The organism is Cupriavidus sp. H39 (assembly GCF_050271075.1).
GTDB classification, from domain to species: Bacteria; Pseudomonadota; Gammaproteobacteria; order Burkholderiales; family Burkholderiaceae; genus Cupriavidus; species Cupriavidus necator_B.
On the sequence record NZ_CP189848.1, the window covers coordinates 3,551,456 to 3,600,258 of the forward strand.

The 48,803-nt window shown below is 63.6% G+C and carries 54 protein-coding genes and 4 tRNA genes (1 of these 58 cut by a window edge); 4 read left to right on the plus strand and 54 right to left on the minus strand.

All coding sequences use genetic code 11. The features are described from left to right. The 4 genes from ACOCMH_RS31830 to ACOCMH_RS31845 all read right to left on the minus strand — a co-directional run. On the minus strand, positions 1 to 96 hold the 5' end (the start) of the coding sequence (locus ACOCMH_RS31830) for a COG4315 family predicted lipoprotein (protein WP_171516790.1). It extends 342 nt beyond the left edge of the window; 96 of the gene's 438 nt are visible here — the first part of the coding sequence; the start codon lies at positions 94 to 96; its stop codon lies beyond the left edge, outside the window. Between the two features lie 157 nt (positions 97 to 253). After that, entirely contained in the window at positions 254 to 1,420 is a 1,167-nt protein-coding gene (ccsB, locus tag ACOCMH_RS31835) for a c-type cytochrome biogenesis protein CcsB (protein ID WP_427313408.1), read from the minus strand. Between the two features lie 49 nt (positions 1,421 to 1,469). Continuing rightward, positions 1,470 to 3,656 (minus strand): cytochrome c biogenesis protein ResB, encoded by a 2,187-nt coding sequence (locus ACOCMH_RS31840; protein ID WP_427311659.1) that lies wholly within the window; start codon positions 3,654 to 3,656, stop codon positions 1,470 to 1,472. A gap of 188 nt (positions 3,657 to 3,844) precedes the next feature. Next, positions 3,845 to 4,504, minus strand: coding sequence for a c-type cytochrome (locus tag ACOCMH_RS31845; protein ID WP_171516792.1), 660 nt, complete (start codon positions 4,502 to 4,504; stop codon positions 3,845 to 3,847). 498 nt (positions 4,505 to 5,002) lie between these two features. Between ACOCMH_RS31845 and yihA the strand changes: the two genes are divergently transcribed. The 3 genes from yihA to ACOCMH_RS31860 all read left to right on the plus strand — a co-directional run bounded on the left by yihA (position 5,003) and on the right by ACOCMH_RS31860 (position 8,183). Further along, positions 5,003 to 5,704, plus strand: coding sequence for a ribosome biogenesis GTP-binding protein YihA/YsxC (yihA, locus tag ACOCMH_RS31850; RefSeq protein ID WP_427311662.1), 702 nt, complete (start codon positions 5,003 to 5,005; stop codon positions 5,702 to 5,704). A gap of 249 nt (positions 5,705 to 5,953) precedes the next feature. Next, complete coding sequence (hemB, locus tag ACOCMH_RS31855) at positions 5,954 to 6,946, plus strand: porphobilinogen synthase (protein ID WP_427311664.1); 993 nt, start codon at positions 5,954 to 5,956, stop codon at positions 6,944 to 6,946. Positions 6,947 to 6,968: 22 nt separating this feature from the next. Then, the gene (locus tag ACOCMH_RS31860) at positions 6,969 to 8,183 is read left to right on the plus strand and encodes a magnesium transporter CorA family protein (protein WP_427311666.1); all 1,215 of its coding nucleotides are present in this window, start codon (positions 6,969 to 6,971) and stop codon (positions 8,181 to 8,183) included. 19 nt (positions 8,184 to 8,202) lie between these two features. Here the strand turns inward: ACOCMH_RS31860 and dsbD are convergent, their stop codons facing one another. The 39 genes from dsbD to rpoB form a co-directional block, all read right to left on the minus strand. Then, positions 8,203 to 10,104, minus strand: a complete 1,902-nt coding sequence (dsbD, locus tag ACOCMH_RS31865; RefSeq protein ID WP_427311667.1) for a protein-disulfide reductase DsbD — start codon at positions 10,102 to 10,104, stop codon at positions 8,203 to 8,205. Further along, the gene (gene cutA, locus ACOCMH_RS31870) at positions 10,101 to 10,535 is read right to left on the minus strand and encodes a divalent-cation tolerance protein CutA (protein ID WP_427311669.1); all 435 of its coding nucleotides are present in this window, start codon (positions 10,533 to 10,535) and stop codon (positions 10,101 to 10,103) included. The genes dsbD and cutA overlap by 4 nt, the downstream gene beginning before the upstream one ends. A 125-nt stretch (positions 10,536 to 10,660) precedes the next feature. Continuing rightward, on the minus strand, positions 10,661 to 11,056 hold the full coding sequence (rplQ, locus tag ACOCMH_RS31875; protein WP_010812373.1) for a 50S ribosomal protein L17: 396 nt from the start codon (positions 11,054 to 11,056) through the stop codon (positions 10,661 to 10,663). Positions 11,057 to 11,191: 135 nt separating this feature from the next. After that, positions 11,192 to 12,172: a DNA-directed RNA polymerase subunit alpha gene (locus ACOCMH_RS31880; protein WP_010812374.1), complete on the minus strand. Its 981-nt coding sequence runs from the start codon at positions 12,170 to 12,172 to the stop codon at positions 11,192 to 11,194. Between the two features lie 165 nt (positions 12,173 to 12,337). Then, positions 12,338 to 12,961: a 30S ribosomal protein S4 gene (rpsD, locus tag ACOCMH_RS31885; RefSeq protein ID WP_171516798.1), complete on the minus strand. Its 624-nt coding sequence runs from the start codon at positions 12,959 to 12,961 to the stop codon at positions 12,338 to 12,340. Between the two features lie 293 nt (positions 12,962 to 13,254). Further along, positions 13,255 to 13,653 carry a 30S ribosomal protein S11 gene (gene rpsK, locus ACOCMH_RS31890; protein ID WP_010812376.1) on the minus strand — a complete coding sequence of 133 codons (399 nt, stop codon included), beginning with the start codon at positions 13,651 to 13,653 and terminating at the stop codon, positions 13,255 to 13,257. A gap of 24 nt (positions 13,654 to 13,677) precedes the next feature. Further along, on the minus strand, positions 13,678 to 14,043 hold the full coding sequence (gene rpsM / locus ACOCMH_RS31895) for a 30S ribosomal protein S13 (RefSeq protein ID WP_010812377.1): 366 nt from the start codon (positions 14,041 to 14,043) through the stop codon (positions 13,678 to 13,680). A 19-nt stretch (positions 14,044 to 14,062) separates the two neighbouring features. Beyond that, positions 14,063 to 14,179, minus strand: a complete 117-nt coding sequence (rpmJ, locus tag ACOCMH_RS31900) for a 50S ribosomal protein L36 (RefSeq protein ID WP_008642959.1) — start codon at positions 14,177 to 14,179, stop codon at positions 14,063 to 14,065. 31 nt (positions 14,180 to 14,210) lie between these two features. After that, complete coding sequence (gene infA, locus ACOCMH_RS31905) at positions 14,211 to 14,429, minus strand: translation initiation factor IF-1 (protein WP_010812378.1); 219 nt, start codon at positions 14,427 to 14,429, stop codon at positions 14,211 to 14,213. Between the two features lie 23 nt (positions 14,430 to 14,452). Further along, complete coding sequence (gene secY, locus ACOCMH_RS31910; protein WP_306853456.1) at positions 14,453 to 15,796, minus strand: preprotein translocase subunit SecY; 1,344 nt, start codon at positions 15,794 to 15,796, stop codon at positions 14,453 to 14,455. A gap of 44 nt (positions 15,797 to 15,840) precedes the next feature. Beyond that, positions 15,841 to 16,275, minus strand: a complete 435-nt coding sequence (gene rplO / locus ACOCMH_RS31915; protein WP_012354135.1) for a 50S ribosomal protein L15 — start codon at positions 16,273 to 16,275, stop codon at positions 15,841 to 15,843. Between the two features lie 19 nt (positions 16,276 to 16,294). After that, positions 16,295 to 16,477, minus strand: coding sequence for a 50S ribosomal protein L30 (gene rpmD, locus ACOCMH_RS31920; RefSeq protein WP_010812381.1), 183 nt, complete (start codon positions 16,475 to 16,477; stop codon positions 16,295 to 16,297). A 10-nt stretch (positions 16,478 to 16,487) separates the two neighbouring features. Then, complete coding sequence (gene rpsE / locus ACOCMH_RS31925) at positions 16,488 to 17,006, minus strand: 30S ribosomal protein S5 (protein ID WP_006160449.1); 519 nt, start codon at positions 17,004 to 17,006, stop codon at positions 16,488 to 16,490. A gap of 21 nt (positions 17,007 to 17,027) precedes the next feature. Further along, positions 17,028 to 17,384, minus strand: coding sequence for a 50S ribosomal protein L18 (gene rplR, locus ACOCMH_RS31930; protein WP_026201241.1), 357 nt, complete (start codon positions 17,382 to 17,384; stop codon positions 17,028 to 17,030). Positions 17,385 to 17,395: 11 nt separating this feature from the next. After that, on the minus strand, positions 17,396 to 17,929 hold the full coding sequence (gene rplF, locus ACOCMH_RS31935; RefSeq protein ID WP_018313959.1) for a 50S ribosomal protein L6: 534 nt from the start codon (positions 17,927 to 17,929) through the stop codon (positions 17,396 to 17,398). 10 nt (positions 17,930 to 17,939) lie between these two features. Continuing rightward, entirely contained in the window at positions 17,940 to 18,335 is a 396-nt protein-coding gene (gene rpsH / locus ACOCMH_RS31940; RefSeq protein ID WP_010812384.1) for a 30S ribosomal protein S8, read from the minus strand. Between the two features lie 27 nt (positions 18,336 to 18,362). Further along, on the minus strand, positions 18,363 to 18,668 hold the full coding sequence (gene rpsN / locus ACOCMH_RS31945; RefSeq protein ID WP_010812385.1) for a 30S ribosomal protein S14: 306 nt from the start codon (positions 18,666 to 18,668) through the stop codon (positions 18,363 to 18,365). Between the two features lie 9 nt (positions 18,669 to 18,677). Beyond that, the gene (gene rplE / locus ACOCMH_RS31950; protein ID WP_010812386.1) at positions 18,678 to 19,220 is read right to left on the minus strand and encodes a 50S ribosomal protein L5; all 543 of its coding nucleotides are present in this window, start codon (positions 19,218 to 19,220) and stop codon (positions 18,678 to 18,680) included. Between the two features lie 25 nt (positions 19,221 to 19,245). After that, the gene (rplX, locus tag ACOCMH_RS31955) at positions 19,246 to 19,554 is read right to left on the minus strand and encodes a 50S ribosomal protein L24 (protein WP_340521724.1); all 309 of its coding nucleotides are present in this window, start codon (positions 19,552 to 19,554) and stop codon (positions 19,246 to 19,248) included. 9 nt (positions 19,555 to 19,563) lie between these two features. Continuing rightward, entirely contained in the window at positions 19,564 to 19,932 is a 369-nt protein-coding gene (gene rplN / locus ACOCMH_RS31960; RefSeq protein ID WP_010812388.1) for a 50S ribosomal protein L14, read from the minus strand. 274 nt (positions 19,933 to 20,206) lie between these two features. Continuing rightward, a complete protein-coding gene (gene rpsQ, locus ACOCMH_RS31965; protein ID WP_010812389.1) occupies positions 20,207 to 20,485 on the minus strand; it encodes a 30S ribosomal protein S17 in 279 nt (92 codons plus the stop codon). Continuing rightward, complete coding sequence (rpmC, locus tag ACOCMH_RS31970; protein ID WP_010812390.1) at positions 20,482 to 20,676, minus strand: 50S ribosomal protein L29; 195 nt, start codon at positions 20,674 to 20,676, stop codon at positions 20,482 to 20,484. Before rpmC ends, rpsQ begins: the two co-directional genes overlap by 4 nt. A gap of 11 nt (positions 20,677 to 20,687) precedes the next feature. Then, positions 20,688 to 21,104 (minus strand): 50S ribosomal protein L16, encoded by a 417-nt coding sequence (rplP, locus tag ACOCMH_RS31975; protein ID WP_010812391.1) that lies wholly within the window; start codon positions 21,102 to 21,104, stop codon positions 20,688 to 20,690. 2 nt (positions 21,105 to 21,106) lie between these two features. Next, positions 21,107 to 21,904 carry a 30S ribosomal protein S3 gene (gene rpsC / locus ACOCMH_RS31980; protein WP_010812392.1) on the minus strand — a complete coding sequence of 266 codons (798 nt, stop codon included), beginning with the start codon at positions 21,902 to 21,904 and terminating at the stop codon, positions 21,107 to 21,109. Positions 21,905 to 21,913: 9 nt separating this feature from the next. After that, entirely contained in the window at positions 21,914 to 22,243 is a 330-nt protein-coding gene (rplV, locus tag ACOCMH_RS31985; RefSeq protein ID WP_003271370.1) for a 50S ribosomal protein L22, read from the minus strand. A 9-nt stretch (positions 22,244 to 22,252) separates the two neighbouring features. Then, entirely contained in the window at positions 22,253 to 22,528 is a 276-nt protein-coding gene (gene rpsS / locus ACOCMH_RS31990; protein ID WP_012354138.1) for a 30S ribosomal protein S19, read from the minus strand. 22 nt (positions 22,529 to 22,550) lie between these two features. Beyond that, positions 22,551 to 23,381, minus strand: a complete 831-nt coding sequence (rplB, locus tag ACOCMH_RS31995; protein WP_012354139.1) for a 50S ribosomal protein L2 — start codon at positions 23,379 to 23,381, stop codon at positions 22,551 to 22,553. A gap of 2 nt (positions 23,382 to 23,383) precedes the next feature. Continuing rightward, entirely contained in the window at positions 23,384 to 23,698 is a 315-nt protein-coding gene (gene rplW, locus ACOCMH_RS32000) for a 50S ribosomal protein L23 (RefSeq protein WP_006576245.1), read from the minus strand. Continuing rightward, positions 23,695 to 24,315, minus strand: a complete 621-nt coding sequence (gene rplD, locus ACOCMH_RS32005; RefSeq protein WP_010812396.1) for a 50S ribosomal protein L4 — start codon at positions 24,313 to 24,315, stop codon at positions 23,695 to 23,697. Before rplD ends, rplW begins: the two co-directional genes overlap by 4 nt. A 12-nt stretch (positions 24,316 to 24,327) precedes the next feature. After that, positions 24,328 to 24,978, minus strand: a complete 651-nt coding sequence (rplC, locus tag ACOCMH_RS32010) for a 50S ribosomal protein L3 (protein ID WP_010812397.1) — start codon at positions 24,976 to 24,978, stop codon at positions 24,328 to 24,330. 328 nt (positions 24,979 to 25,306) lie between these two features. Further along, the gene (locus tag ACOCMH_RS32015) at positions 25,307 to 26,536 is read right to left on the minus strand and encodes a dienelactone hydrolase family protein (protein WP_427311678.1); all 1,230 of its coding nucleotides are present in this window, start codon (positions 26,534 to 26,536) and stop codon (positions 25,307 to 25,309) included. Between the two features lie 374 nt (positions 26,537 to 26,910). Next, positions 26,911 to 27,219, minus strand: a complete 309-nt coding sequence (rpsJ, locus tag ACOCMH_RS32020; RefSeq protein WP_006160488.1) for a 30S ribosomal protein S10 — start codon at positions 27,217 to 27,219, stop codon at positions 26,911 to 26,913. A 77-nt stretch (positions 27,220 to 27,296) separates the two neighbouring features. After that, positions 27,297 to 28,487, minus strand: coding sequence for an elongation factor Tu (gene tuf, locus ACOCMH_RS32025; protein WP_427311681.1), 1,191 nt, complete (start codon positions 28,485 to 28,487; stop codon positions 27,297 to 27,299). Positions 28,488 to 28,570: 83 nt separating this feature from the next. Next, a complete protein-coding gene (fusA, locus tag ACOCMH_RS32030) occupies positions 28,571 to 30,679 on the minus strand; it encodes an elongation factor G (protein ID WP_013958257.1) in 2,109 nt (702 codons plus the stop codon). A gap of 117 nt (positions 30,680 to 30,796) precedes the next feature. Next, a complete protein-coding gene (gene rpsG, locus ACOCMH_RS32035) occupies positions 30,797 to 31,267 on the minus strand; it encodes a 30S ribosomal protein S7 (protein ID WP_010810459.1) in 471 nt (156 codons plus the stop codon). Between the two features lie 225 nt (positions 31,268 to 31,492). Next, positions 31,493 to 31,870 (minus strand): 30S ribosomal protein S12, encoded by a 378-nt coding sequence (gene rpsL, locus ACOCMH_RS32040; protein WP_010810460.1) that lies wholly within the window; start codon positions 31,868 to 31,870, stop codon positions 31,493 to 31,495. Positions 31,871 to 32,217: 347 nt separating this feature from the next. Beyond that, on the minus strand, positions 32,218 to 34,065 hold the full coding sequence (gene recQ, locus ACOCMH_RS32045) for a DNA helicase RecQ (protein WP_427311684.1): 1,848 nt from the start codon (positions 34,063 to 34,065) through the stop codon (positions 32,218 to 32,220). A 195-nt stretch (positions 34,066 to 34,260) separates the two neighbouring features. Next, positions 34,261 to 38,502, minus strand: coding sequence for a DNA-directed RNA polymerase subunit beta' (gene rpoC / locus ACOCMH_RS32050; protein ID WP_427311686.1), 4,242 nt, complete (start codon positions 38,500 to 38,502; stop codon positions 34,261 to 34,263). A gap of 114 nt (positions 38,503 to 38,616) precedes the next feature. Further along, entirely contained in the window at positions 38,617 to 42,723 is a 4,107-nt protein-coding gene (gene rpoB / locus ACOCMH_RS32055; protein ID WP_427311688.1) for a DNA-directed RNA polymerase subunit beta, read from the minus strand. On the opposite strand from rpoB, the gene ACOCMH_RS32060 reads away from it, so the two are divergent. Next, positions 42,604 to 42,984, plus strand: a complete 381-nt coding sequence (locus ACOCMH_RS32060; RefSeq protein WP_171518290.1) for a hypothetical protein — start codon at positions 42,604 to 42,606, stop codon at positions 42,982 to 42,984. The genes rpoB and ACOCMH_RS32060 overlap by 120 nt on opposite strands. A 168-nt stretch (positions 42,985 to 43,152) precedes the next feature. On the opposite strand, the gene rplL is transcribed toward ACOCMH_RS32060, so the two are convergent. The 11 genes from rplL to ACOCMH_RS32115 form a co-directional block, all read right to left on the minus strand. Further along, complete coding sequence (gene rplL, locus ACOCMH_RS32065) at positions 43,153 to 43,527, minus strand: 50S ribosomal protein L7/L12 (protein ID WP_012354151.1); 375 nt, start codon at positions 43,525 to 43,527, stop codon at positions 43,153 to 43,155. A gap of 69 nt (positions 43,528 to 43,596) precedes the next feature. Next, positions 43,597 to 44,118: a 50S ribosomal protein L10 gene (gene rplJ / locus ACOCMH_RS32070; RefSeq protein ID WP_171518291.1), complete on the minus strand. Its 522-nt coding sequence runs from the start codon at positions 44,116 to 44,118 to the stop codon at positions 43,597 to 43,599. A 408-nt stretch (positions 44,119 to 44,526) separates the two neighbouring features. Further along, on the minus strand, positions 44,527 to 45,222 hold the full coding sequence (gene rplA, locus ACOCMH_RS32075) for a 50S ribosomal protein L1 (RefSeq protein ID WP_116338087.1): 696 nt from the start codon (positions 45,220 to 45,222) through the stop codon (positions 44,527 to 44,529). Next, positions 45,223 to 45,654, minus strand: a complete 432-nt coding sequence (gene rplK, locus ACOCMH_RS32080; protein ID WP_010810467.1) for a 50S ribosomal protein L11 — start codon at positions 45,652 to 45,654, stop codon at positions 45,223 to 45,225. A 159-nt stretch (positions 45,655 to 45,813) separates the two neighbouring features. After that, positions 45,814 to 46,395 (minus strand): transcription termination/antitermination protein NusG, encoded by a 582-nt coding sequence (gene nusG / locus ACOCMH_RS32085; RefSeq protein ID WP_010810468.1) that lies wholly within the window; start codon positions 46,393 to 46,395, stop codon positions 45,814 to 45,816. Positions 46,396 to 46,405: 10 nt separating this feature from the next. Then, positions 46,406 to 46,786, minus strand: coding sequence for a preprotein translocase subunit SecE (secE, locus tag ACOCMH_RS32090; protein WP_013958264.1), 381 nt, complete (start codon positions 46,784 to 46,786; stop codon positions 46,406 to 46,408). A 59-nt stretch (positions 46,787 to 46,845) separates the two neighbouring features. Beyond that, positions 46,846 to 46,921: transfer RNA gene (locus ACOCMH_RS32095), tRNA-Trp, on the minus strand. Positions 46,922 to 47,004: 83 nt separating this feature from the next. Continuing rightward, positions 47,005 to 48,195 (minus strand): elongation factor Tu, encoded by a 1,191-nt coding sequence (gene tuf / locus ACOCMH_RS32100; RefSeq protein ID WP_427311681.1) that lies wholly within the window; start codon positions 48,193 to 48,195, stop codon positions 47,005 to 47,007. 46 nt (positions 48,196 to 48,241) lie between these two features. Continuing rightward, a tRNA-Thr gene (locus ACOCMH_RS32105) sits at positions 48,242 to 48,316 on the minus strand. Between the two features lie 39 nt (positions 48,317 to 48,355). Beyond that, a tRNA-Gly gene (locus tag ACOCMH_RS32110) sits at positions 48,356 to 48,429 on the minus strand. A 51-nt stretch (positions 48,430 to 48,480) separates the two neighbouring features. After that, positions 48,481 to 48,566, minus strand: a tRNA-Tyr gene (locus ACOCMH_RS32115). Positions 48,567 to 48,803 lie beyond the last annotated feature (237 nt).

A 48,803-nucleotide genomic window follows, 5' to 3' on the forward strand; every position in this document is an offset into this window, starting at 1 on the left:
GCCGGCACAACCGGCGAGCAGGACGGCCGCGCAGCCAAGCGCGAGCGCACCGGGACGAACGAGGGATGCCGCAGCGTTACGACGCAGACTTGCCATGATCTTGTTCTCCATGCAAACCGGTACCGCCAGCCGGCACCGTTCCTCAAGTAAACACCGGATGTGATCTCTTTATTCCCGCAGCGCCCAAAAAAATTGAAAAAAGTCGAAAAAAAACCTGCCCGGGGGCAGGTTTTTGCATTGCAGCATGCAGGCCTCAGAGTTCGCCGTAGCTGTGAAGCCCCGACAGGAACATGTTGACACCCAGAAACGCAAAGGTCGTCACCAGCAGGCCGACCAGGGCCCACCAGGCCGCCACGGTGCCGCGCAGCCCCTTCATCAGGCGCATATGTAGCCAGGCTGCATAGTTCAGCCACACGATCAGTGCCCACGTCTCCTTAGGATCCCAGCTCCAGTAGCCGCCCCAGGCCTCGGCGGCCCACAGCGCGCCGAGGATGGTGGCGATGGTGAAGAAGGCAAAGCCGACCGCGATCGCCTTGTACATCACGTCGTCGAGCAACTCCAGCGACGGCAGGCGCTCGGCCAGGACGCCGCGCTGCTTGAGCAGGTAGGCAACCGCAACCATCGCCGCCAGGGCAAAGGTGCCATAGCCGATAAAGTTGGCCGGCACATGGATCTTCATCCACCAGCTTTGCAGCGCGGGCACCAGCGGCTGGATCTCCTGCGCATTGCGGCTGACCGTGTACCACAGCAGGAAGCCAACCGCGGCCGACACCACCAGCATCACGAACGGGCCCAGCGCGCGGGTGGCGTAGCGGCCTTCGTAGTACAGGTAGAACATCGAAGTGATCAGCGTGAACAGCACGAACACTTCGTACAGGTTCGAGATGGGGATATGACCGATGTCAGTGCCGATCAGGTACGACTCGTACCAGCGCACCAGCATGCCGGTGAAGCCCAGCACCACCGCGCCCCAGCACAGCTTGCTGCCGAGGCTGTAGCCCGTGCCCGAGCGCGTGGCCAGCCCGACCCAGTAAAACAGCGTGGACAGGAACACCAGCGCGCTCATCCACAGGATGGCTGACTGGCTCGACAGGAAGTACTTGAGGAAGAAGGCCTGGTCGGCGCGCGCGAGCTGGCCCTGGTAGAGCCGGATCGCAAACAGCGACAGTACCGCCAGCGCCACCATCAGCGGCCGCACCGGCTTCCAGTGCCAGCCGAGCAGCGCGAAGGTCGGCACGGCACCGATCAGCACCGCCTTGTCGTAGCCGTCCATCCATTGCCCGTATTGCGCCAGCGCCACGCCGGCGCCCGCAGCAAGTGCCAGCGCGAACAGCCAGTCCACCCAGCTCAGGCGGCGCAGGAAGGAAGGTTCGAGGTAGGCCTCGTCGGCGCCGGTATCGGCGCGCGGGGTGCCGCGCATGGCGGGACCGGCCTGGTTCACGTTTGAGGACATAGCGTACCTGCTCGATTCAGTGGGGAGTGCCGGCGGGCTCGTGGGTGGCGCTGCGGCCCCCCGCGGCGCGGCCGATGTCGTCGCGCAGCGCGGTGAATTCCTTTTCGAAATCCATGGTGCGGCGCTGGGTCGACATCGCCATCAGCACGTGGCTGCCGGCATCGGTGTCGCCCGTGGTGGGCTGGTCTTTCACCCAGATCCAGACCCGGCGCTCGCGGATATAGAACATCGCGAACACCCCCAGCACCAGCAGCAGACAGCCAAGATACACGATGTTCTTGCCCGGCGCACGAGTCAACTGGAACACGCTGGCCTTGATTTCCTGGAAGTCGTCGAGCTGCAGGAACACCGGTGCGCCGTAGAAGAAACTATCCGACAACGCGTTGATGGCCTGCTGCAGGAAGGCGCCGCTCTGCGCACTGTTGGCCACCACCGGCAGCTTGTCCTGCGCACGCGCGAGTTGCCACAGTTCCCACATCGAGCCGTTCAGGATCTTCAGCAGCACGTCGGCGGCCTTCTGCTGCTCTGCCGGGGGCACCGACTTTTCCAGGAAGGCGGCGATGGCGGTGAAGCCGCCCGGCGGCGAATCCGGCGTGGGGCGCGTGGCACCTGCGAACAGATCGAGCGCGCGCAGCGCGCTTTCGGCCAGCTGCCGGCGCAGTTCGGCCTTGTCGTCGCCCGGCATCGACGCCAGCGCAAAGCGGCGCGCGGCCTCGCCACGCAAGGCGCGGTCCTGCAACGCGGCGCGCAGGCGCATCCAGTCGGCCACGCTGCCCTGGTCGTCGGCGGGAATGCGCAGGTAGCGGAACGGCTCGCTCGGCGACTCGCGCATGCCGGCCAGGAACACCGACTGGCCATCCATCTGCACCGGCACCATGTAGTTGTTGTACTCGCGCGCCTGTCCGGTGCGATCGCGCAGCTTGTACTGCACCGACGGGCCGACATTGCGCAGGGTCTTGGCGCGGTCGGTGCTGGCGGCGGCGCCCAGATGCTTTTCGAGCGTCTCGTTGAAGGACTTGCGCGCCACGCCGCGCGCATCGGGCTTGCCCGAGGCGTCGGTGACGTTTTCGATATTCATCAGCCGGAAGTCGCTGAACTCTACCGTCAGGCCATCGCTGTCCGCGCTGGTGCCGGTGCCGGCCAGCGGCTTGTTGCCGCCCACCGCGCCGTCGATGGCGAAGGTGGCATGGCCGCTGCCCTGCATCGGGTAGCCGACGAACTTCAGGCGCGAGCCGCCGTCCTCGAAGCTGGACTGGTAGATGGCGATGCCATCGACGATCAGCGGCTCGTTCACCTTGATGGTGGCCTCGGTGCGCTTGCCGGTGGCGCGGTCGGTCACGACCACGTCCGAGGCAAACAGCTTGGGCATGCCGGTCTCGTAGAAGTCGACCTTGAACTTCTTGAGCGTGATCGCGAACGGCAGGTCCTGCACCAGCGCCCCATCGGCAATATTGAGGATGGCGGTGGATACGGTCGAGCCCTCGGGCACATAGGCGTTGCCGCGGAAGCCGGGGTTGTTCACCGACAGCCGGTGCTGCGGCGGGATCTCGCTGATCACCGCGTTGCCGCGGATCGGGGTCTTGCCGCCCAGCCACATCTGCGCGCGGATCAGCAGGTCGCCGTCGAGCAGGCCGCCGATGCAGATCACCACGATGGCGCTGTGCGCCAGGATATACCCGGCCTTGTTGGCGGCGCCGGCCTTGGCGGCCAGCAGCGTGGCGCCGTCATGTTCGACCGCCTTGATGCGGTAGCCGCGGTTGCGCAGCAAGGCCAACAGGCGGCCCACCGCCTCGGCGCGCGGACGGGCGCCATCGAACTCGCCGCGATGATGGAAGGCGCGCAGGCTGCGCTCGCGCACATGGTCTTTCCACGAGCGCATGTCGGCAATCATCTTGGGCGCGTTGCGCACCAGGCACAGGCTGGTGGACACCACCAGGAAGGCCAGGATCAGCAGGAACCACCATGATCCGTAGACCTTCTGCAGCGACAGCGTATGGAATACCTCGGCCCAGAACGGCCCGAACTGGTTGACGTAGTTCGGATACGGCTCGTTCTGCTTGAGCACGGTGCCGATCACGCTGGCGATGGAGATCACCGTCAGCAGCGCGATCGCAAAGCGCATCGAGGACAACAATTCGACCGCGTCGCGCAGCACGCGGTGAGAGGTCTTCAGGTGCAGCCCTGAAGTGGAAGCGGTCGACATGTGCAGTGAAACCTAAAACAGCGTACGGCCTGGAAATGAATAAAGGGTGGACATGCTTTGGCAAGCAGGCCACCCTTTTCGATTGTGACAAGCGCGTTCGGTTGCATGCTCTGGCACGCCGGCAGGCGGCGGCCGCTCAACCGATGCGCCGGCGCGCGCAGGCGCCAGCGTCGCGGAATCCCGGATCGTCAGCGAACCCCGGCGACGTAGTCCGCCACCGCCTTGATCTCGGCATCCGACATCTTGGCGGCGATGGTCGTCATGACCGGGTTGTTCTTGCGGGTGCCCTGGCGGAATGCCACCAGTTGTGCCTCGGTATAGTCGGCCCACTGGCCGCCGATGCGCGGATACTGCGCCGGAATGCCTGCGCCGGCGGGGCCGTGGCAGGCGGCGCAGGCCGGCACGCCCTTGGCGGCGATGCCGCCGCGGTAGATCTTCTGGCCGGCTTCGATGCTGTCCTTGTTCTTGGCGGTGGCCGGCTTGAGCGACTGCTTGGCCAGGTAGGCGCCGACGTTGCGCATTTCCTCGTCGGTCAGCACCGATGCCATCGGCACCATGATCGCGTTGTTGCGGGCCTTGGCCTTGAAGTCGGCCAGCTGCTTGTGGACGTACTCGGGATGCTGCGCGGCCAGCTTCGGGTTGGCCGCGGCCGCGCTGTTGCCGGCGGCACCGTGGCAGCTCAGGCAGGCGGGCACATTGCGATCGGGGGCACCTTGCGTGTACAGCGTTTCGCCCTTGGCGGGGTCCGCCTTTGCGGCGGCCTGCTCTGCGGCAGATGCCAGTCCGGAAAGGGCGGCGGCAGGAACGGCCAGAGCCAGTACACCCAGAATCTTCGCAATGCGGTTCATTCGCACACCTTCTCTGAATTGTTTTGGATATCGTGATGCGTGCCGGTCCGGCGCTTTGCCGGCGGTGAGGACGCGCCGGTGCAAAAGGCTGGGAGTCGTGGCGACCCGCGTGCGGCTGACCGATCCGCTCAACGCTGGTCGTGGCGGCAGACCCCGCCAGCCCGCTCCCGCAGCCGCCGCACCGTCCGGTGCAACGCGCAATGCAGGGCAAGGCCTTGCCCACGATGGAACGACACACTAGGCTTCCCGCCCGGACGACGGCAGCCGAGGCACGCGGCATGGATGCCACGCGTCACCCGCTCAGGAGACCGTAAACCGGCGTATTGTACAATAAGTTATGTGCCGGATTGATGCCTTGCGCCTTGCCATGCCCGCTTAGGGCTGCGCCAGATCAACCCCGGCGGGCGGCCCAGGCCGCAGCCATCCCACCCTGGCGAGACCCCGGCCCCGGCACGCACCCCGCGCTGCCTCCGCGGCCCCGCCCCACCGCTCTAGCGCATGTCCCTTCTTCACCAGGCCCGCTTCTTCATCACCGTGAACCACCTGCGCGACCTGCCCGCCACGGCCGTGCCCGAAGTCGCCTTCGCCGGCCGCTCCAACGCCGGCAAGTCCACCGCCATCAACATCCTGTGCAACCAGAAGCGGCTGGCGTTCTCGTCGCGCACACCGGGGCGCACGCAACACATCAACTATTTCTCGGTGGCGCCGGTCAAGGCGCCCGATCCGCTAGCGTTCCTGGTCGACCTGCCGGGCTACGGCTATGCCGAGGTCTCGGGCTCGGCCAAGTACCACTGGCAGGGCCTGCTCAGCGATTACGTGCAGACCCGCCAGCAGCTGGCCGGCCTGATCCTGATGATGGACGCGCGCCGGCCGTTCACGGATCTCGATTGCCAGATGGTGGAGTGGTTCCTGCCCACGGGCCGGCCCATCCACGTGCTGCTGACCAAGGCCGACAAGCTCACCAACAGCGACAACGCCAAGGCCCTGCGTGAAACGCGCAAGATGCTGCAAGGCTATGCCGAACAGATGGAGACACCGGTGCCGATGACGGCGCAGCTGTTCTCCAGCCTGAAGCGCCGCGGCATCGAAGAGGCCCAGGGCGTGATCGCCGGCTGGCTCAACCTGCCGGAAGCGCAGAAGTTGGAACGCCCGTCCACCGCTGGCAACACCGTGCCTCCGGCGTCCGATCCGGCCGCGTGATCTGACCGCGAGCGCGCAAAAAAAAGCCCCGTCGCAAGCAACGGGGACAAACTTCCCGCCGCTGGGGCGGGTACCCGCTCAGGGAGGAGTAGCGGGGGACACCGCGCCACGCAGCGCGCAACGCAAAGTGTCCGCGAGTATGATGGCGGGCACGCACAAAAGTTTAGTTTTTCTTCGGCCAGCCGCATGACGCTGCGCGCGCCGTGCTTGCCGGCCCTGCATTTCGTCCTCTTCCGTCAAGAAGCCGCCATGTCCACCTTCCCCGAGTTCCGCCCGCGCCGCATGCGCCGCGATGATTTCTCCCGCCGCATGATGCGCGAGCATCGCCTGTCCCCGGACAACCTGATCTACCCGGTCTTTATCCTCGACGGCCAGAACCAGCGCCAGGCTGTCGCGTCGATGCCAGGCGTGGAGCGCGTGTCGGTCGACCTGCTGATGCCGGTGGCCGAAGACTGCGTCAAGCTCGGCATCCCGGTGCTGGCGCTGTTCCCGGTGATCGACCCGTCGCTGAAGACGCCCGACGGCAGCGAGGCCACCAATCCCCAGGGGCTGGTGCCGCGCGCCGTGCGCGCGCTCAAGGACCGCTTCCCCGAACTCGGCGTGCTGTGCGACGTGGCGCTCGACCCGTACACCAGCCATGGCCAGGACGGCGTGCTCGATGACAACGGCTACGTGATCAACGACGTGACCGTGGAGATCCTGGTGCGCCAGGCGCTGGCGCAGGCCGAGGCCGGCGTCGACATCGTCGCCCCGTCCGACATGATGGACGGCCGCATCGGCGCCGTGCGCGCCGCGCTGGAAGACAACGGCCACATCCATACCCGCATCATGGCGTACTCGGCCAAGTACGCGTCGGCGTTCTACGGCCCCTTCCGCGACGCGGTGGGCTCGGCCGCCAACCTGGGCAAGGGCAACAAGATGACCTACCAGATGGACCCGGCCAACACCGACGAGGCGCTGCGCGAAGTGGCGCAGGACATCCTGGAAGGCGCCGACATGGTGATGGTCAAGCCCGGCATGCCTTACCTGGACATCGTGCGCCGGGTCAAGGACGAGTTCCGCTTCCCGACCTACGTGTACCAGGTCAGCGGCGAGTACGCGATGCTCAAGGCCGCCGCGCAGAACGGCTGGCTCGACCACGACAAGGTGATGATGGAATCGCTGCTGGCCTTCCGCCGCGCTGGCGCCGACGGCATCCTGACCTATTTCGCCCGCGACGCCGCCCGGTTGCTGAAGGCCTGAGCGGCCCACTGGCAGCGCGCCCATGGAATTGCTTGGTTTCTCCGCCAGCCAGGTCCACCCGCTCGCGTCGCTCACCGACGCGGCCAGCTTCCTCGGCGGCAATGCCGCGTCGCTGTTCGTGTGGGCGGACTTCTCCACCGAAGAGGTCACCGCGGCGCCCGACACCTGGCGCGAGCAGGTGCGCCAGCTTGCCGGCGCGCCCATCCTCGACCTGCACCTGGCCGACGCCACCAACGCCGCGCATCCGTCGTACTTCGATACGACCAACGCGTACGACATGGTGATCTTCCGCAAGCTGACCTTCGAGACCAGCCGCGCCATTGCCGAGGCTGAACCGCAGGAAGCCTCTGCCGGCGCCGCGAAGGCGCCCGTGACCGAAACAGCGGCCCGCCAGAAGCGGCATCCGCCGGGCTTCCTGCCGGCGTTGGCCAAGATCGACACCCAGCCGGTCACGTTCTTCATGTTCGATACGGTGCTGGTCACGGTGCGCTCGGGTCCGTCGCGCACCATCGACCAGGTGCGGCAGCGCCTGCTCGAGCTATGCCAGGCCCCGCGTCCGCAGGCCGCGCCCGGGCGCGGCAACGGCCAGCCGCTGCTGCACGGCATCCGTCCGCCGAGCCGGCCCGAGGACCTCATGCTGCGGCTGCTCAACGCCATGGTCGACCGCTACCTGGAACTGCGCGCGCCGCTGACGCGCCAGCTTGACCGCTGGCAGCGCGCACTGCTGAACTCGCGCCGCAGCTTCTCCAGCTGGGAAGGCCTGCTCGATGCGCGGATCCAGCTGCGCAAGCTCGAACACCTGAGCGAAGAGCAGCGCGACGCGCTGCAGGAATTCCGCGACAGCCTGCTCGACAACCGCTACAGCAGCGACCAGCCCGGCGGCGCGGCCAATGCGCCGGGGCGCGACGAGGTGCTGCTGGTGCGCATCAACGACGTGATGGAGCATATCCAGCGGGTACTGGCGCATGCGCGCCGGCTGGAGGATTCGATCGAGTCGGCGGTGCAGATCCACTTCTCGGCGGTGGCGCACCGGACCAACCGCACCATGCGCGCGCTGACGCTGATCACGGCGCTGTTCATGCCGCTGACGCTGATCACCGGCGTCTTCGGCATGAACTTCGACCGCATGCCGTGGCTGCGCGAGCCTCACGGCTTCTGGTGGTCGATCGGGCTGATGGGTGCCGTGGTGGTGGTATTGGCCGCGCTCTGGGGGCTGGCGCGGCAACTGGAACGCTAGCCGCAGGAGTGGGTACGGCTCAGGTGCGCGTGCGTTCGCCGAAAGCGCGCTCCAGGCTTTCCAGGAAACGGTTGGCCGACTGGTAGCCGATCACGCGCACCGGGCGCTCGCGCCCGTCGGCACCGAACAGGATGATGCCGGGCGGACCGAACAGGCCAAAACGCTTGAGCAGCGCCTTGTCGTCGGCATTGTTGGCGGTCACGTCCGCTTGCAGCAGCACGATCTCCGACAGCCGCGCGCGCACGCGCGGATCGACGAAGGTCATGCGCTCCATCTCCTTGCAGCTGACGCACCAGTCGGCATAGAAATCCAGCAGCACGGGCTTGCCCGCGGCGGCAGCCTGCGCCACGCGGGCGTCGAGTTCGGCCACGCTGCGCACGCGCTCAAAGCGCACCGCCTGCGTGGCGCCGGCGGTTTCGCCGCCACCGCGCACCACGCTCAGGTGCGACAGTGGCTGCAGCGGATCGCGTCCGCCCGACGCCACGCCGATCAGCACGATCGCCGCGGCGATGGCAAACAGCACGCCCACGCCCTTGCCCACCCGCACCAGGTTGCGCGGATCCGGGCCCAGGCCGTCGAAGGCGCCGAGGAATACCGCCGCCATCAGCAGCAGCGCCGCCAGCAACAGCATCGTGGCCCAGGCCGGCAGCACCGGCCCCAGCATCCACAGCGCCACGCCCAGCAGCAAAAAGCCGAAGAAGCGCTTGGTCACCTCCATCCAGCGACCGGCGCGCGGCAGCAGGTTGCCCGCGCCCACGCCCACCAGCACCAGCGGCACGCCCATGCCTAGCGCCATCGCGAACAGCGCCGCGCCGCCGATCACGGCATCGCGGCTCTGCGCGATATAGGCCAGCGCACCCGCCAGCGGCGCTGTCACGCAAGGTCCGACGATCAGCGCCGAGATCGCGCCCATTGCGGCAGCGCCCGCCATCTGCCCGCCCTGGCGGCGGTTGGACGATTCAGTCAGCCGGGTCTGCCAGCGCTGCGGCAGTTGCAGCTCGTACAGCCCGAACATCGACAGCGCCAGCGCCACCATCAGTGCCGCGAACGCGCCCAGCACCCACGGCTTCTGCAATGCCGCCGACAGCCCTTCGCCCAGCAGCCCCGCGGCCACGCCGACCGCGGTGTACACCACCGCCATGCCCAGCACATAAGCCAGCGACACCAGCAGCGCGCGGCCGCGCGTGACGTGCTCGCCGACCACGATCGAGGACAGGATCGGCACCATCGGCAACACGCACGGCGTAAAGGTCAGCAGCAGGCCCAGCCCGAAGAACAGGGCGCCGATCAGCCCCAGATTACGGCTGGCCAGCGCGCCGGCGATGCGGTCGCTGTCGTCCGCGCGCAGTGCCGCGGGCGCGGCCTGCGGGGCGGGTGCCGGCTCCGCCGCCGGTGCGTCGCTGCGGCCGCGCTTGCCGAACAGGTCGGCCAGCGCGCTGCCGCCCACCTTGTAGACGCTTTCCATTGGCGGATAGCACAAGCCCTTGTCGGCGCAGCCCTGCGAGGTCACCGTCAGCGTCCATTTGCCGTCGGCCGGCGCCGCCTCGACCGGCACGCGGATGACCACGGTGTCGCGATAGGTCTCCATCTCCTTGCCGAAGGTCTCGTCGAATTTGACCTTGCCTTGCGGATAGGCCGGCGGGCCCAGCTTCACGTCAGCCGGCTGCGCGGCAAGGGCGAAGCGCTCGCGGTACATGTAGTAGCCCGGCGCAACCTCAAAGCGTACTTCGATGGTCTTGTCGTCCACCTGGCTGGCGGCAAAGCGAAAGGCCTGCTCGGGCGGCAGGAAGTCGTCCTCGGTGGCGGCGTGGAGCGTGCCCGCCAGGCACAGCCAGGCCAGCGCCGCCAGCAGCACTGCGGCAATATGCCGCGCCCAGATCTGCCCAGGCGTATCCGCCCGCCGTGCCAAACCGATGTTCATGAAGCCGATTCCTGTTTGCTTTGATCCTGAGGTGCTGCCGTACCCGGTGCTGCGCCGCCGGCATCGCCGCACGGCGCCGGCTGGCCGGCGGTCTCGCTGCGCACCCATTCCAGGTAGGGCCCATACCCCGCCGACACGGGCAGCGCGACCAACTCCGGCACGTCATAGGGGTGATGTTGCCGGATCACGGCCTCGAGCGCAGCGTAGCGGGCGCGCGTGGTCTTGATCAGCAGCGGCCATTCCTGCGCCTGTTCCAGCCTGCCCTGCCACCAGTACTCGGATTCGACCGGCGCCAGTCGGTTCACGCAGGCGGCGGCGCGCGCCTCCAGCACCGCCCGCGACAAGCGCGCTGCGGTATCGGCATCGGGTGCATTGGTGACGACGACGAGCACCTCGTCGGGATCGGACCCTTGGTCAGTATGGCGTTGCATCGACACTCTCCCCGCGGCCGGCCACCGCCGACCCGCACAAAACAAAAGAGCCAGGCGGATGCCTGGCTCGATTGTAAGCGGTGTGCCCTGAACCGTCGTGCGACGGTTCGGGGCAGGAAGCGCACTTATTCCGCGGCTTCTTCAGCCGGGGCTTCGGTGATTTCCGGACGATCCACCAGTTCGACCAGCGCCATCGGCGCATTGTCGCCCTGACGGAAACCGAACTTCAGGATGCGGGTGTAGCCGCCCGGACGGGTGGCGTAGCGCGGGCCCAGTTCGGTGAACAGCTTGGTGACCATGTCGCGGTCGCGCAGGCGGGCGAAGGCCAGGCGGCGGTTGGCAACGGTGTCCTTCTTTGCCAGCGTGATCAGCGGCTCGACGACCTTGCGCAGTTCCTTGGCCTTGGGCACGGTGGTCTTGATCAGCTCGTGCTGGAACAGCGAGTTGGACATGTTGCGCAGCATCGCGAGACGGTGCGACGAGGTGCGGTTCAGTTTCCGCAGACCATGACGGTGACGCATGATGATTCCTTTCAGTTAAGTGTTTGACCAGCTCTTCTATCGTCCGATGCGGCAGGACGCGGGCCGGTAGTCATACATGCCCCGGCCGCAGCCGGAGCGGTTGCTGCGATGCGGGACGGATGCCCCGCACCACAATTACTTCTCCAGACCTGCGGGCGGCCAGTTCTCGAGCTTCATGCCGAGGGTCAGGCCACGCGAGGCGAGGACTTCCTTGATCTCGTTGAGCGACTTGCGACCCAGGTTCGGGGTCTTGAGCAGTTCGTTCTCGGTACGCTGGATCAGGTCGCCGATGTAGTAGATGTTTTCGGCCTTCAGGCAGTTGGCCGAACGCACCGTCAGCTCCAGGTCGTCGACCGGGCGCAGCAGGATCGGGTCGATCTGCGGCGTGCGGCTCGATGCGGCTTCGGCCGCCGACTCGGTGCCTTCCAGCGCGGCGAACACCGAAAGCTGGTCAACCAGGATGCGGGCCGACTGGCGGATCGCTTCCTCGGGCGAGATCACGCCGTCGGTTTCGATGTTCATCACCAGCTTGTCCAGGTCGGTACGCTGCTCGACGCGGGCGGACTCAACGGCGTACGACACGCGGCGCACCGGCGAGAACGAAGCGTCCAGCACGATGCGGCCGATGACCTTGCCGGATTCGTCGCCGAACTTGCGCACGTTGCCCGGCACATAGCCACGGCCTTGCTCGACCTTGATCTGCATGTCCAGCTTGCCGCCGGCCGACAGATGGGCGATGACGTGGTTCGGGTTGATGATCTCGACGTCGTGCGGCAGCTCGATATCGGCGGCCGTGACCACACCTTCGCCATCCTTGCGCAGCGACACCGTGACTTCGTCGCGGTTGTGCAGCTTGAACACCACGCCCTTCAGGTTGAGCAGCAGGTTGACGACGTCTTCTTGAACGCCGTCGATGGTGGAATACTCGTGGACCACCCCAGCGATCGTGACTTCGGTCGGGGCATACCCGACCATCGACGACAGCAGCACGCGACGCAGGGCGTTACCGAGCGTATGGCCGTAGCCGCGCTCGAACGGCTCCATCACGACTTTGGCGTGATGGTCGCCCAGAGGCTCGACGGCGATGATTTTTGGCTTGAGGAGTGCTGTTTGCATTAGGTTGTCCTTTTCAATACCCTCGGCTCGTTACACCGATAAGGCTGACGTTTGGAACCTGGAAATCCCATCGTAACGATGGGCGAAGCCCGACGCGCGTGAAGCGCGTCGGGCTGAAGGAGAAGCTTTGCGACGAACGCAAGCTCTGGGCCGGCTGTTCGCGGATTAACGCGAGTACAGTTCGACGATCAGGCTTTCGTTGATGTCACCCGAGATATCGGCGCGATCCGGGACTTGCTTGAAGGTGCCTTCGAATTTCTTCGAATCCACGGCTACCCAGGTCGGGAAGCCCGACTGCTCGGCCAGCGACAGCGCTTCGGCGATACGGACCTGCTTCTTCGACTGCTCGCGGATGGTGACCACGTCGCCAACCTTGATCTGGGCCGACGGCACGTTCAGGGTCTGGCCGTTCACCAGGATCGCCTTGTGCGACACCAGCTGGCGCGCTTCAGCGCGGGTCGAGCCGAAGCCCATGCGATACACCACGTTGTCCAGGCGCGATTCCAGCAGTTGCAGCAGGTTTTCGCCGGTGTTGCCCTTGCGGCGGTCGGCTTCGGCGAAGTAGCGGCGGAACTGGCGCTCGAGCACGCCGTAGATGCGCTTGACCTTCTGCTTTTCGCGCAGCTGGTTGCCGTAGTCGGAGGTGCGGGCACCCGAGGTGCGGCCATGCTGGCCGGGCTTGCTGTCCAGCTTGCACTTGTCGGCCAGCGAGCGGCGGGCGCTCTTCAGGAACAGGTCGGTGCCTTCACGGCGGGAAAGTTTGGCCTTCGGGCCGGTATAACGTGCCACGTTGTCTTCCTTTGATCGATCACGACGCCTGTCAGGACGCGCCGTGAGTCCGTCAACGCAGTACTGCCCGGTATGCCGGGAGACCGTGACGGACGGTGGGCTTATTAAGCGCGCCCGTTGCCGGGTAGCGCTGCAAGCATTTACCAGTGCGTCGGCTCAGGAATGTGCAGAAAAAGACATTCCCTCGACGCAAAACGAAAACCTGCCGCATTAAAATGCAGCAGGTCAACGCGCGATACTACCATATCCGAAACCGGCAGGTAAACCCGCCGGATCCGGACAACGCTATCGCATCAGATGCGGCGGCGCTTCGGCGGACGGCAGCCGTTGTGCGGAATCGGCGTGACGTCTTCGATGATTGCGATCTTGATGCCCAGCGCGTTCAGTGCGCGGACAGCCGATTCACGGCCCGGGCCGGGGCCCTTGATGCGCACTTCCAGGTTCTTGATGCCCTGGTCTTGCGCCACGCGGCCGGCGTTCTCGGCAGCAACCTGGGCAGCGAACGGGGTCGACTTGCGCGAACCCTTGAAGCCCTGGCCACCGGCGGTCGCCCACGACAGGGCGTTGCCCTGGCGGTCGGTGATCGTGATGATGGTGTTGTTGAACGAGGCGTGGACGTGCGCAATGCCGTCGGCAACGTTCTTCTTGACCTTTTTACGCGCGCGAGCGGCGTTATTCGGACCTTTTGCCATTAGTTTCTTCCTCTGCCTTCGGCTTTACTTCTTCAGAGCCACGCCGGCCTTGCGCGGACCCTTGCGGGTACGGGCATTGGTGCGCGTACGCTGGCCGCGCATCGGCAGGCCCTTGCGGTGACGCATGCCGCGATAGCAACCAAGGTCCATCAGACGCTTGATGTTCATCGTGGTTTCACGACGCAGGTCACCCTCGACCGTAACCTTGCCCACTTCGTCACGAAGCTTTTCCAGGTCGGCGTCGGTCAGATCCTTGACCTTCTTGTCAAACGGTACACCGGTGGCCTCGCAAATCTTGCGAGCGCGCGAGCGGCCAACACCGTAAATGGCGGTCAGGCCGATTTCGGTGTGCTTGTGGTTCGGGATGTTAACCCCTGCGATACGTGCCATTCGTCAATCCTCTTTCCGATTAGCCTTGGCGTTGCTTGTGGCGGGGATCCGACGAGCAGATCACGCGCACGACACCGTTGCGCTTGATGATTTTGCAGTTGCGGCAAATGCGCTTAACAGAAGCCAGCACTTTCATGATTTTTCCTCTTCCTTCAATTCCTGTTCGCTCACTTCGTCCGGAAGACGATTCGTGCGCGCGACAGATCATATGGGGTCAGCTCGACCGTCACCTTGTCACCCGGAAGAATCCGGATGTAGTTCATTCGCATCTTGCCGGAGATATGGCCCAGCACTACATGGCCATTCTCCAGCTTGACCCGGAACGTCGCATTGGGCAGGTTTTCCAGGACCTCGCCCTGCATCTGGATGACGTCGTCTTTAGCCATACCTAGCCTGTACCGATCCGAAGTCAGCGCAAGGTCAGATTGCCCTTGAAATTCGCCTTCTTCAGCAGCGACTCATACTGCTGCGACATGACATAGGACTGAACCTGGGCCATGAAGTCCATCGTGACGACCACGATGATCAGCAGGGAGGTTCCGCCGAAATAGAACGGAACGTTCCAGCGCAGCACCAGGAATTCCGGCAACAGGCAGACCAGTGTGATGTAGATCGCACCAGCCAGCGTCAGACGCACCAGGATCTTGTCGATATAGCGCGTCGTCTGCTCGCCCGGACGAATGCCCGGAATGAAGGCACCGCTTTTTTTCAGGTTGTCCGCCACTTCACGGCTGTTGTACACCAGGGCCGTATAGAAGAAGCAGAAAAATACAATCGCAGCAGCGTACAGCAGGATGTAGACCGGCTGGCCCGGCGACAGCGTGGCAGCCAGGTCCTTGACGAACCGGCCAACCGCGCCCGTCGACTGCGACGTGAACCAGCCTGCAATCGTCGCCGGGAACAGGATGATCGACGATGCGAAGATCGGCGGAATCACCCCTGCCATGTTCAGCTTCAGCGGCAGGTGCGACGACTGGCCGCCGTACACCTTGTTGCCGACCTGACGCTTGGCATAGTTCACCAGGATCTTGCGCTGGCCCCGCTCGACGAACACCACGGCGAAGGTCACACCGATCACGATCGCCACGATGAAGATCGCCGCGATGATGCTCATGGAACCCGTGCGGACCAGTTCAAACAGTCCGCCGATCGCGTTGGGCAGGCCCGCCGCGATACCGCCGAAGATGATGATCGAGATGCCGTTGCCCAGACCACGCTCGGTGATCTGCTCACCCAGCCACATCAGGAACATCGTGCCGGTCACCAGCGTGATCACCGCCGTGGCCCGGAACATCAGGCCAGGATCCAGCACCAGCCCAGGCTGCGACTCCAGCGCCACCGCAATCGACAGCGCCTGGAACGTGGCCAGGACCACGGTGCCGTAGCGCGTGTACTGCGTAATCTTGCGCTGCCCTGCCTGCCCTTCCTTCTTCAGCGACTCCAGCTGCGGCAGCACGATCGTCAGCAACTGCATGATGATCGACGCCGAGATGTACGGCATGATGCCGAGCGCGAAGACGGTAAAGCGCGACAGCGCCCCGCCCGAGAACAGGTTGAACATCCCGAGGATGCCACCCGACTGACTCTGGAAAAGCTTCGCAAGCTGCTCCGGATCGATACCGGGCACCGGAATATGAGCGCCGATGCGGTACACGATCAGGGCCAGCACCAGGAACATCAGCCGGCGCTTGAGGTCGCCGTACTTCGCCGTGTTCCTGGCTTGCGTGCTTGCATTGGGTTTCGCCGTGGCCAAACGATGCTCCGACTATGACTGCCTATGCTGCGATGAATGCCGTATCAGGCTGCGATCTGGCCGCCGGCGGCTTCGATCGCGGCCTTGGCGCCAGCGGTGGCGCCCAGACCCTTGATCGTTACCTTGCGGGTCAGCTCGCCGGCCTTGATGACCTTGGCGCTCTTGACCAGGTCGCCGACCAGGCCAGCCTGCTTCAGGACCAGCAGGTCGACTTCGGCCGCTTCCAGGCGCTCGATGTCACGCAGCGTGACTTCGGCGGTGAACGCCTTGGTCAGCGAGGTGAAGCCGCGCTTGGGCAGGCGACGATACAGCGGCATCTGGCCGCCTTCGAAGCCCACCTTGTGGAAGCCGCCCGAACGCGACTTCTGACCCTTGTGACCGCGACCGGCGGTCTTGCCCAGGCCGGAGCCGATACCGCGGCCGACGCGACGCTTGGCGTGCTTCGAACCGGCAGCCGGTTTCAGGTTGTTCAGTTGCATCTTGCTCTCCAAGTCCCGATCAGGCCAGAACCTTGACCAGGTACGAGACCTTGTTGATCATGCCGCGCACGGCGGGCGTGTCCTGCAGCTCCGACACCGAGTTGATGCGGCGCAGGCCCAGGCCACGAACGGTGGCGCGATGATCCTCGCGCGTGCCGATCAGGCTGCGCACGAGTTGCACTTTTACGGTTTTCTGCGACATTGCGTTCACCTTAACCCAGGATGTCTTCGACCGACTTGCCACGCTTGGCGGCGATTTCGCCCGGCGTGCTCATCTTCTGAAGGCCGTCCAGCGTGGCGCGAACCATGTTGTACGGGTTGGTGGAGCCGTGCGACTTGGTCACCACGTTGGTGACGCCCATCACTTCGAAGATCGCGCGCATCGGGCCGCCGGCGATCACGCCGGTACCTTCCTTGGCGGGCATCATCAGCACCTTGGCGGCGCCGTGCTTGCCAACGACTTCGTGTTGCAGCGTGCCGTTCTTCAGCGAGACCTTGACCATCTTGCGACGGGCTTCGTCCATTGCCTTCTGAACGGCGACGGGCACTTCCTTGGCCTTGCCCTTGCCCATGCCGATGCGGCCATCGCCGTCACCAACCACGGTCAGCGCTGCGAAACCGAGAATCCGGCCACCCTTCACCACCTTGGTGACGCGGTTGACCGAGATCATCTTCTCGCGGAGGCCGTCGTCGCGTTCGTCCTGCTGGACTTTTGCTTGCATCTTTGCCATGACGTATCTCTCTTTGTGCGCTTAGAACTTGAGGCCGGCTTCGCGGGCAGCGTCAGCCAGTGCCTTCACGCGACCGTGGAAGCGGAAGCCGGCGCGATCGAACGCGACGGTTTCCACGCCGGCAGCCTTCGCCTTTTCGGCGATGCGCTTGCCGACCGCGGTCGCGGCAGCGGTGGTAGCACCATTGCCGGTCAGTTCCTTGCGGACGTCTGCCTCTGCGGTCGAAGCCGAAGCCAGCACCTTGGTGCCGCACTCCGAGAAGACCTGGGCGTAAATATGCGAATTCGTACGGAACACGGTCAGACGATTGACTTTCATCTCCGCGATCTTGGCGCGGGTCTGACGTGCACGGCGCAAACGAGCGTCTTTCTTGTTCATCATTGCACCCCTTACTTCTTCTTGGTTTCCTTCAGGATGACGCGCTCGTCGCTGTAACGCACACCCTTGCCCTTGTAAGGCTCAGGCGGGCGGTACGCGCGGACTTCCGCGGCAACCTGACCGACTTTCTGCTTGTCCGCACCCTTGATGATGATCTCGGTCTGCGTCGGCGTTGTCGCCGTCACGCCTTCCGGCATCTCATGGATCACGTCGTGCGAGAAACCAAGCTGGAGCTTCAGCGCAGCGCCTTGCAGCTGGGCACGATAGCCCACGCCGACGAGGTTCAGCTTGCGCTCGAAACCGGTGGTTACGCCCTTGACCATATTGGCCACCAGAGCACGCATGGTGCCCTGCAGAGCGTTTGCTTCACGCGATTCGTCAGCCGGAGCGAAGGTCAGCGTGTCGTTTTCGACATTGACCTTGACCAGGCTGTGAATCGGCTGCGACAGCGTACCGAGCGGGCCCTTCACGGAGAGCACGCCAGCCGCCACGTTCACTTCCGCGCCCTTGGGGAGCGCGATGGGAGCCTTACCTACACGGGACATGGTTCTCTCCTTAAGCGACGTAGCAGAGAACTTCGCCGCCCACGCCAGTGGCGCGAGCCTTGCGGTCGGTCATCAGACCCTGCGGGGTCGAGATGATTGCAACACCCAGGCCGTTCATCACTTGGGGGATGTCGCTGCGGCCCTTGTACACGCGCAGGCCGGGCTTCGAGACGCGCTCAATGCGCTCGATGACCGGACGGCCGGCGTAGTACTTGAGACCGATGCTCAGTTGTGCCTTGCCGCCATCTTCCTGGACGGCGTAGTCGTCGATGTAGCCTTCGTCCTTCAGGACCTTGGCGATTGCCACTTTCAGCTTCGACGACGGCATGACAACCGACGCTTTCTGCACGCCCTGGGCGTTGCGGATGCGCGTCAGCATATCGGCGATAGGATCGCTCATGCTCATACTGTTTCTCCTGTAGCCTGTGCGTAATTACCAGCTGGCTTTCGTCAGACCCGGGATTTCGCCCTTGAAGGCGATTTCGCGGATCTTGTTACGCGCCAGGCCAAACTTGCGGAAGGTACCGCGGGGACGACCGGTGATCGCGCAGCGGTTACGCTGGCGAGTCGGGTTCGCGTTGCGCGGGAGCTGTTGCAGCTCGAGACGCGCGCTGTAACGCTCTTCTTCCGACTTCTCTTGGTCGTCGATAATGGCCTTGAGGTTGGCGCGCTTGGCGGCATACTTCGCCACCAGCTTGGCGCGCTTCTTCTCACGTTCAATCAGAGCCAGTTTAGCCACGGTTACCCCTTAATTGCGGAACGGGAACTTGAACGCACCGAGGAGTGCCTTGGCTTCCTCGTCGTTCTTTGCCGTCGTCGTGATGCTGATGTTCAGACCACGCAGTGCGTCGATCTTGTCGTACTCGATTTCGGGGAAAATGATCTGCTCTTTCACACCGATGTTGTAGTTGCCACGACCGTCGAACGAACGGCCCGACACACCACGGAAGTCACGCACGCGCGGCAGGGCCACGGTGACGAAACGATCGAGGAATTCGAACATGCGCTCGCCGCGCAGGGTCACCATCGCACCGATGGGGTAGCCCTGGCGGATCTTGAAGCCGGCGATGGCCTTCTTGGCCTTCGTCACGACCGGCTTCTGGCCGGCGATCTTGGTCAGGTCGCCCACGGCGTTTTCAATGATCTTCTTGTCATTGATGGCTTCGCCAAGACCCATGTTCAGGGTGATCTTGGTGATGCGCGGCACTTCCATGACCGACTTGTAGCCGAACTGTTCGATCAGCTTCGGCACAACCTGTTCTTTGTAAAACTCTTGCAGACGTGCTGCCATGCTCAACTCCTATACGTGCCCAGAATCAAGCTGCCACGACGGCGCCGGTGGTCTTCAGCACGCGCACGCGCTTGCCGTCTTCCACCTTGATGCCGACGCGCGACGGCTTGCCATTGGCATCCACGAGCGCAACGTTGGAAATATGCAGCGGCATGACCTTGTCGACCACACCACCGGTAGTGCCCAGCATCGGGTTCGGGCGGGCATGCTTCTTGGCGATATTCACGCCTTGCACCGCAACCTTGTCGCCGAGGATGGCTTGCACGGTACCGCGCTTGCCCTTGTCCTTGCCGGTCAGCACGATGACTTCGTCGCCTTTGCGAATCTTGTTCATGGCGGCTCCTTACAGCACTTCCGGAGCGAGCGACACGATCTTCATGAAGCGCTCGGTACGGAGTTCACGAGTCACCGGCCCGAAGATACGGGTGCCGATCGGCTCGAGCTTGTTGTTCAGCAGGACGGCGGCGTTGCCGTCGAACTTGATCAGCGAACCGTCAGCGCGGCGCACGCCCTTGGCGGTACGCACGACGACGGCGTTGTAGATGTCGCCCTTCTTCACGCGACCGCGCGGCGCTGCGTCCTTGACGGTCACCTTGATGATGTCGCCAACGCTTGCGTAGCGGCGCTTGGAGCCACCCAGCACCTTGATGCACAGCACTTCGCGCGCACCAGTGTTATCGGCCACTTCGAGCCGGCTTTCTGTCTGAATCATGGTGTTTGTCTTCCCAACTTAATCCGTCAGGTGCGATAGCGCCCGTCGGTCAGTCTTGGTCCCGTCGGTTCCGGCCTTGCGCCAGCACCGTGTGGGTTGATCAACTTTGAAGTCGGTAGGAGCCTGGCAGCCCGACTCACGTCGAACCACTCGGCCCTGGCTCGCTCAACAGGCCCGCCCGGGTGGTACAGCTAAGGCGAACGCAGTAAAGCGGAAGTCCAGGATTATAGCTACATAATCCTGGACTTGCAAGTCAAGCTAAGAACTGTTGTTCTTAGATGACGCGTGCAGCCTCTACCAGCCGGGAAACCACCCAGGACTTGGTCCGCGACAGCGGACGGCCTTCCTGGATCTCGACCTTGTCGCCTTCCTTGTACTGGTTGGCTTCGTCGTGTGCGTGGTACTTCTTCGAACGCAGCACGTACTTGCCGTACAGAGGATGCTTGACGCGGTTTTCCACCAAGACCGTAACGGTCTTGTCCATCTTGTCACTCACGACACGGCCGACCAGGGTGCGGCGAAGCGACTTTTCCGTTTGTGCAGCTTCAGTCATTTCGCGTTTGCCTTTTGAGTCAGCACGGTTTGCACACGCGCGATGTCCTTGCGAACCTTCTTCAGCTGGCTGGTGTTCTGCAGCTGTTGGGTTGCCTTTTGCATGCGCAGGCTAAATTGGGCCTTCAGCAGCTCGGAGAGCTCCTGGTTCAGCCCGGCGGCGTCCTTGCCGCGAAGTTCGGATGCTTTCATTCCTGCTCTCCTTACGTCCCGACCTGGCGCACCACGAAATTGGTGGCGATCGGCAGCTTGGCTGCCGCAAGGCGGAATGCCTCACGGGCCAGGTCTTCGCTCACGCCATCCATTTCGTACAGCATCTTGCCCGGCTGGATTTCAGCCACGTAGTACTCCGGATTGCCCTTGCCGTTACCCATACGGACTTCGGCAGGCTTCTTCGAGATCGGCTTGTCCGGGAAGATCCGGATCCAGATGCGGCCGCCACGCTTGATGTGGCGGGTCATCGCACGACGTGCCGACTCGATCTGACGAGCCGTCAGGCGGCCACGGCCCATGGCCTTCAGGCCGAATTCGCCGAAAGACACGGCGTTACCACGGGTAGCCTTACCCGTGTTGCGGCCTTTCTGCTCCTTGCGGTATTTTCTGCGCTTAGGTTGCAGCATCGTTATTCTCCACTCTTCGCATCTGCGCCAGGCGCAGCGCGGCGGCCGGCACCGGCACCGCCGCGGCGGTTGCCACCCGGACGGCCTTCGCCTTCACGGCGGCGGCCTTCCGGACGACCCGGGCGACGACGACGGTCGTCTTGCGGCTCTTCCACCACCGGCGCGTCATTGCGGCCGAGGTGATCCCCCTTGTAGACCCACACCTTGACACCGATGATGCCGTAGGTGGTTTCTGCTTCGGAGAAGCCGTAGTCGATGTCGGCGCGCAGGGTGTGCAGGGGCACACGGCCTTCGCGGTACCACTCGGTACGTGCGATTTCGATACCGTTCAGACGGCCGGCGCTCATGATCTTGATACCCTGGGCGCCCAGGCGCATCGCGTTCTGCATGGCGCGCTTCATCGCGCGGCGGAACATGATGCGGCGCTCGAGCTGCTGGGTGATCGAATCGGCGATCAGCTGAGCATCGGTTTCCGGCTTGCGGATTTCCTCGATGTTCACGTGCACGGGCACGCCCATGCGACGCTGCAGTTCGGCCTTCAGCAGTTCGATGTCCTCACCCTTCTTGCCGATCACCACGCCCGGACGCGAGCTGTAAATGGTGATGCGGGCATTGCGGGCGGGGCGCTCGATCACGACGCGGCCAACCGATGCGTTCTTGAGCTTCTTCTTCAGGAAGTCGCGAACTTCGATGTCTTCCTTCAGCATGCCGGCGAACTTCGTGTTGCTGGCGTACCAGCGCGAAGCCCAGTTGCGGCTGACAGCCAGACGGAAGCCAGTCGGATGAATCTTCTGTCCCATCGTGACTCCTTAGTTGCCGAGCGTCACAGTGATGTGACAGGTTTGTTTCTCGATGCGGTTGCCGCGGCCCTTTGCCCGTGCCGTGAAGCGCTTGAGCGAGGTTGCCTTGTCGACGTAGATGGACTTGACCTTCAGTTCGTCGATGTCGGCGCCTTCGTTGTGCTCGGCGTTGGCGATGGCCGATTCGACCACCTTCTTCACGATCCCGGCAGCCTTTTTCGGGCTGAACGTCAGGACATTGAGCGCACGCTCGATCGGCAGACCGCGGATCTGGTCAGCGACCAGGCGCGTCTTCTGGGCGGAGATGCGGGCACCGCGATGAATCGCTTTCACTTCCATGATGGCACCTTACCTCTTCGCTTTCTTGTCAGCCGCGTGGCCCTTGAACGTGCGGGTAATCGCAAATTCGCCGAGCTTGTGGCCGACCATGTTTTCCGTAACGTACACCGGCACGTGTTGACGGCCGTTGTGAACGGCGATCGTCAGGCCGATGAACTCCGGCAGAATGGTCGAGCGGCGCGACCACGTCTTGATGGGCTTCTTGTCCTTGCCGCTCGTAGCAACTTCCACCTTCTTCAGCAGGTGGGCGTCGCAGAACGGACCCTTTTTAGCGGAACGAGTCATATCTTTAGCTCCTACCTACCGATTAACGCTTGTGGCGCTTCTGGACGATCATGCTGTCCGTGCGCTTGTTGCTGCGGGTACGGTAACCCTTGGTCGGGGTACCCCACGGCGAAACCGGATCGCGACCAGCGGCGGTCTTGCCTTCACCACCACCGTGCGGGTGGTCGACCGGGTTCATCACGACACCACGGACCGTCGGGCGGATACCGCGCCAGCGGGTCGCACCGGCCTTGCCGATGACGCGCAGGCTGTGCTCTTCGTTGCCGACTTCACCAACGGTGGCGCGGCACTCGATGTGCACGCGGCGCACTTCGCCGGAGCGCAGGCGAACCTGGGCGTACAGGCCTTCGCGGGCCAGCAGCACGGCGGAACCGCCTGCAGCACGCGCGATCTGGGCACCCTTGCCCGGCAGCATTTCCACGTTGTTGATCGTGGTACCGACCGGAATGTTGCGGATCGGCAGGTTGTTACCGGCCTTGATCGGCGCTTCCGAGCCGTTCAGCAGCTGCTGGCCGGCAACCATGCCCTTGGTGGCGATGATGTAGCGGCGCTCGCCGTCGGCGAACACGACCAGCGCGATGTTGGCGCTGCGGTTCGGGTCGTATTCCAGGCGCTCGACCTTGGCGGGGATGCCGTCCTTGTCGTTGCGCTTGAAGTCGACCACGCGGTAGTGGTGCTTATGACCACCGCCCTTGTGGCGGGTGGTGATATGACCATTGTTGTTACGGCCCGACTTCTGGAATTGCTTTTCCAGCAGCGGCGCGTACGGGGTGCCCTTGTGAAGGTCCTTGTTGACCACCTTCACCATCGAGCGACGACCCGGGGAAGTCGGCTTGGTCTTGACGAGTGCCATGATTACTTGGCCTCCGCTTCAAAATTGATTTCCTGACCCGGCTTCAGCGACACGTAAGCTTTCTTCACGTGGTTGCGACGGCCCATGAAACGGCCGAAGCGCTTCTGCTTGCCCTTCTGGTTCAGGATCTGAACGGACTGCACCTCGACCTTGAACAGCAGTTCGACGGCGGCCTTCACTTCTGCCTTGTTGGCATCGCGGGCCACTTCGAACACGACTTGTTCATTCTTGTCGGCGACCAGGGTTGCCTTTTCGGAAACCACCGGCGCGAGCAGCACCTGCATCAAACGATGATCGTTCTTGGCTACTTGCGTCATTTCAGCAACTCCTCGATCTGCGCGACGGCCGCCTTGGTCACCAGCACCTTCTTGTAGTGCACGAGCGACAGCGGGTCAGCCTGGCGCGGCTCGACAACTGCCACGTGCGGCAGGTTGCGCGAAGCCAGGTAGAGGTTTTCGTCGAGGCTGTCGGTGATGATCAGCACCGAGTCCAGGCCCATGGCCTTGAACTTGTCGGCCAAGAGCTTGGTCTTGGGCGCGTCGACGGTGAAACCGTCCACCACATTGATACGGCCTTCACGTGCGAGCTGCGAGTAAATCGAGCGCATGCCGGCACGGAACATCTTCTTGTTGACCTTCTGGGTGAAGTTCTCTTCCGGCGAATTCGGGAAGATACGGCCGCCCCCGCGCCACAGCGGCGAGGAAGACATACCGGCACGAGCACGGCCCGTACCCTTCTGGCGCCACGGCTTCTTGGTCGTGTGCTTGACCTCTTCACGATCCTTCTGCTTGCGGTTACCGCTGCGCGCGTTGGCCTGGTAAGCGACGACGATCTGGTGAACGAGGGCTTCGTTGTAGTCACGGCCGAACACTTCGGGCGACGCGTCAACGCCGGCGCCGATCTGGCCATTGTCCTGGAGGAGCTTGAGTTCCATTACATGCGCTCCTTAAGCTTTGGCTTTGGCCTTGACGGCCGGGGTAACGATGACCTTGCCGTTCTTGGAGCCGGGAATGGCACCCTTGACCAGCAGCAGCTTGCGCTCTGCGTCGATCTTGGCGATTTCCAGGTTCTGCACGGTGCGGGTGACATCGCCCAGGTGACCGGTCATGCGCTTGCCCGGGAACACGCGGCCCGGATCCTGCGCCATACCGATCGAGCCCGGCACGTTGTGCGAGCGCGAGTTACCGTGGGTGGCACGGCCGGAGGCGAAGTGATAACGCTTGATGGTACCGGCGTAGCCCTTACCGATGGTCACGCCCTGCACGTCGATCTTCTGACCGACTTCGAACAGGTCGACCGACAGCGAACCGCCAGCTTGCAGTTCGGCAGCCTTGGCTGCATCGATACGGAATTCGCGGATGATTTCGCCGGCTTCCACGCCGGCTTTGGCGAGGTGACCCGCCAGCGGCTTGGTGACGCGGCTTGCGCGTCGTGCGCCGAAGGTGACTTGAACCGCGGTGTAACCGTCGGTCTCGTCCGTCTTGATTTGCGTCACGCGGTTGTCGCCGACCTCGACCACGGTCACGGGAATCGCTTCACCGTCGTCCGTGAAAATACGGGTCATGCCAACCTTGCGACCTACAAGGCCAAGGCTCATGGTTTGCTCCATTCCCAGCTGCGATTGGCCGGGGCTGATTGATACACGAAAACTGTGTTTGCGCTTGTGCGCGGATGGACCTGCGCTAAAGAAGATTGCGCGCGGCCAAATGGCCAGCCCACTACCCGAGGAAACGGGTAGCCTTACACTATATCGCAGCGGTTTGGAAAGGGCAATATGAATTGCGGATTGGCCTGCAATGTTGCAGGCGGGACTCCCGCAGTAGTGACGCTTGGGCTGCCTGAACTGTGGTACGAAGGCGACGAAGCGCCGCCGGAGCGGCGCCCTCTGCACACGGACAGCTCAGGCGGCGAGGCGCGAGCCCGGCCTACTTGCCTTCGCTCTGCCGCCAGCGCCCCATCAGCGTATTCGACGGCAGCGTCTCGTCCAGCAGCTTGCGCGCGGTTTCCACGCCTGCAACCGGCAACCCTGCCGGGTCCAGTTTGCCGATCTGCACCAGCACGCTGGCCTGGTCCCAATAGATATGCTCGTGGTACAGCTTGTCGCCACGGAACTTGACGATGGCGATCAGCGGGATCTCCACGCGCTTGCCCGTCGGCGGCACGCCGGGCAGCATCCAGTCGATCTCGCAGGTATGGGTGAAGCAGAACAGCAGTTCGTCAACGATCTGCGTCGCGCCGACCGTGCGCGACAGCGGGATCAGCGTGGTGTCGGGCGGGTTGCTGTGCACGAAATGATGCTGGTAGAAGCGGCGCAGTTGCGCGTAGCCGACGCCACCGGTCATGGTCGGGATATGGTTCACGTACGGCTGCGCCACCATCGTGGCCATCGTGGCATCGACATCGCGCGTGGCAAATTCATACTCGCAGTGCTTGTCCCACAGCGCCGAGAAGTCATAGTGCGGGCCGATCTCGCGGCGCAGCGCGGCGATCGAGCGCTGGTGCGCCATCAGCGCCGAAGGCTTGTCGAAGTGTTCGCCGCCGGCACGGGCAAAAGCATGGTCGACGCCCGAATAGACGTACACCTCGATATGGTCCCGGCCGGCGAGCGCGTCGCGGATCGCCGCTTGGGCCCGAGGCGGACAGAAGCCGTCCTTCTCCGCGATATGCAGGACCAGGCGGCCACGCACGTTGGCAGCCTCCCCCAGCGCATGCTCGATACCCACACCGTAGTACGCCACCGCGCAGGCCACGTCGGGCAGCCGGCAGGCTGCCAGGTAGGCGAGCTTGCCGCCGAGGCAGAAGCCCAGCACGCCGGTCTGGCCGACGCATTCCGGCCGCGCCCGCAAAGTCGCCAGCGCGGCGCCCACGTCCCGTACGCCACTGGCTTCGTCGAACTGCTGATACAGGCCCAGCGCGCGCTGGAAATCCTCTCCGCGGTCGGTCAGTTCGATCCCCGGCGCGATACGCCAGAACAGGTCGGGCACCAGCACGGTATAGCCTTCCTCGGCGTAGTAGTCGGCCACCTCGCGCATGGTGGCATTGACGCCGAAGATCTCCTGGCACAGCACGATGCCTGGGCCCTTGCCCGCCGCCGGGGCGGCGAGATAGCCGCTGAAACTGCCTTCAGGGGTCTGGATCTGAATGGTCTGGCCCATGGCCCGCGCTCCTTGTCGTTCTCTGTTTGCCGACAGCTGGTGTCGGATCGCGCTGCCGTGCCGGATCCCCATGATGAGGGCTTCGCACGTCAGCAAACTGGCCGCCGGATGCTGCGGCTATGCGATTAGTGCAGCAAAGTCCGGCTTCGGTCAACGTGCCGGCGGGCGTGGCGCGGCATTCCGCTAAAGCGGTTGGGTCGGCCAGGCTGCACGCATAGCGTCCCCGCCCGCTGCCGTGGTCGGCAGCCAGGGCGGCGGCCACGACAGGGAAGCGGGACGGTGCAAACCTCGGCACGCAAACCCTCGAAACAAAAACGGCGAACCGAAGTTCGCCGTCTTGCTGCAGCAGGCCGCGGAGGCGGCCCGAAGCATGATTACACCTTGATCTCGACGTCCACGCCTGCCGGCAGGTCGAGCTTCATCAGCGCGTCAACGGTCTTGTCGGTCGGGTCGACGATGTCCATCAGGCGCTGGTGCGTGCGGATCTCGAACTGATCGCGGCTGGTCTTGTTGACGTGCGGCGAACGCAGGATGTCGAAGCGCTGGATGCGGGTCGGCAGGGGCACCGGGCCCTTGACGATCGCGCCGGTACGCTTGGCGGTATCCACGATTTCGGCTGCCGACTGGTCGATCAGGCGATAGTCGAAAGCCTTCAGGCGGATACGGATCTTCTGGTTCTGCATGATATTTCCTTAAAAGAGCGATTGGGCAACGTGCCCGTTGAATGGGGACATGCCCGCGGGCATGTCCCAGGAAGTGCTTAGTCGAGGATCTTTGCCACGACGCCGGCGCCGACGGTACGGCCGCCTTCACGGATAGCGAAGCGCAGGCCTTCTTCCATGGCGATCGGGGCGATCAGCTTGACGGTGATCGACACGTTGTCACCCGGCATCACCATTTCCTTGTCCGCCGGCAGCTCGATCGAGCCGGTCACGTCGGTGGTACGGAAGTAGAACTGCGGGCGGTAGTTGTTGAAGAACGGGGTGTGACGGCCGCCTTCGTCCTTCGACAGGATGTACACCTCGCCGGTGAAGTGGGTGTGCGGCTTGATCGAACCCGGCTTGCACAGCACCTGGCCGCGCTCGACGTCTTCACGCTTGGTGCCGCGCAGCAGCAGACCGACGTTGTCGCCAGCCTGGCCCTGGTCCAGCAGCTTGCGGAACATTTCCACGCCGGTGCAGGTGGTCTTGACCGTCGGCTTGATACCGACGATTTCGATTTCTTCGCCGACCTTGACCACGCCGCGCTCGATACGGCCGGTCACCACGGTGCCGCGACCCGAGATCGAGAACACGTCTTCCACCGGCATCAGGAAGGTACCGTCAACGGCACGCTCCGGCGTCGGGATGTAGGTGTCCAGCGCCTCGGCCAGGTTCATGATGGCCACTTCGCCCAGCTCGCCCTTGTCGCCTTCCAGCGCCAGCTTGGCCGAACCCTTGATGATCGGGGTGTCGTCGCCGGGGAACTCGTACTTGCTCAGCAGCTCGCGAACCTCCATCTCGACCAGCTCGAGCAGTTCGGCGTCGTCCACCATGTCGCACTTGTTCAGGAACACGATGATGTACGGCACGCCAACCTGGCGGGCCAGCAGGATGTGCTCACGCGTTTGCGGCATCGGGCCGTCAGCGGCCGAGCACACCAGGATCGCGCCGTCCATCTGGGCGGCGCCCGTGATCATGTTCTTCACATAGTCAGCGTGGCCCGGGCAGTCAACGTGCGCGTAGTGGCGGTTGGCCGTCTCGTATTCGACGTGGGCGGTATTGATGGTAATACCGCGAGCCTTTTCTTCCGGCGCTGCGTCGATTTCGTCGTACTTCTTGGCGGCACCGCCGAACTTGGCAGCCAGCACCGTGGCGATCGCTGCGGTCAGCGTGGTCTTGCCATGGTCAACGTGACCAATCGTACCAACGTTCACGTGCGGCTTAGTCCGCTCGAACTTTTCCTTTGCCATTTTTTTCAGCTCCTAATGGAATGCAGTCTTGTCGATTCATCACGCCGCCGCACCCTGGTGGGACGCGGCGGCATACAGCTTATTTACTTGCCCTTGGCGGTCATCACGGCTTCGGCGATGTTCTTCGGTGCCTCGGCGTAGTGCTTGAATTCCATGGTGTACGTGGCGCGGCCTTGCGTGGCCGAGCGCAGCGACGTGGAATAACCGAACATTTCCGACAGCGGGACTTCGGCCTTGATGATCTTGCCGCCGCCCACCATGTCGTCCATGCCCTGCACGATGCCGCGACGCGACGACAGATCGCCCATCACGGTACCCGTGTAGTCTTCCGGCGTTTCCACTTCCACGGCCATCATCGGCTCGAGCAGAACCGGGCTGGCCTTGCGCATGGCTTCCTTGAAAGCCATCGAGCCGGCCATGCGGAACGCGTTTTCGTTCGAGTCCACGTCGTGGTACGAACCGAACGTCAGCGTGACCTTCACGTCAACCACCGGGAAGCCAGCCAGGATACCGTTCGGCAGCGTGTCGACGATACCCTTTTCGACCGCCGGGATGTACTCGCGAGGAATCACACCGCCCTTGATGGCGTCGATGAACTCGAAGCCCTTGCCCGGCTCTTGCGGTTCCAGCGTGATCACGGCGTGACCATACTGGCCGCGGCCGCCCGACTGCTTGACGAACTTGCCCTCGACGCCTTCGGCCGTCTTGCGAATGGTTTCGCGGTAGGCCACCTGCGGCGCGCCGATGTTGGCTTCCACGCCGAATTCGCGCTTCATGCGGTCGACCAGAATTTCGAGGTGGAGCTCGCCCATGCCCGAAATGATGGTCTGGCCCGATTCTTCATCGGTACGCACGCGGAACGACGGATCTTCAGCGGCCAGGCGGTTCAGGGCGATGCCCATCTTTTCCTGGTCAGCCTTGGTCTTCGGCTCGACGGCCTGCGAGATCACCGGCTCCGGGAACACCATGCGCTCGAGCACGATCGGTGCAGCCGGATCGCACAGCGTGTCGCCCGTGGTGGCGTCCTTCAGGCCCACCGCAGCGGCGATGTCACCGGCCAGCACTTCCTTGATTTCTTCGCGCTGGTTGGCGTGCATCTGCAGAATACGGCCGAGGCGTTCCTTCTTGCTCTTGACCGGGTTGTACACGGTGTCGCCCGAATTGATCTTGCCCGAGTAGACGCGGAAGAAGATCAGTTGGCCAACGAACGGGTCGGTCATGATCTTGAACGCCAGTGCCGAGAACTTTTCGTTGTCGTCAGCCTTGCGCTCGAGCTTCTTCTCGCTGTCGTCCTCGTCCGTGCCCGTAACCGGCGGAATGTCGACCGGCGACGGCAGGAAGTCGATCACGGCGTCGAGCATGCGCTGCACGCCCTTGTTCTTGAACGCGGTGCCGCACAGCATCGGCTGGATTTCGCAGGCGATGGTACGGTCACGCAGCGCCTTGACGATCTCGGCGCGGGTCAGCTCTTCGCCGCCCAGGTACTTTTCCATCAGCTCTTCGCTGGCTTCGGCGGCGGACTCGACCATCTTCTCGCGCCATTCTTCAGCAGTGGCTTGCAGCTCGGCCGGGATGTCCTGGTATTCGAACTTCACGCCCTGGCTGGCTTCGTCCCAGATGATCGCCTTCATTTCCAGCAGATCGACGACGCCCTGGAAGCCGTCTTCAGCGCCGATCGGCACCACGACGGGCACCGGGTTGGCCTTCAGGCGGGTCTTCAGCTGGTCGTAGACCTTGAAGAAGTTGGCGCCGGTACGGTCCATCTTGTTGACGAACGCCAGACGCGGCACGCGGTACTTGTTGGCCTGGCGCCAGACGGTTTCCGACTGGGGCTGCACGCCACCCACAGCGCAGTAGACCATGCATGCGCCGTCCAGCACGCGCATGGAACGCTCCACCTCGATGGTGAAGTCCACGTGGCCCGGGGTGTCGATGATGTTGAAGCGGTGCTCGGGGTAATTCCCCGCCATGCCCTTCCAGAAGGCGGTGGTAGCAGCGGAGGTAATCGTGATGCCACGCTCCTGCTCCTGCTCCATCCAATCCATGGTGGCCGCGCCGTCATGCACTTCACCGATCTTATGGTTCACACCGGTGTAGAACAGGATGCGCTCGGTCGTGGTGGTTTTACCCGCGTCAATGTGAGCCGAGATACCGATATTGCGGTAGCGCTCAATGGGAGTCTTACGAGCCACTTTAATCCTCTATTCGTCCGTGAGGCGCCGGCATCTCATGCCGCGCGCCCTTAACACAAACGGGCGAGATGTGTAAAAACACAGCCCGCCCGGCAACCAACAGTGTTTTCGCGCGCTTTAGAAGCGGAAGTGCGAGAACGCCTTGTTGGCTTCGGCCATGCGGTGCACTTCATCGCGCTTCTTCATCGCGCCGCCACGGCCTTCCGATGCTTCCAGCAGCTCACCTGCCAGGCGCAGCGCCATCGACTTCTCGCTGCGTTTCTTCGCGGCCTCACGCAGCCAGCGCATCGCCAATGCCAAACGACGCGACGGACGGACTTCGACCGGAACCTGATAGTTGGCGCCGCCCACGCGACGGCTCTTCACTTCCACCACCGGCTTCACGTTGTTGATCGCAACGGAGAACACTTCGATGGGGGCCTTGCCTGCCTTCTTTTCGATCTGGTCGAACGCGCCGTACACGATGCGTTCGGCAACCGACTTCTTGCCGTCCAGCATCAGCACGTTCATGAACTTGGCAACTTCAACGTTACCGAACTTCGGATCAGGCAGAACATCCCGCTTGGGGACTTCACGACGACGTGGCATCTTCTTTCCTTTAGATTCAGTTGAGAGCGCGGTCAGTTGTTCCCGCTCTCCGGCCACCAACTAGCTTGCATGCGATAGACAGCAAATTCGCCGGGTGACCACTTACTCGACGGCACGGTTGCCAAAAAGGCGCTCCGTTGTACCGCCGCCTGGTGACAGCACCATGACTTGCGCCACAGGCTATCGTTTGTTGCTTCGGGTCTTTCGGACCCAGGCTGCCGTAGCTTAGGCTGCCTTCGGACGCTTCGCGCCGTACTTCGAACGGGCCTGCTTGCGGTCCTTCACGCCTTGCAGATCCAGCGAGCCACGGACGATGTGGTAACGCACACCCGGCAGATCCTTCACACGGCCGCCGCGAATCAGCACGACCGAGTGTTCCTGCAGGTTGTGGCCTTCACCGCCGATGTACGAAATGACTTCGAAACCGTTGGTCAGGCGCACCTTGGCGACCTTACGCAGTGCCGAGTTCGGCTTCTTCGGCGTCGTGGTGTACACACGGGTGCACACGCCACGGCGCTGGGGGCAGTTCTCAAGCGCCGGGCTCTTGCTCTTGACGACTTCCGAGACACGCGGCTTGCGAACCAGTTGGTTGATAGTTGGCATTGTTCAATCCAGCTTGGTTTTACGAAAAACGCCCCTCGCGCCGGCATGCGCCAGGCTGGAGAGGCAACTACGGGTTTTGGACGGGAGAGGTGAGCGGGCGCTCTGGAGACGGGACTGTGCGGTAACAGCATGCCAAAGAGCGCGAGCCGGCACCCGGATCCCGCGTCTGCCGCCAGCCGTCCATGGAAACCCAGTCCGGTAGGCTTGCCGGGAGCGACCTGAAGGCCACTTATCCGACGGGCGAGCGAAATCCAAAGCCAAAAACTCGAATCTGGCATCCTAGCAGCGGAATCGTATACCGTCAAGCCGTATACCTGACCTGCGATGGGGAGCGCCCGCCACCCGGATCAGACTGCCCGCAGCGCTGCCAGGATGGACTGCCCGTAGCGCTCCAGCTTGGACGCGCCAATGCCGGGAATGCCCTGCATCGCGGACAAGGTATCCGGCGCGGTCCGGGCCAGCTCGGCCAGGGTGGCGTCATGGAAAATGACATAGGCCGGCACCCCGTGCTCGCGCGCGGCCTCGGTGCGCCAGCGCCGCAGCGCCTCCCAGTTGGCCAGCGTGTCGGCGTCCATGTCGGCGGTATGGTCAGGGCGCGTGCCACGTGCGGCGCGCTCGCCCGACTTGCCGGGCCTGGCGGCCTGGCGGCGCAGGATGATCTGGCGTTCGCCCTTGAGCACCGCGCGAGCGTCCTCGCCCAGCAGCAGCGCGCCATGGCCGCCATGGTCGATGGTCAGCAAGCCCTGCGCGATCAGCTGGCGGAACACCGTGTGCCACTCATGCACTGAGCGGTCCTTGCCGATGCCGAAGGTCGACACCTTGTCATGGCCCCATTGCTTGATCTTCTCCGAGGCATTGCCGCGCAGCACGTCGACGAGATGGGTGGCGCCAAAATGCACGCGGCTGGCCTGCGCGGTACGGTAGACGCAGGACAGCGCCATCTGCGCCTCGCGCGTGCCGTCCCAGGTGGCTGGCGGCTCGAGGCAGGTGTCGCAGTTGCCGCACGGTTCGCTGGCTTCGTTGAAATACGCCAGGATGCGCACGCGCCGGCAGCCCGCGGTCTCGCACAGTCCGAGCAGCGCATCGAGCTTGGCCGAAGACACGCGCTTGAAGGCCTCGTCCGCCTCGGACTCGTCGATCATGCGCTTCTGCTGCACCACATCGCCCAGGCCGTAGGCCATCCAGGCATTGGCGGGCAATCCGTCGCGGCCGGCGCGGCCGGTTTCCTGGTAATAGCCCTCCATGCTCTTGGGCAGGTCCAGGTGGGCGACAAAGCGCACGTCGGGCTTGTCGATGCCCATGCCGAAGGCGATCGTCGCCACCATCACCAGCCCTTCCTCCTCGCGGAAGCGCGCCTGGTGGTGCTGCCGCACCTGGGCGTCCATGCCGGCATGGTAGGCGAGCGCGTTGATGCCCTGCCCGCTCAGCCATTGCGCGGTGTCCTCGACCTTCTTGCGCGACAGGCAATAGACGATGCCGCTGTCATGGGTGCCGTCGGCCGCGGTGTGCTCGGCCTTGATAAAGGCCAGCAGCTGCTGGCGCGCATTGTCTTTCTCGACGATGCGGTAGCGGATGTTGGGCCGGTCGAAGCTGGAAATGAAGATGCGCGCATCATGCAGCGCCAGCCGCTCGACGATCTCTTCGCGCGTCAGCGCGTCGGCGGTGGCGGTCAGCGCGATGCGGGGCACATACGGGAAGCGCTCGTGCAGCACCGACAGCTGGATGTATTCCGGCCGGAAGTCGTGGCCCCATTGCGACACGCAGTGGGCCTCGTCGATGGCGAACAGGCCGACACGGGTGCGCTCGAGCAAGTCGAGGAAGCGCGGCGTCATCAGCCGCTCCGGCGCCACGTAGAGGATCTCGATGCGCCCGGCCAGCAGGTCGCGCTCGACCGCGGAGGCCTCGGCGCCGGTCAGCGTCGAATTGAGCACCGCGGCACGCACGCCGGCTTCAGTCAGTGCCGCGACCTGGTCCTGCATCAGCGCGATCAGCGGCGACACCACGATGCCGACGCCATCGCCGGCGCGCTGGCGCAGCAGCGCCGGGATCTGGTAGCACAGCGACTTGCCGCCGCCGGTCGGCATCAGCACCAGGCAGTCGCCGCCCGTCGCAACGTGGTCGATGATCTCGGCCTGGCGCCCGCGGAAGGCGTGGTAGCCGAAGACATCCTTGAGGATCGCCAGTGCTTGCGACATGGACAACGGAATTGCTGGAGCCGGAAAAGCCGTAACCTTACCACTAAGGGGGCCCGCCACTGCGCCTGCCCGGCAAACTCTGCGAGGTTTCTCACGAATAGTGCCGGAGAGCCGCGGCGTGCATGGACGAAAAAAAAGCCCGGCTGGATCAGCCGGGCTTTGGTCCGCCTTGCGGCGGTAACTACTGCAGCGAGATCAGGCGTTGTCGCCTTCACCCTCGGTCGCCTGCACCACCGGCGGCTCGATGAAGAGCGACTGCTCTTCTTCGGCGATCGCCTGGGCGCGTTCGCGCTCGGAGGCCTCGCGCGCCTTGCGGGCACGGTGGTAGGCCAGGCCGGTACCGGCCGGGATCAGACGGCCAACGATCACGTTTTCCTTCAGACCACGCAGGTCGTCGGTCTTGCCCATGATCGCGGCTTCGGTCAGCACGCGCGTGGTTTCCTGGAACGATGCCGCCGAGATGAAGCTGTCGGTCGACAGCGACGCCTTGGTAATACCCAGCAGCAGGTTCTCGTAGGTGGCCGGACGCTTGCCTTCGGCGATCACGCGGTCGTTCTCGTCGAGCAGTTCCGAGCGCTCCACCTGTTCACCCGGGATGAACTTGGTGTCGCCCACGTCGGCGATCTGGACGCGGCGCAGCATCTGGCGAACGATCACCTCGATGTGCTTGTCGTTGATCTTCACGCCCTGCAGACGGTACACGTCCTGGACTTCGTCGACGATGTAGTGCGCCAGCTCTTCGATGCCCTTCAGGCGCAGGATGTCGTGCGGGTCCGCCGGACCTTCCACGATCATTTCGCCCTTGTTCACCACCTGGCCGTCGTGCACCAGCACCTGCTTTTCCTTCGCGATCAGGAACTCGTGGGCATTGCCGTCCAGGTCGGTGATGACCAGGCGCTGCTTGCCCTTGGTGTCCTTGCCGAACGAGGTCGTGCCGGTGACTTCCGCCAGCACGGCGGCGTCCTTCGGCGAACGCGCTTCGAACAGCTCGGCCACACGCGGCAGACCACCGGTAATGTCGCGGGTCTTCTGCGATTCGGTCGGGATACGCGCGAGCACTTCACCCACGTGCACCTGCTGGCCGTCCTTCACGGTAATCAGCGCGCCGACCTGGAAGCCGATGGTCACGGAGTGGTCCGTGCCCGGGATCTTCACTTCCTGGCCGTTGGCGTCGAGCAGCTTCACCTGCGGGCGGATGCCCTTGGTGGCAGCCGTGCGGCGCTTGGCGTCGATCACCACCAGGGTCGACAGGCCCGTCACTTCGTCCATCTGCTTGGCGACGGTCACGCCTTCTTCGACGTTCTCGAACTTGATCGTGCCCGAGTACTCCGAAACGATCGGGCGCGTCAGCGCGTCCCAGGTCGCCAGTTGCGTGCCGGCCTTGATCGCCTGGCCGTCCTGCACCAGCAGCGTGGCGCCGTACGGGATCTTGTGGCGCTCGCGCTCGCGGCCGTGGTCGTCGGTGATCAGTGCCTCGCCCGAACGCGAGATCACGATCAGCTCGCCCTTGGCGTTGGTCACGTAGCGCATGGTCGCGGTGAAGCGGACCGTACCGGTCGCCTTCGCTTCCACGCTCGAGGCCACTGCCGCACGCGATGCCGCACCACCGATGTGGAAGGTACGCATGGTCAGCTGCGTGCCCGGCTCACCGATCGACTGCGCGGCGATCACACCCACCGCTTCGCCGGAGTTCACCAGCACGCCGCGGCCCAGGTCGCGGCCGTAGCACTTGGCGCACAGGCCGTAGCGCGTGTCGCAAGACAGCGGGGTGCGGACCTTGACTTCGTCCACGCCGATGTTGTCGATCAGCTCGACCAGGTCTTCGTCCAGCAGCGTGCCGGATTCGATCGCGGTTTCCTGGGTTTCCGGGTTGACCACGTCGGCCACGGTCACACGGCCGAGGATACGGTCGCGCAGGGCTTCGATCACTTCACCGCCTTCGACCAGGGCCTTCATGGCCACGCCGTTGGAGGTGCCGCAATCGTCTTCCACCACGACCAGATCCTGCGTCACGTCGACCAGACGACGCGTCAGGTAACCCGAGTTCGCCGTCTTCAGTGCCGTATCGGCCAGGCCCTTACGGGCGCCGTGGGTCGAGATGAAGTACTGCAGAACGTTCAGGCCTTCACGGAAGTTCGCCGTAATCGGCGTTTCAATGATCGAGCCATCCGGCTTGGCCATCAGGCCACGCATACCGGCCAGCTGGCGGATCTGCGCGGCGGAACCCCGTGCGCCCGAGTCGGCCATCATGTAGATGGAGTTAAACGACTCTTGCTTCACGGTCTTGCCTTCGCGGTCGACCACGTCTTCGTGCTGGAGCTGCTCCATCATCGCCTTGCCCACCTGGTCGCCGGCGGCGCCCCAGATGTCCACGACGTTGTTGTAGCGTTCCTGGTCGGTCACCAGGCCCGACATGTACTGCTTGTCGTATTCCTTCACCTTGGCCGAGGCCTCGGCGATGATCTTTTCCTTCGCCGGCGGCACCAGCATGTCGTCGATCGCGATCGAGATACCGGCGCGGGTCGCCAGGCGGAAGCCCGACTGCAGCAGCTTGTCGGCGAAGATCACGGTCTCGCGCAGGCCGCAGCGGCGGAATGCCGTGTTGATCAGGCGCGAGATTTCCTTCTTCTTCAGCGGCTTGTTCAGCACCGAGAACGGCAGGCCCTTCGGCAGGATCTCGGACAGGATCGCGCGGCCGACCGTGGTGGCCTGCAGCGTGATCTTGGGCGCGAAACGGGCGTCGCCCTCGGCGTCCTTGTCGACCAGCTCATACTCGGTGATACGCACGTTCACGCGCGAAGCCAGTTCGACTTCCTTGTTCTCGTAGGCGCGGATCACTTCGCTGATGTCGGCAAAGGTCATGCCCTCGCCGCGGCCGTTGATCTTGTCGCGGGTGGTGTAGTACAGACCCAGCACCACGTCTTGCGACGGCACGATCGATGGGTCGCCGTTGGCCGGGAACAGCACGTTGTTGGAGGCCAGCATCAGCGTGCGGGCTTCCATCTGCGCTTCCAGCGACAGCGGCACGTGGACAGCCATCTGGTCACCGTCGAAGTCGGCGTTGAACGCCGCGCAGACCAGCGGGTGCAGCTGGATGGCCTTGCCTTCGATCAGCACCGGCTCGAACGCCTGGATGCCCAGGCGGTGCAGCGTCGGCGCGCGGTTCAGCATCACCGGGTGCTCGCGGATCACCTCTTCGAGGATGTCCCACACCACCGGGGTCTGGCTTTCGACTTCCTTCTTCGCCGCCTTGATGGTGGTGGCGATGCCCATCGTTTCCAGCTTGTGGAAGATGAACGGCTTGAACAGCTCGAGCGCCATCAGCTTGGGCAGGCCGCACTGGTGCAGCTTGAGCGTCGGACCCACCACGATGACCGAACGGCCCGAGTAGTCGACGCGCTTGCCCAGCAGGTTCTGACGGAAACGGCCGCCCTTGCCCTTGATCATTTCGGCCAGGGACTTCAGCGGACGCTTGTTGGCGCCGGTCATCGCCTTGCCGCGACGGCCGTTGTCCAGCAGCGAGTCAACCGCTTCCTGCAGCATGCGCTTTTCGTTGCGCACGATGATCTCAGGCGCCTTCAGCTCCAGCAGACGCTTGAGGCGGTTGTTACGGTTGATGACGCGGCGATACAGGTCGTTCAGGTCCGAGGTCGCGAAGCGGCCGCCGTCCAGCGGCACCAGCGGACGCAGTTCGGGCGGCAGCACCGGCAGCACTTCGAGGATCATCCACTCGGGCTTGATGCCCGAACGCTGGAAGGCCTCGAGCACCTTCAGGCGCTTGGCGAACTTCTTGATCTTGGCTTCGGAACCGGTGGCCTGCAGCTCGGCGCGGATCTGTTCGATCTGCTTCTCGATGTCGATGCCGCGCAGCAGTTCACGGATGCCCTCGGCACCCATCATGGCGACGAACTCGCCCTCGCCATACTCGTCGCACTTGGCCAGGTAGTCGTCTTCGGACATGATCTGGCTCTTCTTGAGCGGGGTCATGCCGGGTTCGATCACCACGAATGCTTCGAAGTACAGCACGCGCTCGATGTCGCGCAGCGTCATGTCCAGGACCATGCCCAGGCGCGACGGCAGCGACTTCAGGAACCAGATGTGCGCGGTCGGCGCGGCCAGTTCGATATGGCCCATGCGCTCGCGGCGCACCTTGGCCAGCGTCACTTCCACGCCGCACTTCTCGCAGATCACGCCACGGTGCTTCAGGCGCTTGTACTTGCCGCACAGGCACTCGTAGTCCTTGATCGGGCCAAAGATCTTGGCGCAGAACAGGCCGTCGCGTTCAGGCTTGAACGTACGGTAGTTGATCGTTTCCGGCTTCTTGACTTCGCCGTACGACCACGAACGGATCTTCTCGGGCGAGGCCAGGCCGATCTTGATCGCGTCGAACTGCTCTTCCTGCTGAACCTGCTTAAAGAGATCGAGCAATGCTTTCATTGCAACTCCTTGTTTCGCCACGGCACCGAACCCTGTTCGATACCGCGGCATTCATTCTGTGGGAAATCCTGCGCTGGTGAGTGCCGGCCGCAGCCGGCACCCGCATCGGCTCGATCAGTAGCGATCGAGGTCGATGTCGATACCCAGCGAGCGGATTTCCTTCACCAGCACGTTGAACGATTCCGGCATGCCGGCGTCGATCGAGTGCTCGCCCTTGACGATGTTTTCGTACACCTTGGTACGGCCGTTCACGTCATCGGACTTGACCGTCAGCATTTCCTGCAGCACGTACGACGCGCCGTAGGCTTCCAGCGCCCACACTTCCATCTCACCGAAACGCTGGCCACCGAACTGGGCTTTACCACCCAGCGGCTGCTGCGTGACCAGCGAGTACGGGCCGGTGGAACGCGCGTGCATCTTGTCGTCGACCAGGTGGTGCAGCTTCAGCATGTGCATCACACCCAGCGTGACCGGACGCTCGAACGCCTCGCCGGTGCGGCCATCGAACAGCGTGACCTGCTGCTTGGAAGCGGTCAGGCCCTTCTCCTTCGCGATCTCTTCCGGATAGGCGAGGTCCAGCATGCGGCGGATTTCGTCCTCATGCGCACCGTCGAACACCGGCGTCGCGAACGGCACGCCCTTCTTCAGGTTGTCGGCCAGTTCCAGGATTTCCGCATCCGACAGGCTGTCGAGGTCTTCGACCTTGCCGCTCTCGTTGTAGATCTGCGTGAGCAGGTTGCGCACTTCGGCTGCCTTGGCTTGCGCCTTCAGCATGTTGCCGATGCGCTCGCCCAGGCCGCGCGCGGCCCAGCCCAGGTGGGTCTCGAGAATCTGGCCCACGTTCATCCGCGAAGGCACGCCCAGCGGGTTCAGCACGATGTCGGCAGGCGTACCGTCGGCCATGTAGGGCATGTCTTCGATCGGGGTGATCTTGGACACGACGCCCTTGTTGCCGTGACGGCCGGCCATCTTGTCGCCCGGCTGCAGGCGGCGCTTGACGGCCAGGTACACCTTGACCATCTTGATCACGCCCGGCGGCAGTTCGTCGCCCTGGGTCAGCTTCTTGCGCTTCTCTTCGAAGGCCAGGTCGAACTCGTGGCGCTTCTGCTCGATGGCTTCCTTGACGGCTTCCAGCTGGGCAGCCAGTTCCTCGTCGGCCGGACGGATGTCGAACCAGTGGTACTTGTCGATGTCCGCCAGGTACTCCTTGGTGATCTTGGCACCCTTGGCTAGCTTCTTCGGACCGCCGTTGACGGTCTTGTCGACCAGCAGGCGCTCCAGACGCTGGAACGCGTCGCCTTCCACGATACGCAGCTGGTCGTTCAGGTCCAGGCGGTAGCGCTTCAGTTCGTCGTCGATGATCGACTGGGCACGCTTGTCGCGCGTCACGCCTTCGCGGGTGAAGACCTGGACGTCGATCACGATGCCGCTCATGCCCGACGGCACGCGCAGCGAGGTGTCCTTCACGTCCGAAGCCTTCTCGCCGAAGATGGCGCGCAGCAGCTTCTCTTCCGGCGTCAGCTGGGTCTCGCCCTTCGGCGTGACCTTGCCCACCAGCACGTCGCCAGCTTCGACCTCGGCGCCGATGTAGGTGATGCCCGACTCGTCCAGGCGAGCCAGCTGGGCTTCGGCCAGGTTCGAGATATCGCGCGTGATTTCCTCAGGTCCCAGCTTGGTGTCGCGGGCGACGACCGACAGTTCCTCGATGTGGATCGAGGTATAGCGGTCTTCGGCCACCACACGCTCCGAGATCAGGATCGAATCCTCGAAGTTGTAGCCGTTCCACGGCATGAACGCCACCAGCATGTTCTGGCCCAAGGCCAGTTCGCCCAGGTCGGTCGAGGCGCCGTCAGCGATGACGTCGCCGCGGGCCACGTGGTCGCCCACCTTGACCATCGGACGCTGGTTGATGTTGGTGTTCTGGTTCGAGCGCGTGTACTTGATCAGGTTGTAGATGTCCACGCCGACTTCACCGGCCACGGCTTCGTCGTCGTTCACGCGGATCACGATACGCATCGCATCGACGTAGTCGACCACGCCGCCACGCATCGCCTGCACGGCCGTGCCCGAGTCGACCGCCACGGTGCGCTCGATGCCGGTACCGACCAGCGGCTTGTCCGGACGCAGGCAAGGCACGGCCTGGCGCTGCATGTTCGCGCCCATCAGTGCACGGTTCGCGTCATCGTGTTCCAGGAACGGCACCAGCGAGGCAGCGGCCGACACGATCTGCGACGGCGCCACGTCGATGTACTGCACGCGGTCCGGCGTCACCATCCGGGTTTCACGCTCGGAGCCTTCGCGGGCCGACACCAGTTCGTCGGTCAGGTTGCCCTCGGCGTCAACCGTCGCGTTGGCCTGCGCCACCACGTACTTGCCTTCCTCGATCGCGGACAGGTAATCGACCTGGTCGGTCAGCTTGCTGTCGACCACCTTGCGGTACGGCGTTTCCAGGAAGCCGTACTCGTTCAGGCGGGCGTACAGTGCCAGCGAGTTGATCAGGCCGATGTTCGGGCCTTCCGGCGTTTCGATCGGGCACACGCGGCCATAGTGGGTCGGGTGCACGTCGCGGACTTCAAAGCCGGCGCGCTCGCGCGTCAGGCCGCCCGGGCCCAGTGCAGAGACCCGGCGCTTGTGCGTGATCTCGGACAGCGGGTTGGTCTGGTCCATGAACTGCGACAGCTGCGACGAACCGAAGAACTCGCGGATCGCCGACGAGATCGGCTTCGAGTTGATCAGGTCGTGCGGCATCAGGTTCTCGGTCTCGGCCTGGCCCAGACGTTCCTTGACGGCACGCTCCACGCGCGACAGGCCGGCGCGGAACTGGTTTTCGGCCAGTTCGCCGACGCAGCGCACGCGACGGTTGCCCAGGTGGTCGATGTCATCGACCTCGCCCTTGCCGTTGCGCAGGTTGACCAGGATCTTGATGGTCTCGAGGATGTCCTCGTCCTGCAGCACCATGGCGCCTTCGCCGCTGGGGCGGCCCAGGCGGCTGTTGACCTTCATGCGGCCCACGCGCGACAGGTCGTACGACTCTTCGCTGTAGAACAGGCGCTGGAACAGCGCTTCCACGGCTTCCTCGGTCGGCGGCTCGCCCGGGCGCATCATGCGGTAGATCGCGATACGCGCAGCGGTCTGGTCGGCGGTCTCGTCCACGCGCAGGGTCTGCGACATGTACGGGCCCTGGTCCAGGTCGTTGGTGTACAGGGTCTGGATCTGCTTGACGCCGGCTTCGCGCAGGTTTTCCAGCAGCGTTTCCGTCAGCTCGTCGTTGGCGTTGGCAATCACCTCGCCGGTATCCGGGTCGATGATGTTCTTGGCCAGCACGCGGCCCAGCAGGTAGTCTTCCGGCACGCTGATCAGCTTGGTGCCAGCCGAGTCCAGGTCGCGGATGTGCTTGGCGTTGATCCGCTTGTCCTTCTCGACCACCACGCGGCCGTTCTTGTCGGCGATGTCGAAGCGCGCGACTTCACCGCGCAGGCGCTCGGGCACGAACTCCAGCTGCGCGCCTTCGGCCTGCAGCGTGAAGTTGTCGAACACGAAGAAGTGCGCAAGGATCTGTTCCGGGGTCAGGCCGATCGACTTCAGCAGGATCGTCACCGGCATCTTGCGGCGGCGGTCGACGCGGAAGTACAGGATGTCCTTCGGGTCGAACTCGAAGTCCAGCCACGAACCGCGGTAGGGGATGATACGTGCCGAGAACAGCAGCTTGCCCGAGCTGTGGGTCTTGCCCTTGTCGTGCTCGAAGAACACGCCCGGCGAGCGGTGCAGCTGCGAGACGATGACACGCTCGGTGCCGTTGATCACGAACGAACCGGTGGAAGTCATCAGCGGGATTTCGCCCATGTAGACTTCCTGCTCCTTCACTTCCTTGACCTTGCCCGGGTTCTCGCGATCGTTGATGATCAGGCGAACCTTGGCGCGCAGGGCCGAGTGGAAGGTCAGGCCACGCTGCTGACATTCCTTGACGTCGAACGGCGGGTTGGACAGGTGATACGAGACAAACTCCATACGGGCAAGCCCGTTATGCGAGGAGATCGGGAAAATTGCGTTGAAAGCGGCCTGGAGGCCTTCGGTCTTGCGACGCGCGGTCGGCGTTTCCGCTTGCAAGAACTGGGTGTAGGATTCAATCTGGGTGGCAAGCAGGAATGGAACCTGATGTACCGTCGCGCGCTTCGCAAAGCTTTTGCGAATGCGCTTCTTTTCGGTGAAGCTGTACGCCATGGGATCTCCGAATCATCGCAGGGCTGGCTGGACCTGGCCGGACCTGAGGTGTTCAGCGACTGGGAGGGGATTTGGCGGTTGGCCGCTACCAACCTCTGGCTGACGGTGTCCGCACGCTGCGGGCGGTGTGGTCGTCGCATCAAGCGCAACGCCTGTACTCGCCCGGGGGACACCCGACCAAACTTGTCTTCTGCAGTCGGTTCAGAAGACAAACATCAGCAGCAACCACTTAGTGTGCCACTGATGTTTGGCCTCTGCTGAATCGCCGGCAAATCCAGTCTTGCCGCGAAACGCAAACATCACTTTTACTACGTTATCGCTGTGCCGAGTGGTGACTAAAACACAATCGCACAAGCGCAAAAAGGCTGGCGCCGGGAATTTCCCTTTGCCAGCCCCATTCGCGTGCCGCGAGGGCACGCGAGTCCTGCATTACTTGACGTCGACCTTGGCGCCAGCGTCTTCCAGCTTCTTCTTGGCTTCGGCAGCAGCAGCCTTGTCCACGCCTTCCTTGACGGGCTTCGGTGCGCCATCGACCAGATCCTTGGCTTCCTTCAGGCCCAGACCGGTGATTTCGCGAACAGCCTTAATCACGCCGACCTTGTTGGCGCCGACTTCGGCCAGAATCACGTTGAATTCGGTCTGCTCTTCGGCAGCAGCAGCACCGGCAGCGCCCGGAGCGGCAGCCACGGCCATGGCAGCGGCCGACACGCCAAACTTCTCTTCGAACGCCTTGACCAGGTCGTTCAGTTCCATCACGGACATCGCGCCAACGGCTTCCAGGATGTCGTCTTTGGTGATTGCCATTTGAAATACTCCTACTAGATTTGATTCGGTATCGGTAATGCGATCTTTCGATGCGCGGCCTGGATTGCCTTAGGCGCCGGCGGCTTCCGCTTCCGCGGGAGCGCCTTCGGCGTTCTTGGCAGCCAGTGCAGCCAGCAGACGGGCGAAGCCCGACACCGGTGCCTGCATCACGCCCAGCAGCTGAGCAATCAGTTCGTCGCGGCTCGGGATCGAGGCCAGCGCCTTCACGGCGGCAGCGTCGAGAACCTTGCCGTCATACGACCCGGCGCGCAGGACCAGCTTGTCGTTGGTCTTGGCGAAGTCGTTCAGAACCTTGGCCGACGACACTGCATCTTCGGAAATACCGTAGATCAGCGGACCGGTCATCTGCTCTGCGAGGGCTGCAAACGGCGTACCTTCGACGGCACGGCGGGCCAGCGTGTTCTTCAGAACACGCAGGTACACGCCTTGCTGGCGAGCGGTAGCACGCAGCTTGGTCAGATCGCCAACCGCAATGCCGCGATATTCGGCGACGACGATGGTCTGGGCCTTGGCGACTTGCGCCGAGACCTCAGCAACGACGGCCTTCTTATCTTCAATATTGAGTGGCACGGTTAAGCTCCAAAATGACGCTATGCCTCCGGCAATACCGGAGCCTTCACGTCAGCACAAACGAACGGCGTCCGATTGGCCCGAATCGACCGGGCAGTGCCCGGCTTCTTCAATCCCTTCGGGTGCGCCATCTGCGCTGGCTGGCCGGAAGACGTCGCTCAGGCTTGGCAGCCATCCCGCACGTTCCGACCGATTAAGCCCTTTCCGCATTACTGCCGCGGACCAGGACACCAGCGGTCTTTGATAACCAGCAGTGTCGGCCGATGCTTGCGCACCCGGCCGGACACCACTGCCCAAAGCCTTGCTCCATCCCTTGCGGTCTGGAGACGACCCCCGCCATTGGCCAGGGCCTTCAATTCTTCTTGCAGACCGGTGTTATCGGGTCCCGGTCAGCAATTTGCCTTCAGCTCAGGCAGCCAGCGTAGCCTGGTCGACACGCACGCCAACGCCCATGGTCGACGAGACGGCGACCTTGCGCAGGTACACGCCCTTGCTGGTGGCCGGCTTGGCCTTGACCAGCGCGTCCAGCAGCGCGGCCAGGTTGCTCTTCAGCGCGGTGTCCTCGAACGAACGACGGCCGATGGTGGCGTGGATGATACCGGCCTTGTCGACACGGAACTGGACCTGACCAGCCTTGGCGTTCTTCACGGCCTGGGCCACGTCGGGGGTCACGGTGCCAACCTTCGGGTTCGGCATCAGGCCGCGCGGGCCCAGGATCTGGCCCAGCGTACCGACGATACGCATCGTGTCCGGCGAAGCGATCACGACGTCGAAGTTCAGGTTGCCGGCCTTGACTTGCTCAGCCAGGTCTTCCATGCCGACGATATCGGCACCGGCGGCCTTGGCGGCCTCGGCCTTGTCGCCCTGGGCGAACACAGCCACACGCACCGACTTGCCGGTACCGGCCGGCAGCACCACGGAACCACGCACCACCTGGTCCGACTTCTTGGCGTCGATGCCCAGTTGCACGGCCACGTCGATCGATTCGTCGAACTTCGCCGAGGCGCAGCCCTTGACCAGGCCCAGGGCCTCGTCGATCGGGTAGAACTTGGTACGCTCGATCTTCGCCTTGTTGGCGGCGACGCGCTTGGAAACCTTAGCCATTTACAGACCCTCCACGGTGATGCCCATCGAACGAGCCGAACCGGCGATGGTACGCACGGCGGCGTCCAGGTCGGCGGCGGTCAGGTCAGCGTTCTTGGCCTTGGCGATTTCTTCAGCTTGGGCGCGGGTGATCTTGCCAACCTTGTCGGTGTGGGGCTTCGGCGAACCCTTGGTGATGCCGGCTGCCTTCTTGATCAGCACGGTCGCCGGCGGCGACTTCATCACGAAGGTGAAGCTCTTGTCGGCGAAGGCGGTAATCACCACCGGCACCGGCAGACCGGGTTCCATACCCTGGGTCTGGGCGTTGAACGCCTTGCAGAACTCCATGATGTTCAGACCACGCTGACCCAGTGCGGGACCAACGGGCGGGGAGGGATTTGCCTTACCAGCCGGAATCTGCAGCTTGATAAAGCCAATGATCTTCTTGGCCATCTCTACTCCAATCCGGATCGTCCCTTGGGGATGCGATCCTGTTGAGTCGTAACGCGCTGTCGCCGCACCGGTGGCACGGCCTCACGCTCCTCTTGGCGTCGCCATCGGGGCGTCGCCGTTGCCAGTTGCCGCCCTTTCAGGCAGCCGCCGGCAAATTCCTTAAACCTTCTCGACCTGGCCGAACTCGAGCTCGACCGGCGTGGCCCGTCCGAAGATCGTGACCGAGACGCGCAGGCGCGATTTCTCGTAATTCACTTCTTCCACGTTGCCGTTGAAGTCGGTGAACGGGCCGTCCTTGACGCGCACCATTTCGCCCACTTCGAACAGCGTCTTGGGACGCGGCTTCTCGACCCCTTCCTGCATCTGGGTCATGATCTTGTCGACTTCGCGCTGCGAAATCGGGCTCGGGCGATTGCGGGCGCCGCCCACGAAACCGGTGACCTTGCTGGTGTTCTTCACCAGGTGCCAGGTTTCGTCGGTCATTTCCATTTCCACCAGCACGTAGCCGGGGAAGAAGCGGCGCTCGGTGACCGACTTGTGGCCGCCCTTGATTTCCACGACTTCTTCGGACGGCACCAGGATGCGGCCAAACTTGTCCTGCATCTCGGCGCGCTCGATGCGCTCCTGCAGCGCGCGTTGCACGCTCTTCTCCATACCGGAGTAGGCATGCACGACATACCAGCGCTTCTTCGACGAAGGCGATTCCGGCGCGGTGGTTTCCTGCTGAGCGTTATCCGTCATGTGCTACCTCTTATTTCCAGCCCAGCACGAGCGAGAACACGACCCACTCGATGAGCTTGTCAGCCGACCACAGGAACAGGGCCATGACGACGACAAAGACAAAAACCAGTCCTGTCATCTGCCCGGCTTCCTTGCGCGTCGGCCAGACGACCTTGCGAACTTCCCGATACGATTCCTTGGCGAACCCGATAAAGTCCTTGCCCGGTACCGACACCAGCGCAACCACGATACCCAGTGCAATACCACCGAACAGTGCGGCGCCACGTACATAAGACGGTTGCTGTGCCAGTGCATAGAAACCGATGACGCCCGCAACCACCAGCAGCACCGCGACGCCAAGCATCCACTTGCCGCTGCTGGCGTTCACGGTTTCAACATTGGGATTGGCCATGTTTCGCAAACGAGACTAAGCCGCGTCACGATTGCTCCTCGCGACGCGGCTGATTGAATTGGCAGGGGCAGAGGGAATCGAACCCCCAACCTTCGGTTTTGGAGACCGACGCTCTGCCAGTTGAGCTATACCCCTAAAACAACTTCGGGGTCGACGCTTGCGCCAACCCCTCTGGCAACGAATGCGGCCGGTTGGTGCCGCATTCGCTATCGAACAGCTTAGTCGAGGATCTTTGCCACGACGCCGGCGCCGACGGTACGGCCGCCTTCACGGATAGCGAAGCGCAGGCCTTCTTCCATGGCGATCGGGGCGATCAGCTTGACGGTGATCGACACGTTGTCACCCGGCATCACCATTTCCTTGTCCGCCGGCAGCTCGATCGAGCCGGTCACGTCGGTGGTACGGAAGTAGAACTGCGGGCGGTAGTTGTTGAAGAACGGGGTGTGACGGCCGCCTTCGTCCTTCGACAGGATGTACACCTCGCCGGTGAAGTGGGTGTGCGGCTTGATCGAACCCGGCTTGCACAGCACCTGGCCGCGCTCGACGTCTTCACGCTTGGTGCCGCGCAGCAGCAGACCGACGTTGTCGCCAGCCTGGCCCTGGTCCAGCAGCTTGCGGAACATTTCCACGCCGGTGCAGGTGGTCTTGACCGTCGGCTTGATACCGACGATTTCGATTTCTTCGCCGACCTTGACCACGCCACGCTCGATACGGCCGGTCACCACGGTGCCGCGACCCGAGATCGAGAACACGTCTTCCACCGGCATCAGAAAGGTACCGTCAACGGCACGCTCCGGCGTCGGGATGTAGGTGTCCAGCGCCTCGGCCAGGTTCATGATGGCCACTTCGCCCAGCTCGCCCTTGTCGCCTTCCAGCGCCAGCTTGGCCGAACCCTTGATGATCGGGGTGTCGTCGCCGGGGAACTCGTACTTGCTCAGCAGCTCGCGAACTTCCATCTCGACCAGCTCGAGCAGTTCGGCGTCGTCCACCATGTCGCACTTGTTCAGGAACACGATGATGTACGGCACGCCAACCTGGCGGGCCAGCAGGATGTGCTCACGCGTTTGCGGCATCGGGCCGTCAGCGGCCGAGCACACCAGGATCGCGCCGTCCATCTGGGCGGCACCCGTGATCATGTTCTTCACATAGTCAGCGTGGCCCGGGCAGTCAACGTGCGCGTAGTGGCGGTTGGCCGTCTCGTATTCGACGTGGGCGGTATTGATGGTAATACCGCGAGCCTTTTCTTCCGGCGCTGCGTCGATTTCGTCGTACTTCTTGGCGGCACCGCCGAACTTGGCAGCCAGCACCGTGGCGATCGCTGCGGTCAGCGTGGTCTTGCCATGGTCAACGTGACCAATCGTACCAACGTTCACGTGCGGCTTAGTCCGCTCGAACTTTTCCTTTGCCATTGCGCGACTCCTGTCTCGGTAGCGATGTTGCCAGTGCGGTGGTATTTGGTGCCCATGGGCAGGATCGAACTGCCGACCTCTCCCTTACCAAGGGAGTGCTCTACCACTGAGCCACATGGGCGAAACTAGACGTACTACTTTATGACAGCAACCGCGCGACTGGAGCGGGTGAAGGGAATCGAACCCTCGTCGTAAGCTTGGAAGGCTTCTGCTCTACCATTGAGCTACACCCGCCTGGGTCTTTCCTGCTTCTTCACCGGCGTTGCCGGCTGCTGTCTTGCATTCTGGTGGAGAGGGCTGGATTCGAACCAGCGTAGGCGTAAGCCAACAGATTTACAGTCTGCCCCCTTTAGCCACTCGGGCACCTCTCCGCAGAGAACTATCGATTATGGGCTTCCTCGCCGCTCCTGTCAAGCACTTTCCGTTGCGGATGCTGTGCTGCCAGGGATCGGGGAGGGCGTTCCGGCATTACCTCTGGCGCTGCCTGACCGCTCCCACAAGCGCAGTTTAGATTTCTGCGTTCTCACCCTATAGGGGCTCGGCAGCATGGCTCCTGGCGGCTCTGGAGCAGCCAGGCCGGGCTGGTCGGCGGCGCGCGGTATTGGCCG

Excerpts from the sequence above, each read along its gene's own strand:
- tuf (WP_427311681.1), bottom strand. The coding sequence starts at position 48,195 with ATGGCAAAGGAAAAGTTCGAGCGGACTAAGCCGCACGTGAACGTTGGT.
- rplP (WP_010812391.1), bottom strand. The coding sequence starts at position 21,104 with ATGCTGCAACCTAAGCGCAGAAAATACCGCAAGGAGCAGAAAGGCCGC.
- rpmD (WP_010812381.1), bottom strand. The coding sequence starts at position 16,477 with ATGTCGCAGAAAACCGTAAAAGTGCAACTCGTGCGCAGCCTGATCGGC.
- rplF (WP_018313959.1), bottom strand. The coding sequence starts at position 17,929 with ATGTCCCGTGTAGGTAAGGCTCCCATCGCGCTCCCCAAGGGCGCGGAA.
- rplW (WP_006576245.1), bottom strand. The coding sequence starts at position 23,698 with ATGACGCAAGTAGCCAAGAACGATCATCGTTTGATGCAGGTGCTGCTC.
- infA (WP_010812378.1), bottom strand. The coding sequence starts at position 14,429 with ATGGCTAAAGACGACGTCATCCAGATGCAGGGCGAGGTCCTGGAAAAC.
- rplA (WP_116338087.1), bottom strand. The coding sequence starts at position 45,222 with ATGGCTAAGGTTTCCAAGCGCGTCGCCGCCAACAAGGCGAAGATCGAG.
- rplX (WP_340521724.1), bottom strand. The coding sequence starts at position 19,554 with ATGAACAAGATTCGCAAAGGCGACGAAGTCATCGTGCTGACCGGCAAG.
- ACOCMH_RS32015 (WP_427311678.1), bottom strand. The coding sequence starts at position 26,536 with ATGGGCCAGACCATTCAGATCCAGACCCCTGAAGGCAGTTTCAGCGGC.
- rpmJ (WP_008642959.1), bottom strand. The coding sequence starts at position 14,179 with ATGAAAGTGCTGGCTTCTGTTAAGCGCATTTGCCGCAACTGCAAAATC.
- rpsM (WP_010812377.1), bottom strand. The coding sequence starts at position 14,043 with ATGGCACGTATCGCAGGGGTTAACATCCCGAACCACAAGCACACCGAA.
- hemB (WP_427311664.1), top strand. The coding sequence starts at position 5,954 with ATGTCCACCTTCCCCGAGTTCCGCCCGCGCCGCATGCGCCGCGATGAT.
- rplE (WP_010812386.1), bottom strand. The coding sequence starts at position 19,220 with ATGGCAGCACGTCTGCAAGAGTTTTACAAAGAACAGGTTGTGCCGAAG.
- nusG (WP_010810468.1), bottom strand. The coding sequence starts at position 46,395 with ATGACGGATAACGCTCAGCAGGAAACCACCGCGCCGGAATCGCCTTCG.
- rplQ (WP_010812373.1), bottom strand. The coding sequence starts at position 11,056 with ATGCGTCACCGTCATGGTCTGCGGAAACTGAACCGCACCTCGTCGCAC.
- rpoC (WP_427311686.1), bottom strand. The coding sequence starts at position 38,502 with ATGAAAGCATTGCTCGATCTCTTTAAGCAGGTTCAGCAGGAAGAGCAG.
- rplD (WP_010812396.1), bottom strand. The coding sequence starts at position 24,315 with ATGGAACTCAAGCTCCTCCAGGACAATGGCCAGATCGGCGCCGGCGTT.
- ACOCMH_RS31840 (WP_427311659.1), bottom strand. The coding sequence starts at position 3,656 with ATGTCGACCGCTTCCACTTCAGGGCTGCACCTGAAGACCTCTCACCGC.
- rplR (WP_026201241.1), bottom strand. The coding sequence starts at position 17,384 with ATGAACAAGAAAGACGCTCGTTTGCGCCGTGCACGTCAGACCCGCGCC.
- rplK (WP_010810467.1), bottom strand. The coding sequence starts at position 45,654 with ATGGCCAAGAAGATCATTGGCTTTATCAAGCTGCAGATTCCGGCTGGT.
- rplO (WP_012354135.1), bottom strand. The coding sequence starts at position 16,275 with ATGCAACTGAACAACCTGAAACCGGCTGCCGGTTCGAAGCACGCCAAG.
- rpmC (WP_010812390.1), bottom strand. The coding sequence starts at position 20,676 with ATGAAAGCATCCGAACTTCGCGGCAAGGACGCCGCCGGGCTGAACCAG.
- tuf (WP_427311681.1), bottom strand. The coding sequence starts at position 28,487 with ATGGCAAAGGAAAAGTTCGAGCGGACTAAGCCGCACGTGAACGTTGGT.
- rpsH (WP_010812384.1), bottom strand. The coding sequence starts at position 18,335 with ATGAGCATGAGCGATCCTATCGCCGATATGCTGACGCGCATCCGCAAC.
- rplV (WP_003271370.1), bottom strand. The coding sequence starts at position 22,243 with ATGGAAGTGAAAGCGATTCATCGCGGTGCCCGCATCTCCGCCCAGAAG.
- ccsB (WP_427313408.1), bottom strand. The coding sequence starts at position 1,420 with ATGCGCGGCACCCCGCGCGCCGATACCGGCGCCGACGAGGCCTACCTC.
- ACOCMH_RS31880 (WP_010812374.1), bottom strand. The coding sequence starts at position 12,172 with ATGCAAACAGCACTCCTCAAGCCAAAAATCATCGCCGTCGAGCCTCTG.
- dsbD (WP_427311667.1), bottom strand. The coding sequence starts at position 10,104 with ATGAACATCGGTTTGGCACGGCGGGCGGATACGCCTGGGCAGATCTGG.
- cutA (WP_427311669.1), bottom strand. The coding sequence starts at position 10,535 with ATGCAACGCCATACTGACCAAGGGTCCGATCCCGACGAGGTGCTCGTC.
- rplL (WP_012354151.1), bottom strand. The coding sequence starts at position 43,527 with ATGGCAATCACCAAAGACGACATCCTGGAAGCCGTTGGCGCGATGTCC.
- rpsG (WP_010810459.1), bottom strand. The coding sequence starts at position 31,267 with ATGCCACGTCGTCGTGAAGTCCCCAAGCGGGATGTTCTGCCTGATCCG.
- rpsC (WP_010812392.1), bottom strand. The coding sequence starts at position 21,904 with ATGGGACAGAAGATTCATCCGACTGGCTTCCGTCTGGCTGTCAGCCGC.
- rpsS (WP_012354138.1), bottom strand. The coding sequence starts at position 22,528 with ATGACTCGTTCCGCTAAAAAGGGTCCGTTCTGCGACGCCCACCTGCTG.
- secE (WP_013958264.1), bottom strand. The coding sequence starts at position 46,786 with ATGGCCAATCCCAATGTTGAAACCGTGAACGCCAGCAGCGGCAAGTGG.
- recQ (WP_427311684.1), bottom strand. The coding sequence starts at position 34,065 with ATGTCGCAAGCACTGGCGATCCTCAAGGATGTCTTCGGCTACCACGCC.
- rplC (WP_010812397.1), bottom strand. The coding sequence starts at position 24,978 with ATGAGCCTTGGCCTTGTAGGTCGCAAGGTTGGCATGACCCGTATTTTC.
- rplB (WP_012354139.1), bottom strand. The coding sequence starts at position 23,381 with ATGGCACTCGTCAAGACCAAGCCGACTTCCCCGGGTCGTCGCTCGATG.
- rpsL (WP_010810460.1), bottom strand. The coding sequence starts at position 31,870 with ATGCCAACTATCAACCAACTGGTTCGCAAGCCGCGTGTCTCGGAAGTC.
- rpsE (WP_006160449.1), bottom strand. The coding sequence starts at position 17,006 with ATGGCAAAGATGCAAGCAAAAGTCCAGCAGGACGAACGCGACGACGGC.
- rplN (WP_010812388.1), bottom strand. The coding sequence starts at position 19,932 with ATGATTCAGACAGAAAGCCGGCTCGAAGTGGCCGATAACACTGGTGCG.
- rpoB (WP_427311688.1), bottom strand. The coding sequence starts at position 42,723 with ATGGCGTACAGCTTCACCGAAAAGAAGCGCATTCGCAAAAGCTTTGCG.
- rpsJ (WP_006160488.1), bottom strand. The coding sequence starts at position 27,219 with ATGCAGAACCAGAAGATCCGTATCCGCCTGAAGGCTTTCGACTATCGC.
- rpsQ (WP_010812389.1), bottom strand. The coding sequence starts at position 20,485 with ATGACTGAAGCTGCACAAACGGAAAAGTCGCTTCGCCGCACCCTGGTC.
- ACOCMH_RS31860 (WP_427311666.1), top strand. The coding sequence starts at position 6,969 with ATGGAATTGCTTGGTTTCTCCGCCAGCCAGGTCCACCCGCTCGCGTCG.
- rpsK (WP_010812376.1), bottom strand. The coding sequence starts at position 13,653 with ATGGCAAAAGGTCCGAATAACGCCGCTCGCGCGCGTAAAAAGGTCAAG.
- ACOCMH_RS31845 (WP_171516792.1), bottom strand. The coding sequence starts at position 4,504 with ATGAACCGCATTGCGAAGATTCTGGGTGTACTGGCTCTGGCCGTTCCT.
- yihA (WP_427311662.1), top strand. The coding sequence starts at position 5,003 with ATGTCCCTTCTTCACCAGGCCCGCTTCTTCATCACCGTGAACCACCTG.